This window comes from Prevotella sp. LCP21S3_D2 (assembly GCF_052118345.1).
In the GTDB taxonomy this organism is placed as follows: Bacteria; Bacteroidota; Bacteroidia; order Bacteroidales; family Bacteroidaceae; genus Prevotella.
In genome coordinates, this window is record NZ_JBQKHJ010000017.1 from 1 (window position 1) to 57,671 (window position 57,671).

Annotated in this window: 39 protein-coding genes, 2 pseudogenes and 1 riboswitch (1 of these 42 running past the window's edge); of the genes and pseudogenes, 18 read left to right on the forward strand and 23 right to left on the reverse strand. The window is 43.5% G+C overall.

What is annotated here, in order from left to right:
• The first annotated feature begins 132 nt into the window (after positions 1 to 132).
• The 4 genes and pseudogenes from ACTQ16_RS11065 to ACTQ16_RS11080 all read left to right on the forward strand — a co-directional run bounded on the left by ACTQ16_RS11065 (position 133) and on the right by ACTQ16_RS11080 (position 1,846).
• Positions 133 to 513, forward strand: a pseudogene (locus ACTQ16_RS11065) (putative toxin-antitoxin system toxin component, PIN family).
• Between the two features lie 10 nt (positions 514 to 523).
• A pseudogene (locus tag ACTQ16_RS11070) lies at positions 524 to 697 on the forward strand (dTDP-glucose 4,6-dehydratase); the annotation flags it as partial.
• A 478-nt stretch (positions 698 to 1,175) separates the two neighbouring features.
• Entirely contained in the window at positions 1,176 to 1,331 is a 156-nt protein-coding gene (locus tag ACTQ16_RS11075; RefSeq protein ID WP_117661216.1) for a protein tyrosine phosphatase, read from the forward strand.
• The gene (locus ACTQ16_RS11080) at positions 1,325 to 1,846 is read left to right on the forward strand and encodes a DUF6169 family protein (RefSeq protein ID WP_441937432.1); all 522 of its coding nucleotides are present in this window, start codon (positions 1,325 to 1,327) and stop codon (positions 1,844 to 1,846) included. Before ACTQ16_RS11075 ends, ACTQ16_RS11080 begins: the two co-directional genes overlap by 7 nt.
• Positions 1,847 to 2,731: 885 nt before the next feature.
• Here ACTQ16_RS11080 and ACTQ16_RS11085 read toward each other — a convergent pair.
• On the reverse strand, positions 2,732 to 3,001 hold the full coding sequence (locus ACTQ16_RS11085; RefSeq protein ID WP_441937434.1) for a putative toxin-antitoxin system toxin component, PIN family: 270 nt from the start codon (positions 2,999 to 3,001) through the stop codon (positions 2,732 to 2,734).
• On the reverse strand, positions 2,982 to 3,308 hold the full coding sequence (locus ACTQ16_RS11090) for a type II toxin-antitoxin system RelB/DinJ family antitoxin (protein ID WP_118086191.1): 327 nt from the start codon (positions 3,306 to 3,308) through the stop codon (positions 2,982 to 2,984). The genes ACTQ16_RS11085 and ACTQ16_RS11090 overlap by 20 nt, the downstream gene beginning before the upstream one ends.
• A 617-nt stretch (positions 3,309 to 3,925) precedes the next feature.
• On the opposite strand from ACTQ16_RS11090, the gene ACTQ16_RS11095 reads away from it, so the two are divergent.
• From ACTQ16_RS11095 to guaA, 7 genes are all read left to right on the forward strand, one after another.
• Entirely contained in the window at positions 3,926 to 6,844 is a 2,919-nt protein-coding gene (locus ACTQ16_RS11095; protein ID WP_441937436.1) for a DEAD/DEAH box helicase family protein, read from the forward strand.
• A 217-nt stretch (positions 6,845 to 7,061) separates the two neighbouring features.
• Positions 7,062 to 7,334, forward strand: coding sequence for a co-chaperone GroES (locus ACTQ16_RS11100; RefSeq protein ID WP_117662833.1), 273 nt, complete (start codon positions 7,062 to 7,064; stop codon positions 7,332 to 7,334).
• 163 nt (positions 7,335 to 7,497) lie between these two features.
• Positions 7,498 to 9,126 (forward strand): chaperonin GroEL, encoded by a 1,629-nt coding sequence (gene groL, locus ACTQ16_RS11105; protein WP_441937438.1) that lies wholly within the window; start codon positions 7,498 to 7,500, stop codon positions 9,124 to 9,126.
• Positions 9,127 to 9,526: 400 nt separating this feature from the next.
• The gene (locus tag ACTQ16_RS11110; RefSeq protein WP_153124990.1) at positions 9,527 to 9,742 is read left to right on the forward strand and encodes a transporter; all 216 of its coding nucleotides are present in this window, start codon (positions 9,527 to 9,529) and stop codon (positions 9,740 to 9,742) included.
• On the forward strand, positions 9,726 to 11,267 hold the full coding sequence (locus tag ACTQ16_RS11115; protein ID WP_295347368.1) for a RapZ C-terminal domain-containing protein: 1,542 nt from the start codon (positions 9,726 to 9,728) through the stop codon (positions 11,265 to 11,267). Before ACTQ16_RS11110 ends, ACTQ16_RS11115 begins: the two co-directional genes overlap by 17 nt.
• A gap of 79 nt (positions 11,268 to 11,346) precedes the next feature.
• On the forward strand, positions 11,347 to 12,123 hold the full coding sequence (locus ACTQ16_RS11120) for a nucleotidyltransferase family protein (RefSeq protein ID WP_294972283.1): 777 nt from the start codon (positions 11,347 to 11,349) through the stop codon (positions 12,121 to 12,123).
• A gap of 17 nt (positions 12,124 to 12,140) precedes the next feature.
• Positions 12,141 to 13,751, forward strand: a complete 1,611-nt coding sequence (guaA, locus tag ACTQ16_RS11125) for a glutamine-hydrolyzing GMP synthase (RefSeq protein WP_118310983.1) — start codon at positions 12,141 to 12,143, stop codon at positions 13,749 to 13,751.
• Positions 13,752 to 15,152: 1,401 nt separating this feature from the next.
• Here the strand turns inward: guaA and ACTQ16_RS11130 are convergent.
• The 13 genes from ACTQ16_RS11130 to mscL form a co-directional block, all read right to left on the reverse strand.
• Entirely contained in the window at positions 15,153 to 15,398 is a 246-nt protein-coding gene (locus ACTQ16_RS11130) for a hypothetical protein (RefSeq protein WP_427877207.1), read from the reverse strand.
• Between the two features lie 12 nt (positions 15,399 to 15,410).
• Positions 15,411 to 16,199, reverse strand: coding sequence for an S-adenosylmethionine synthetase N-terminal domain-containing protein (locus ACTQ16_RS11135; protein WP_441202857.1), 789 nt, complete (start codon positions 16,197 to 16,199; stop codon positions 15,411 to 15,413).
• A gap of 11 nt (positions 16,200 to 16,210) precedes the next feature.
• Positions 16,211 to 17,155 (reverse strand): hypothetical protein, encoded by a 945-nt coding sequence (locus tag ACTQ16_RS11140; RefSeq protein ID WP_441937440.1) that lies wholly within the window; start codon positions 17,153 to 17,155, stop codon positions 16,211 to 16,213.
• A gap of 124 nt (positions 17,156 to 17,279) precedes the next feature.
• Positions 17,280 to 18,083 carry an NADAR family protein gene (locus tag ACTQ16_RS11145; protein WP_441937442.1) on the reverse strand — a complete coding sequence of 268 codons (804 nt, stop codon included), beginning with the start codon at positions 18,081 to 18,083 and terminating at the stop codon, positions 17,280 to 17,282.
• 8 nt (positions 18,084 to 18,091) lie between these two features.
• Positions 18,092 to 18,182: riboswitch (SAM-I-IV-variant riboswitch) on the reverse strand.
• 405 nt (positions 18,183 to 18,587) lie between these two features.
• Positions 18,588 to 20,774 carry a WG repeat-containing protein gene (locus ACTQ16_RS11150; RefSeq protein ID WP_441937444.1) on the reverse strand — a complete coding sequence of 729 codons (2,187 nt, stop codon included), beginning with the start codon at positions 20,772 to 20,774 and terminating at the stop codon, positions 18,588 to 18,590.
• Between the two features lie 14 nt (positions 20,775 to 20,788).
• Positions 20,789 to 21,472 carry a zinc ribbon domain-containing protein gene (locus tag ACTQ16_RS11155; RefSeq protein ID WP_441937446.1) on the reverse strand — a complete coding sequence of 228 codons (684 nt, stop codon included), beginning with the start codon at positions 21,470 to 21,472 and terminating at the stop codon, positions 20,789 to 20,791.
• A gap of 14 nt (positions 21,473 to 21,486) precedes the next feature.
• Positions 21,487 to 22,068 carry a hypothetical protein gene (locus tag ACTQ16_RS11160; protein WP_441937448.1) on the reverse strand — a complete coding sequence of 194 codons (582 nt, stop codon included), beginning with the start codon at positions 22,066 to 22,068 and terminating at the stop codon, positions 21,487 to 21,489.
• A gap of 14 nt (positions 22,069 to 22,082) precedes the next feature.
• Positions 22,083 to 22,739 carry a hypothetical protein gene (locus ACTQ16_RS11165; protein ID WP_441937450.1) on the reverse strand — a complete coding sequence of 219 codons (657 nt, stop codon included), beginning with the start codon at positions 22,737 to 22,739 and terminating at the stop codon, positions 22,083 to 22,085.
• A gap of 271 nt (positions 22,740 to 23,010) precedes the next feature.
• Positions 23,011 to 23,520, reverse strand: coding sequence for a hypothetical protein (locus ACTQ16_RS11170; protein WP_441937452.1), 510 nt, complete (start codon positions 23,518 to 23,520; stop codon positions 23,011 to 23,013).
• Between the two features lie 622 nt (positions 23,521 to 24,142).
• Complete coding sequence (locus ACTQ16_RS11175; RefSeq protein WP_441937453.1) at positions 24,143 to 25,477, reverse strand: hypothetical protein; 1,335 nt, start codon at positions 25,475 to 25,477, stop codon at positions 24,143 to 24,145.
• A gap of 1,307 nt (positions 25,478 to 26,784) precedes the next feature.
• A complete protein-coding gene (locus ACTQ16_RS11180) occupies positions 26,785 to 28,446 on the reverse strand; it encodes a RagB/SusD family nutrient uptake outer membrane protein (protein WP_294970011.1) in 1,662 nt (553 codons plus the stop codon).
• Positions 28,447 to 28,467: 21 nt separating this feature from the next.
• Positions 28,468 to 31,572 carry a SusC/RagA family TonB-linked outer membrane protein gene (locus ACTQ16_RS11185; protein WP_441937454.1) on the reverse strand — a complete coding sequence of 1,035 codons (3,105 nt, stop codon included), beginning with the start codon at positions 31,570 to 31,572 and terminating at the stop codon, positions 28,468 to 28,470.
• 323 nt (positions 31,573 to 31,895) lie between these two features.
• Positions 31,896 to 32,330 carry a large-conductance mechanosensitive channel protein MscL gene (mscL, locus tag ACTQ16_RS11190; RefSeq protein WP_295345801.1) on the reverse strand — a complete coding sequence of 145 codons (435 nt, stop codon included), beginning with the start codon at positions 32,328 to 32,330 and terminating at the stop codon, positions 31,896 to 31,898.
• 416 nt (positions 32,331 to 32,746) lie between these two features.
• Here mscL and gap point away from each other — a divergent pair, with 416 nt between their 5' ends.
• From gap to ACTQ16_RS11205, 3 genes are all read left to right on the forward strand, one after another.
• Positions 32,747 to 33,778, forward strand: coding sequence for a type I glyceraldehyde-3-phosphate dehydrogenase (gene gap / locus ACTQ16_RS11195; RefSeq protein ID WP_118152030.1), 1,032 nt, complete (start codon positions 32,747 to 32,749; stop codon positions 33,776 to 33,778).
• Between the two features lie 204 nt (positions 33,779 to 33,982).
• Positions 33,983 to 34,951, forward strand: coding sequence for a tRNA (adenosine(37)-N6)-dimethylallyltransferase MiaA (gene miaA, locus ACTQ16_RS11200; protein ID WP_441937456.1), 969 nt, complete (start codon positions 33,983 to 33,985; stop codon positions 34,949 to 34,951).
• A 126-nt stretch (positions 34,952 to 35,077) separates the two neighbouring features.
• Positions 35,078 to 36,001 carry a diacylglycerol kinase family protein gene (locus tag ACTQ16_RS11205; RefSeq protein WP_295345803.1) on the forward strand — a complete coding sequence of 308 codons (924 nt, stop codon included), beginning with the start codon at positions 35,078 to 35,080 and terminating at the stop codon, positions 35,999 to 36,001.
• Between the two features lie 92 nt (positions 36,002 to 36,093).
• Here the strand turns inward: ACTQ16_RS11205 and ACTQ16_RS11210 are convergent, their stop codons facing one another.
• Positions 36,094 to 36,798 carry a Crp/Fnr family transcriptional regulator gene (locus tag ACTQ16_RS11210; protein WP_441937457.1) on the reverse strand — a complete coding sequence of 235 codons (705 nt, stop codon included), beginning with the start codon at positions 36,796 to 36,798 and terminating at the stop codon, positions 36,094 to 36,096.
• A gap of 225 nt (positions 36,799 to 37,023) precedes the next feature.
• On the opposite strand from ACTQ16_RS11210, the gene ACTQ16_RS11215 reads away from it, so the two are divergent.
• Genes ACTQ16_RS11215 through ACTQ16_RS11225 form a run of 3 tightly spaced genes read left to right on the forward strand, consistent with a single transcriptional unit; the run spans position 37,024 to position 41,727 of the window.
• A complete protein-coding gene (locus tag ACTQ16_RS11215) occupies positions 37,024 to 38,967 on the forward strand; it encodes a glycogen debranching enzyme N-terminal domain-containing protein (RefSeq protein WP_294969993.1) in 1,944 nt (647 codons plus the stop codon).
• 17 nt (positions 38,968 to 38,984) lie between these two features.
• The gene (locus tag ACTQ16_RS11220) at positions 38,985 to 40,253 is read left to right on the forward strand and encodes a glycosyltransferase family 4 protein (RefSeq protein ID WP_294969990.1); all 1,269 of its coding nucleotides are present in this window, start codon (positions 38,985 to 38,987) and stop codon (positions 40,251 to 40,253) included.
• A 58-nt stretch (positions 40,254 to 40,311) separates the two neighbouring features.
• Positions 40,312 to 41,727, forward strand: a complete 1,416-nt coding sequence (locus tag ACTQ16_RS11225; protein ID WP_441937458.1) for a glycoside hydrolase family 57 protein — start codon at positions 40,312 to 40,314, stop codon at positions 41,725 to 41,727.
• A 61-nt stretch (positions 41,728 to 41,788) separates the two neighbouring features.
• Here ACTQ16_RS11225 and ACTQ16_RS11230 read toward each other — a convergent pair whose 3' ends face one another.
• From ACTQ16_RS11230 to ACTQ16_RS11255, 6 genes are all read right to left on the reverse strand, one after another.
• Positions 41,789 to 43,579, reverse strand: coding sequence for a glycoside hydrolase family 43 protein (locus ACTQ16_RS11230; RefSeq protein ID WP_441937460.1), 1,791 nt, complete (start codon positions 43,577 to 43,579; stop codon positions 41,789 to 41,791).
• Positions 43,580 to 43,600: 21 nt separating this feature from the next.
• Complete coding sequence (locus tag ACTQ16_RS11235; RefSeq protein WP_441937462.1) at positions 43,601 to 45,631, reverse strand: glycoside hydrolase family 28 protein; 2,031 nt, start codon at positions 45,629 to 45,631, stop codon at positions 43,601 to 43,603.
• A gap of 187 nt (positions 45,632 to 45,818) precedes the next feature.
• Complete coding sequence (locus tag ACTQ16_RS11240) at positions 45,819 to 47,543, reverse strand: hypothetical protein (RefSeq protein WP_441937464.1); 1,725 nt, start codon at positions 47,541 to 47,543, stop codon at positions 45,819 to 45,821.
• Between the two features lie 40 nt (positions 47,544 to 47,583).
• Entirely contained in the window at positions 47,584 to 49,557 is a 1,974-nt protein-coding gene (locus tag ACTQ16_RS11245; protein WP_294969968.1) for a RagB/SusD family nutrient uptake outer membrane protein, read from the reverse strand.
• Positions 49,558 to 49,661: 104 nt separating this feature from the next.
• Positions 49,662 to 52,970 carry a SusC/RagA family TonB-linked outer membrane protein gene (locus ACTQ16_RS11250; RefSeq protein ID WP_294969965.1) on the reverse strand — a complete coding sequence of 1,103 codons (3,309 nt, stop codon included), beginning with the start codon at positions 52,968 to 52,970 and terminating at the stop codon, positions 49,662 to 49,664.
• Between the two features lie 972 nt (positions 52,971 to 53,942).
• On the reverse strand, positions 53,943 to 56,516 hold the full coding sequence (locus ACTQ16_RS11255) for a glycoside hydrolase family 88 protein (protein WP_441937466.1): 2,574 nt from the start codon (positions 56,514 to 56,516) through the stop codon (positions 53,943 to 53,945).
• 247 nt (positions 56,517 to 56,763) lie between these two features.
• Here ACTQ16_RS11255 and ACTQ16_RS11260 point away from each other — a divergent pair, with 247 nt between their 5' ends.
• Positions 56,764 to 57,360, forward strand: coding sequence for a sigma-70 family RNA polymerase sigma factor (locus ACTQ16_RS11260; RefSeq protein ID WP_294969958.1), 597 nt, complete (start codon positions 56,764 to 56,766; stop codon positions 57,358 to 57,360).
• Here the strand turns inward: ACTQ16_RS11260 and rpe are convergent.
• Positions 57,357 to 57,671: the 3' portion of a ribulose-phosphate 3-epimerase gene (gene rpe / locus ACTQ16_RS11265; RefSeq protein ID WP_441937468.1), read on the reverse strand. The gene runs 351 nt beyond the window's last position; 315 of the gene's 666 nt are visible here — the last part of the coding sequence; its start codon lies beyond the right edge, outside the window; it ends in the stop codon at positions 57,357 to 57,359. The two genes, ACTQ16_RS11260 and rpe, sit on opposite strands and share 4 nt — an antisense overlap.

Here is a 57,671-nt window from a genome sequence, read left to right on the forward strand (position 1 = left end):
GATTTGCAACACTAAGATAAGTGAAAAATCTGACATGGCAAAATCCTGAGCAACTTTTTGTTGCTCAGGAACTTATAAATAAAGTTAAATCAAAGTGTTGCGGAATTAAGGTTGGATACAAATAGTTTGATTATGTCTATCGCCCCTAGAAGTCCGTATCGTAAGGTGTGGAATGCTTTTCTTTGAGGCGATTATAACCTTTGTGTGTCCAATGAAATAATAGAGGAGTATTCAGAGGTTTTATCTCGTAATATATCCCCTCAAGTTTCTGAGGCCATAGTTTATGCTATATTGACTAGACCCAATATAATTCGCAAAGATCCTCATTATACTTTTGCTTTAATTGAGGCAGATAAAGATGACAATAAGTTTGTAGATTGTGCCATTGCTGCAAATGCAAAGTGTATTGTTACAGAAGACAAGCACTTTAAGGTCCTGGAAAATATTCCTTTTCCTAAAGTGGAGGTTATAGGTATAGAGGATTTTAAATGTTATTTGGATAAGTGGATATAGGTTTATGTACAAGTATGCCTTCTACTCTAGAAAGTTGCAGAAGGAACTCGGCTGGAAGCCATCTCTCCAGTTTGAGGAGGGTATCGAAGAAACTGTGAAGTGGTATCTCGAGAACCAGGAATGGATGGATCATGTTACTTCTGGGGAGTATCAGAAGTATTATGAGGGGATGTATTGCAAATAGCATTTTTCGAAAACCTACCCGTCCTTCCTTACCCTTAAGGAAGGCTCCACATCTCTCACCAAGCCTCTCTCTTGCCCGAAGAGAGAGGATGTAACCGCCCTCCGGTGCTCGGAACCGCTACGCTCTAAGGTTGGCGGGGCATCAAAGCCCTTCGCCATCTTGTGCAGGATGGGACCGCCTTATTACAACTTGCTTCTGGTCTTCGCCATCTTGTGCGGGATGGGACCGCCTTATTACAACTTGCTTCTGGTCTTCGCCATATTTTGCGGGATGGGACCGCGTGGGGTGGGAAGTTTATAATTTACAATTTATAATTAATAGTTTACTGTTTAGAGCTAATAGTTTATAGTTTACAGCTTATATCTAGAGAATTTGATGATAAGTTGCAGATTTCTTTTGATTTTCTTGGTGGTTTCGGGAAAAAAGCGTAATTTTGGCGGCTGAATGTTGAACTAGAATACATTAGGAGGAAGAATATATGGATACAACAAAGTTAACAAGGGAAGAGGCTCTACGCCGTTGGAATGCTTCTAAGGAAAACAAACGTAAAATGGTGGAGAAACTGGAGAACTTGGTTCGCAAAAGCTGTCTGGAACGTACTGGTAAAGAACCTATAGGGGTAGAAGTATGGTAGTAGAAAAAATGTCTCTGGCTGTGATTAATGCCAATTCGCCCTATGAGGTAAAAGTGGCTCTAGCTGATGATACATTGTGTTTCATCACAGATTATGATGCTGAAATTTTCGTAACTTTTGAAAGGGATGATATACTTCATAATGGGCTAGTTTATCAATTTGGTATCTCTAATCCGAAGGGAGTGAAGTCTCCTCGTGATCCTAAGGTGCGAGAGACTATTCTTGCCATAGTGGAGGAATTCTTTGCAAAGAACAATGCGGCATTTCTTTATATCTGTGATACAAGTGGTGGCATGCAGAAGATGCGTAATCGCTTATTCAAATACTGGTTTGGCATCTACGGGGAAAGAAAGGAGTATGTTTTCCTGCCGCAAACGATTACAGACGAGGAGGGTAATGATAACTATGCAGCACTAATCATTCGTAAGGATAATCCTCAATTCGCTGATTTGGTAAGCGAGTTCATGGCTACCGTGAATTTACTAAATACTAAGCCGGAAGATTTTGAAGAATAGATTTATATAATAGTGCCGTAAGTATTCTTCTTTGTTGATAAAGCGAGCTGCACTCGGCAATTTGAAAACGAGTTTTCATTGCACTCATTGGCATCGCTTTTTCCCATTAAAGAAGGCTCCACCTCTCATCTCGGTCTTCTTCAATGGTCTTTACACCCCCTTCGGTTCCCCTTTTAGGGGACAGAAACCTTCCTTACCTTTTTTCGAAAACCTACCCGTCCTTCCTTACCATTAAAGAAGGTTTTTTCGAATCCCTCCGTCTCCCTTTAGCCAAAAGGAGGTTTTTCTAAAACTTTACCATTAAAGAAGGCTCCACCTTTCTCACCAAGCCTCTCTTCAATAGTCTTTACGCCCCCTTCGGTTCCCCCAGTTCTGGGGGACAGAAACCCTCAGGAAGCGGGGATGTAACCGCCCTACAGTGCTGAATTTTCTACCTCTCCGTCTCTCCTGCAAGGAGAGCTCCACTTTCTCCCCAAGCCCCTCTCAATGGTCTTTACACCCCCTTCGGTTCCCCCGTTCCCGGGGGACAGAAACCTCAGGAAGCGGGGATGTAACCGCCCTCCGGTGCTCGGAACCGCTACGCTCTAAGGTTGGCGGGGCATCAAAGCCCTTCGCCATCTTGTGCGGGATGGGACCGCATGGGGGGACTTTAAAAGGTAAAAGAAATCTGCGTCATCTGCGAAATCTGCTGAACGATCATGTCAGAGCAAAATGAGAATAGGAGCGACTATTTTTGTGTAATTTGCTGATAACTTGAAGATTTCTTGTGATTTTCTTGGTGGTTTCGAGAAAAAAGCGTATTTTTGCGACTGTAAGTTGAATATTTAATAATTGGAGGATTGGTTATGGTTGTATATGTAGCAAACTCACTTTATGATGCTGTGTTCAAATACTTGATGGAGGATGACCGCATAGCGAAGACCATTCAATTCCGTTTTGCTTTACAAGTTCTATAACTGTGCAGATTTGGTCGTTTGACAACTTGAATTTTGCGCGATGAAGCACTTCATCGTATTCTTTTATAATGTCATCATTATATAAAGGTATAATACGATGAAGGAACAAACTTTCAAGAACTCTTGCTGTTGAAGCATTTGAGTTGTGAGTGATAAGGGCTGATACAAATATGTTCGTATCAATGACTGCATATACCATTGCGTTCTTTTCTTAATCGTCTGACTTCTCTGATTTCTTCATTGATTTCATCAAGCGTGAGCTCTGGGGTTTCACCTCTTTCTGCTTTAGCTCTAAGTTGTTTGAACGCAGCCTTTGCTTTTGCAGTCACTTCATCTTCTTCTTCATTCTTTGCCTGAATGGAGAATGGAATGCTCTTACTGCGAATTACTGCCTTTACAAAGATGTTGATGGCGGTATTCGCACTCATACCGAACTGCTCGCAGAGTTTATCAAACTGTGCTTTCTGCTGGTTGTCCATACGGACTGTCATTGCTGTCTGTGCCATAAGTCCAAAATGTTTAATTAATAATCATTCTGACTGCAAATATACATCATTATGGCGTAAAATGGTGCGGCAGTATTAATAATTTAATAAAGATTAATAGTTGAATGAATGATATAACTGCTTGTTTCGCTTTCCTGAAATATTGCCTTGGAAATAAGGAGAAATATGCATTTCTTCTGGAGACTTAAACACAGGAGATAATCTTTCGGAATCTTCTTTTCTTGAAGCCCTATTTGGACTGGAGTTTGGTCACGCAAATTTCGCAGATGACGCAGATTTTCTTCTTTGCTGTTTATTAGTCTCACAGATTACACGGATTTACACAGATTCCTTTTGATTTTCTTGGTGGTTTCGAAGAAAAAGCGTAATTGTTGCGCTAACAAAACGGATTGGATGCGGATATACACTTTAATTGCCTAATATCTGGAAAACACAAAAGGATTAGATTTTAAATTTTAATTATATACTTTAAGATAGGCAGGGCTTTTGATGAAGCTCTGCCTATCTTTTTGACTTTTCTTTTTTTTAAAAAAAGATACCATATTACTTTTTAACATACTGATAGGTGTCACTGCTTGGAATATAGCAGGGACGCTATATTTATTATATGCTTTTATATGAAGAATATCAAACTCTTTGATTACCAAGAGGATATGAGGGTACGGATTGAGAAGGCGTTGCGCCTTCATCGGTCCGTTATGGCACAAATGCCAACGGGTACGGGTAAAACGGTTCTACTCGCTTCGGTCGTAGAATCGTTTTTGAGGGAACATTCCGATTGTAATGTTTGGATTGTTGCCCATAGAAGGGAGTTGGTGTCGCAGATAAAAGACACTTTGAATAAGTTTCTTTTGAATTTCAGTTTTTCGAATCACCCCGTCCCTCTTTCCAAAGAGGGCTCCACCTCCACCCCAAGCCCCTCCTCCTCAGAAGGAGGGGATGTAACCGCCCTCCGGTGCTCAGAACCGCTTCGCTCTAAGGTTGGCGGACCATCAAAGGTCTCGCCAGATTGTGCGGGATGGGACCGCCTGGGGATGAGTGGAGCATCAAAGATCTCGCCAGATTGTTTGTCGGCAAGCGCATTAAAGGAGGTATCAGGTTATTCGCCAGATTGTTTGTCGGCTGGCGCATTCAATGTTCCTATCAAGGCGGTGTCGATACAATGGTTGGCTAAACACTATGACGAGATAGAGGAAGAACCGGGGATGATTGTGATTGACGAGGCGCACCATGCGCTCGCCAAGACCTATAAGGAAATGTGGGAGAGATTCCCGAAGGCTAAGTTCCTGGGACTGACGGCTACTCCTTGCCGATTGAACGGTAAGGGTTTTACTGATCTGTTTGATGTGTTGGTGCAGTCGTGGAGTGTTCCTGAATTTATCAGCAAGGGAAGATTGGCAACATACGATTTCGTGAGTATCAAATCGGATGGTGTAACGCAACGGCTCATCGACTCCTTGCAGAAGCGAGGGGCAGATGGTGACTACCAGAACAAGGAAATGGATATGCTGCTGAATAAGAAGCCGAGTATCGAAAGGCTCTATCGGAGCTTGGAAGAATTTGGTAAAGACAGAAAGGGCATCGTCTATGCTATCAATATCAGTCATGCTAATGCTATTGCCGAGTTCTACAGAGAACACGGCATAGCGGCTGTTGCCATTGATAGTAAAACGCCAAGTTCTTTACGAAAAGAACTTATTGAAAGATTTAAATCTTCTTCCTTATCTTTTTCGAAAACCCACCCTCAATGGTCTTTACACTCCCTTCGGTTCCCCCGTTCGGGGACAGAAACCCTCTTTACCCTTAAAAAAGGAGATTTTTCGAATCACCCCGTCCCTCTTTCCAAAGAGGGCTCCACTTTCTCCCCAAGCCCCTCTTCCTCAGGAAGCGGGGATGTAACCGCTCCTCCTCGTCGCTCGGAACCGCTACGCTCTAAGGATGGCAGACCATCAAAGGTCTCGCCAGATTTTTTGTCGACTGGCGCATCAAAGGAGGTGTCAAAGGTCTCGCCAGATTTTTTGTCGGCTGGCGCATCAAATGAGGTGTCAATGGTCTCGCCAGATTTTTTGTCGGCTAGCGCATCAAAGGAGGTATCAGGTTATTCGCCTGATTGTTTGTGCGGTGTAAACCGCCTTGCTGATGAACTTGCTCCTATACAAGTATTGGTGAATGTGGATATATTCTCGGAGGGATTTGACTGCCCGGATGTGGAGTTTGTACAGTTGGCTCGACCTACCTTGTCGCTTGCCAAGTATCTGCAGATGGTGGGACGTGGACTGCGAGTGGCTAAGGGGAAGAAGAACTGCGTAATTATTGATAACGTGGGACTGTATCGGGTGTTCGGGTTGCCTTCGCAAGTATGGAACTGGAATGCTATGTTCGAGGGAAAACTGAAAGTTGGCAAGAAAAAGGAGACTTCGAAGGAAAGAGATTTCTTCTTGATGTACGGAAAGCAAGAAACTATGCCTATTGGTCAAGACTCGGAAATGATGATGGTGATGAGCCATGAGGAACTGATGCAGTCATTGCTGTATCGGGAGTTTGTGGATTGCAATGATGATTTTGCCATCGTCAAGTTGAATGATGGAAAGATGACGGTGGTAAACCGACAAGGCGAACAGGTGATAGAACCAGGCAACTATTATGAAATGAAGTTCTTACGAGGTAATATCTTATCCTATCGACCTCGCAGAAAGACTGTATGTTACTACGACCTCTTGGCGAGAGTTGTCATTGACGAGGACATTCATGAGAAAGATGCTCCCGAGGTAATCACCATCAATAAATGGGAGTTCGTCGAATATAATGGTCTCTTCAGGTCTCGTACCTACGAGCACTTTGCTTTACCTTTTCGCCCTTCCCAATATGACCTTTGGAATTATGGATATTATATGATCTACAACTTTCAATGCTCTACAGACAGTGGTTGTCAGGAATGGATATATAAAGAGGAGGATGGCGGCTCTATGCGCATGTATAAAGAAAACAGTGAAAAGGTTTGTTTTTTACGTGGCGACCATACTCATGTATATTGGCTGTGCGCCGACCTGTACGACAGTGGCATAGTGGTCATGGACAGTCATGAGGATTACTACTTCGTTGACTCCAGCTTGAAAAAGACCTATATAGGTTGCAATCAACCCAAAACAGAAAGCGAGAATTTGATGGTTGCGATGCCACGGCTTGGCAAACTGGTCTATGAGCGAGAAATGAAGCGCAGGAAAAAGCAAGAGGAACAGGAACTGTTACTGTTGCACGAGAAGTCGGAGGCAGGCAGCGTGGAATTGTATCAAGCTGGAAAGAAGTGGGGATTGAAGATGGATGGTAAGGTTGTAGTACCTCCTCTCTACCACAGCATTTCTCAACCTGTTGGTGCCTATTGTGCCTTTGAGCAGATGCCAAGGCACTGGGGTATCATGAACTTGAAAGGCAAGGTGATTGTTGATGCTAAATATGAAAAGGTGGAGGTTCTTGCCAATGGTAAAGCTGTTGTTACTACTATTACGGGGAAAACACAGACTGTCAATCTTAGATAAAGGTAGGTGTTTCCCTTGACGTCACATGCCGGTTGTTGCAACCTATCTGACCGTTTTTTCTGTAATTCTGTCAGTCTGTGGGCGTGCCAAAGTGTCAGTATTGATACTTTGGCACGTTTTTCGTATGGCCATGTGTCGATTGGTGGTGAGCCCCAATAGGCTTGCTGAAGATCTGAAATATAAACAAGAAGTAATAACAATTTAAAAATATAGAATCATGAACATTAAACCATTAGCAGACAGAGTGCTGGTACTTCCTGCACCAGCTGAAGAAAAAGTAGGTGGAATCATTATCCCTGATACAGCAAAGGAAAAGCCACAGCGTGGTAAGGTCGTTGCTACAGGTAAGGGTACTAAGGATGAAGAAATGATTCTCAAGGAAGGTGATACCGTTCTCTACGGTAAGTATGCTGGTACTGAATTGGAATTTGATGGTACCAAGTATATGATGATGCGTCAGAGCGACGTACTCGCAGTAGTAGAGGAGTAGTTTTAAAGGTAAAAAGGTAAAAAAGTAAAAAGGTAAAAAGCTTTTTTGCTGATAAAGGTAAAAAAGTAAAAAGGTAAAGAGCTTTTTTGCTGATAAAGGTAAAAAAGTAAAAAGGTAAAAAATACTTTTTGCGATATTTAAACATTATTAGAAAGAATATATTATGGCTAAGGATATTAAATATAATATGGATGCCCGCGACCTCTTGAAGAAGGGCGTCGATCAGTTGGCAAATGCAGTAAAGGTAACTCTCGGTCCTAAGGGACGCAACGTGGTAATCGAAAAGAAGTTTGGTGCTCCTCAGATTACTAAGGATGGTGTTACCGTGGCTAAGGAAGTAGAGTTGGAGAATAAGTTCGAGAATACTGGTGCTCAGCTCGTAAAGAGCGTTGCCAGCAAGACTGGTGATGATGCCGGTGACGGTACAACAACTGCTACTATCCTGACTCAGGCTATCGTAAATGAGGGCTTGAAGAACGTTACTGCCGGTGCTAACCCTATGGACTTGAAGCGTGGTATCGACAAGGCTGTAGCTGCTGTCGTTGCCTTCATCAAGGATCATGCTGAGCAGGTTGATGACAACTACGACAAGATTGAGCAGGTGGCTACTGTTTCTGCCAACAACGATGCTGAGATTGGTAAGCTCCTGGCTGACGCTATGCGCAAGGTTTCCAAGGATGGTGTCATCACTATCGAGGAGAGCAAGAGCCGTGATACCAACATCGGTGTAGTTGAGGGTATGCAGTTCGACCGTGGTTACTTGAGCGGTTATTTCATGACAGACGCTGACAAGATGGAGTGTGTAATGGATAACCCATACATCCTTCTTTACGATAAGAAGATTTCTAACCTGAAGGAGTTCTTGCCAATCCTCCAGCCTGCTGCTGAGAGCGGTCGTCCTTTGTTGGTTATCGCTGAGGATGTTGATTCTGAGGCTTTGACTACATTGGTAGTTAACCGTTTGCGTGGCGGTTTGAAGATTTGTGCTGTAAAGGCTCCTGGCTTCGGTGACCGTCGCAAGGCTATGTTGGAGGATATCGCTGTATTGACTGGCGGTGTTGTTATCTCTGAGGAGAAGGGCTTGAAGTTGGAGCAGGCTACTTTGGATATGCTGGGTTCTGCTGACAAGGTTACTGTCAACAAGGACAATACAACTATCGTCAACGGTCATGGCGAGAAGGCTAACATCCAGGATCGTGTAGCTCAGATCAAGAACGAGATTGAGAACACCAAGTCTTCATACGACAAGGAGAAACTTCAGGAGCGTTTGGCTAAGCTCGCCGGTGGTGTAGCTGTTCTCTACGTTGGTGCTAACTCTGAGGTAGAGATGAAGGAGAAGAAGGATCGTGTTGACGATGCTCTCTGCGCTACCCGTGCTGCTATCGAGGAAGGTATCGTAGCTGGTGGTGGTACTACTTATATCCGTGCTCTCGAGGCATTGAAGGATATGAAGGGTGACAACGCTGACGAGACAACTGGTATCCGCATCGTAGAGCGTGCTATCGAAGAGCCTTTGCGCCAGATTGTAGCCAATGCAGGTGGCGAGGGTTCTGTAGTAGTAAATAAGGTTCGCGAGGGCGAGGGTGACTTCGGTTACAATGCCCGCAATGACGTTTACGAGGATATGCGCAAGGCTGGTATCGTAGATCCTGCCAAGGTTGAGCGTGTAGCTTTGGAGAATGCTGCTTCCATTGCTGGTCTGTTCCTGACTACAGAGTGCGTATTGGTAGACAAACCAGAACCAGCTCCAGCAGCTCCGGCAGCAGCTCCAGGTATGGGCGGCATGATGTAAAAACCGAATAGTTCGCGCAAAGAACGCATACTGTAAGGGTGCGGTTTTGCAAAGTAAAAATAACAAATAGGGGTGATTCTCAATGAATTACCCCTGTTTTTGTATTTATTAAGTTTTAAAGATGCAAAAAATCGCAAAATTATTTGGAGTGAATTGACTTTTTTTGTAATTTTGCAAGCGAATAAAGATAGTTCTTCTCACTGCGAGGAGATTATCTTTCAAAGTTTGATTGTAATTGTATGAGGACCGTGAGGTCTGTGTACAATGAAAATATTTTTTTGATTTGTTTTAGTAGATTAGTTTTTAAGTAGTTTGTTTTTGAAAATCGGTTGTCGTGAGACATCCGATTTTTTTTTGTTATTTATTTTGTGTTCTCGAATTTATTGTGTAATTTTGCAGCATGAAGAATATTGATTGGAAAAAAGCATTGGTCTTCCTGATTGTTATCGGTGGACTGATTTATATAACAAAGGCTGAGTTGGGAATGACAACTACTAATTCATTCCTTACTACGCTTGGTATTTTATTGCTTCTCTTTATCGGTGATAACTTCGCTCAGAAGATAGACGATAATAGAAAGCGTCGTAAACTGAATGATGATGGAAAAGCTAATTAATCTTTATAGGCAATGGGCTGGCGAAGAACCTGCGGAGGTCATCAAGTTGGCAGGGCAGGGAAGTAACCGTCAGTATTTCCGTATCATCAAGCAAGATGGAGATACGGTGATTGGTGTCGTGGGCACCAGTCGTGATGAAGATCATGCCTTCATTTATCTTGCCAATCATTTCAACCTCCGACAGTTGCCTGTACCAAAAATCTTGGCAGTGAGCGAGGATCAGCTTTGCTATATACAGACTGACCTGGGGGGAACTTCGCTTTTCGATGCTATCAAGGGTGGTCGTGAGGCTGGAGGAAGATATAATCAGAAGGAGAAGGAACTTCTGAAGAAGACTATCCGTGAGTTGCCTAACATTCAGTTGCGTGGTGCTCGCGGGCTGGACTGGTCCAATTGCTATCCTCAGCCGGAATTTGATGTGGATAGCGTTCTTTTTGACCTCAACTATTTCAAGTATTGTTTCCTGAAACCTACCGATCTGGATTTTCATGAGCTGAAACTTGAAGCCAATTTCCGGTTGTTTGCAAAGGATCTTACTTCCGAAAAGATGGATTGTTTCCTCTATCGTGATTTCCAGGCACGCAACATTATGCTGGACGAAAATGGCAATCCGTATTTTATCGATTTCCAAGGTGGCAGAAAGGGACCGTTCTATTATGATCTGGCTTCCTTCCTCTGGCAGGCTTCTGCCAAATATTCCTTCAAGCTCCGCCGGGAGTTGGTTTGGGAGTATTATCAGTCGCTCAAGAATTATACGGAGGTTCCTTCGGTCCGCCATTTCGTGAATCGTCTGAGTCTCTTTGTGCTCTTCCGCACCTTACAGGTGTTGGGAGCTTACGGTTTCCGTGGCTATTTCGAGCGCAAGAAGCATTTTCTTGAGAGTATTCCACCTGCCATCCAGAATCTTCGTGATCTCCTTAAGATGGGCGAGAAGGTGTTCCCTTATCCCTATATGATGGATATGCTTCGCAGACTTACCGAACTGCCGCAGTTCAAGCGCATCGAGAGTGCTGCCGTAACACGTGCAGATGGATATAAGACTACAGATAATAATATTTATCGGGCTCATCCACAGGATGGACCGGCAACATTCTCCAAGTATGACGGAAAGGGACCTTTGGTTGTGAGAGTCTACAGTTTCTCCTTTAAAAAGGGTATTCCTGAAGATCCGTCTGGCAATGGTGGCGGTTATGTCTTTGACTGTAGAAGCTCTCATAACCCAGGCCGTTATGAACCTTACAAGAAGTTGACGGGTCTGGACGAACCGGTCATCCGATTCCTGGAGGATGATGGTGAGATTCTCCAGTTCCTGGAGCATGTCTATGCACTTGCCGATCATCACGTGAACCGTTATATCCAGCGTGGTTTCACCTCTCTGATGTTCTGTTTCGGTTGTACGGGCGGTCAGCATCGCAGTGTGTATTCCGCTCAGCATCTGGCAGAGCATATCCACGAAAAGTTTGGCGTGGAAGTGCAAATCTGCCATCGTGAGCAACAGATAGAGCAGGTTTTGCCTGCAAAATAAGAATAAGTGGCGTGCAAATTTGGCTATCTCGCAAAAAGTTAGTAAATTTGCACGCACATTAAGATATAGCTATACAGCAATGATGCAAGCAATGATATTCGCAGCAGGTTTGGGCACTCGCCTTAAGCCACTTACCGACCGTATTCCGAAGGCATTGGTAAGTGTCGGTGGAGAACCTTTGCTCAAACGTGTCATCTTTCAGTTGAAGGATGCCGGTTTCACTCGCATTGTAGTGAACGTGCATCATTTCTCCAATCAAATCATCGATTATCTCAGAGAGAATGATAACTTCGGTATGGACATCCGTATCAGTGACGAGAGCGAAAAGCTGCTCGAAACGGGTGGAGGTATCCGGAAGGCATGGCCATTCTTCGATCAGACTGAGCCTATCCTGATTCATAATGTGGACATCCTGAGCAATGTGGATTTGAAGAAATTCTATCAGATGGAGTCGAAGGAACTTTCAGATGATTCTTCGGATTTTATGAAGGAGAAGGCTCCCTTGGCAGCCCGCCTTCTGGTGAGCGAACGCAAGACCAAGCGCTATCTTCTCTTCGATGACAGCATGCGATTGGTTGGCTGGACGAATATAGAGACGGGCGAGGTAAAGAGTCCTTATCCTGATCTCAATCCTAAAGATTATAAGATGTATGCTTTCTCGGGCATCCACATGGTAGCCCCATCACTCTTCCCATTGATGGAGGAGGAACCGGATAAGTTCCCAATCATGGATTTCTATCTGAAGCATTGCGACAAGGTTCGCATTGAGGGATACGTGAAGAACGACCTCAAGCTGATGGATGTGGGAAAGCAGGAGACGCTGAAAGAAGCGGAGGCGTTCCTGAAAGAATTATAAATTATAAATTAGACAATATGCAACAGAAGATTATTATTTTGGATTTCGGTTCACAGACCACACAGCTGATTGGCCGTCGTGTCCGTGAGCTTGATACCTTCTGCGAGATTATGCCTTACAACAAGTTTCCAAAGGATGACCCATCTGTGATTGGTGTCATCTTGAGCGGTAGCCCTTATTCCGTTCATGATCCGGAAGCTTTCAAGGTAGATCTGAGCCAGTTTATTGGCCGCATTCCTGTGCTCGGCATCTGCTACGGTGCTCAGTTCCTCTCTTACGCCCAGGGCGGTAAGGTGGAGGCTGCAGACAGCCGTGAGTATGGTCGTGCCAACTTGGAGCAGTTCGACAAGGAGAATCCTTTGTTCAAGGGATTCATCGAGAACTCTCAGGTTTGGATGAGTCATGGTGATACCATCACTGCGATTCCTGAGGACTATAAGTGCATCGCTTCTACTGCCAATGTGAAGTATGCTGCTTATGCTTCTACCAAGCAGCCTGTTTGGGCTGTACAGTTCCACCCAGAGGTGTTCCACTCTTTGCAGGGTACACAGCTCTTGAAGAACTTCGTGGTAGATATCTGTGGCAGCAAGCAGGACTGGAGTGCTGACTCTTTCGTTGAGACAACAGTTGCTGAGTTGAAGGAACAGTTGGGTGACGACAAGGTTATCCTCGGTCTTTCTGGTGGTGTTGACTCAAGTGTTGCTGCCGTTCTCCTGAACAAGGCTATCGGTAAGAACCTTACCTGTATCTTCGTTGATCACGGTATGCTCAGAAAGAACGAGTTCCGTGATGTAATGGAGGATTACAAGTGCTTGGGTCTGAATGTAATCGGCGTTGATGCATCAGAGAAGTTCTTTGCTGACTTGGCTGGTGTTACAGATCCAGAGGAGAAGCGTAAGATTATCGGCCGTGACTTCGTGGAGGTTTTCAATGCTGAGGCTAAGAAGCAGACTGGTGCCAAGTGGTTGGCTCAGGGTACTATCTATCCTGACCGTATCGAGAGCTTGAACATCACCGGTAAGGTAATCAAGAGCCATCACAACGTAGGTGGTCTTCCTAAGGAGATGAACCTTCAGTTGTGCGAGCCATTGAAGTGGCTGTTTAAGGATGAGGTTCGTCGAGTAGGTCGCTCTATGGGTATGCCTGAGCACCTGATTACCCGTCACCCATTCCCAGGTCCAGGTTTGGCTGTCCGTATCTTGGGTGATATCACCCCAGAGAAGGTACGTATCCTTCAGGATGCTGACGATATCTATATCCGTGGCTTGCGTGAGTATAAGGTGAAGTTGAGTGGTGAGGAAGCTCGCCGCGTCCTGGCTGCCGGTGTTCCTGCTGACATGCAGAATGGCGAGATTGAGGTTTCTCTCTACGATCAGATCTGGCAGGCTGGTACCGTATTGCTTTCTACTGTCCGTTCAGTAGGTGTGATGGGTGATGAGCGTACATACGAGCATCCTGTTGCCTTGCGTGCCGTAACCAGTACTGATGCGATGACTGCTGACTGGGCACATCTTCCTTATGATTTCATGGCTAAGGTAAGTAATGAGATTATTAATAAGGTGAAGGGTGTAAACCGTGTATGTTATGACATCTCTTCAAAACCACCTTCGACAATCGAGTGGGAATAGTCGGAATACCGATAAACAGCCACTCAAATAAAGATGAATTAATTTAAACTCAATAAGTTAGGGGATTCGTTGACGTAACAGCTTGATTGTCAACAAATCCCCTTTCTTGTATAAAATCAACAGGCTATAGCATAAACTTTGTTCGCATCAACACCTTCGATGTTCACCCATGCCCCCCACCAGGCGTTCTGGCTGATTTGCAATCCGCCGGAATAGTAAGCCACTTTCAAAAACACTCTTCACTCTTCACCGGAAGGACATAAATATCTGTAACTTAGAAACTTGCACGGGTGAAGAGCTTGCGCCACTCTTCACCCACTCTTCACCCGGAGCCGATTTCGGAAAATCTGTAAAAATCTGTGGGACGTAAAAAAAGTGGTTTCAGCCCCCGGCCGAACAGGGCGAGCTTCCGATTCAATTCCGTGCGCAATCCGAAGGTGAACAGTGGTGAAGAGTGGTGAAGAGTGGAGCGTCACTCTTCACCTCTCGCAACCCCAGTGTTTATCGGGGTTTCAGCCGATTTGGTGAAGAGTGAAGAGTAAAAAGAAGAGTGGTGCTTTTATAAAAAAAACTCCCGACGTATCGTTTGGTGCCTGGCAATGGCAGATTATTGCCCTGGTAAGGGGCAATGTTGTGCCATAGTGAGGCAATAAACGCTACAAGCCGCTTTACGCATCGGCAGTACTATCATGGCGATCTCTCAGTAACGTCTTTGCGCCTTGTAAGTACTATCGCTGTTGCTTGTAAGTACTATCGTTGTTGCATCGTTTTTACGTAAATAGTCTTCGGAGTAACCTTTACTTGTTGCCGGAAGAATTAATGTTATAAGCCGGAGAAGCCTATATCTTCAGCCGCACAACAGCTGTTGTGCGCTTGCATAACAGCTGATATGCGCTCGCCCAACAGCTGTTGTGCAAGTGGAAATCAGCTGGTGGGCGATGAGTTGTTGGATATAAGTTCTGTGTATGTATATGAACGAGCCGTAACGAGCTTCAAGCTGTTAAACCAGTCGAAATTTGCGACCAGATCAATCATCTTACTATAACCTCATTATCTTGTAACCGGTCACAATTTGTGACCGGTTCGCCCTTACCGTTAGTCGTTCCGACGGATTATGGTGCAAAGGTATGAACAAATGAGAAGACTACAATTGTATAAATGCAGAGCCGCTTACTATTCTAGAGAAGGTACGTATTCTCTAGGATGCAGATGATATCTCCCGTGGCTTGCGTGGGAGTATTCGGAATGCCGATAAACTGCCACTCAAATAAAGATGAATTAATTTAAATTCAATAAGTTAGGGGATTCGTTGACGTAAATTACTGATTGTCAACAAATCCCCTTTCTTGTACATTTTTACACTCAACACTTGGCAGTTTCCAATGCGTATGAATCTATTTATTACTTTGATTCTATGCGCTTCGTTTCTTGTTCAAACAGCGTGATCAAGTCCTTTTCAACCTTTGAAAAGGTTGCATCCATATCCATTTCTTCTGCATCATCAAAGTGTTTGGTAACAGACAATCCTTTATAAGGTTCTGTCATTGTAACTTTGAAAGTATCAGAAGAAAGCATTTCACAAATGCCTTCCAAATGAATCTCTTTGCCTGCGATTACAGGATTAATATCGATATCAAAACGGTACATATTGCTTGCTTTTTAGAACAATCCCCACTCGGCAAAACGCTCAAATCCACCAATTTGTTTGATGTATTGGCGAGCAATTTCTACAATCTCAGAATATGGCTTCCCATCAATCTCTGTATCACCAATGGCACAGAATAACTCCACAGGTTTACCTGTTTCTTGTGCTTTAAGGAACGCATAGATATTGACTGAAACGTCTGCTTTGCTTAGGTCCTTGCCCTGCACTCCTCCGCCCGAAACAGACTGAGCCATGTCAGAGCCAAGTTTGCGGTTTGTAGCACCTGCGTCAACGTCTGTTCCACCTGTCCAATCTCCAAGTGGATTAACCACGGCAGTAGGGTAGAGGCTCTTCAATTCCTTTGTCTTAGCATTGCTCTGACATATTATCAGCTTACCATTGCCTAATACATACTTGCCATCGGAAGGATATGCCTTGTATATGTCGTGGGCAATCTTACTAAGTTCTTTTTCCTCATCAGTTAGCGGAACACCCTTAAAGATACCATTATCGCCACAGCGAACTTCGCCGTCTTGGTTGCTTGCAAGTATAGGGTCTTGCTGCACCATTACGAGCTGCACTTTGAGGTTCTTTTGTCCTGTGATACGAAAAACAACAGCCTCAACCTCAGTTTGCGTGAATGCCACACTACTTTCGATGATGAGGTTTGCCACACCATGCCCCAATAATACCTCTACAGCAATTCTTGGGTTTTCTTCTCGCTTGTACGCAAGGTCAACTAATGCACCTGCGATTCTGTCTGCCACCTTATCCGGATGGCTTGGATTTACTTTTTCAATCATTGTTCTTACTTTTAAATGTTATTCTTTTTGTTCATGTAACTTTCTATCGTATCGTAACTAATACCTTCTGAAAGGTATTTGTTGATTAACTCATACTTTTTAGTACTTACCCTAAACTCCAACTCTCTTATTTGCTTGTTCAGTGGCGTCAACGTGCGCTGATAAGAGATGTTATCCATGCGATTGCTTTTCAAATCAGCCTTCAATGCTCGCTTACGCATCTTGAAAGAGTTGATTTGAGCCTCACACTCCTCTCTGAAGGATTGAAAAGTTGAAAAAGCCTCACTAATCTCAGCATCCTTGTACTTCATATAGGTATCTGCATACATAGAGTACCATTTATCGGATTCTTTGGTTAGTCGCTCTACTTTCTTTTTCAATTCATTTATCTCAGACTGCATAAAGCGTTCCTTTATTTCAGATGAATAGTTCCAACCGTCACCATCCTCAGCATGTAAGATTTCAAGCACTTGTTCAAGTGTGTAGGCTTGATAGATATGCTTTGCCTCGTCATATTGAGTATTGATGTTGACGAATGGTTGCCAATGACTTATGAATGAAGACACCTGTATAGGCTCAATCCTGCCGTCTTCAAAAACCTCTGCACAGTGGTTCGTTCCGCTCAATGGACTGCCTGCTAAGTGAAAAACGAGACTGAGATTGCCATCTTTGTCTGTTCGCAAAGCTTTAGGACATTCATTCCACCACTCCAAGTATATGCCCAAGGTTGGTGTATGAAAACCTGATGTTCCTGTATAAGCGAGTACATTTTGAACGGCAACAGGAGCAAGAAACATTCGGCTGTCACGCATGATGCGCTCACTATGTGCCAATAGGTAGAAAGCGTTATCCGTGAAGAGTTTCTTCTGTTGCTCCACGTCTTCTGTTGTTCTTGGTAGAGGCTTACATGGCTTATTGCCAATACTCAGATACGTACCTGTTGCATCCAATTTCATCTTATCGGGTACAAAGTCGTCTTGATGTGATTCTTTTGGAAAGCACTCAAGTACTGCACCATTCATTAGGGTGATGCTGTTTTGTGGCTGTTCTGTGTTATTATGTATCATGTTCCAATATTATTTAATGTATGAATGAAATTCGTTTGCCTAAAATGTGAATATCCTTCGTCTCCAAGAAGTTGTAGTCTATTGGTGGCTCTAAGCCTTGTATAAGACAATCACGGCAAATCATGAGAATCTTTCCTAAGTTATTCTGACCGACAAACGTTCCAATGCCATTGACTTTGCAAGTCTCACTGTTTACCAAACGCTTCAATGCAGTCTTGCTAATCTTTGGATTGCTCGCTTTAGCCTGTCGGACGGTTTCCTTTTTTACCTCAGCTCTTTTTGCTGATAACGCTTGGTTGGTGCATCCCCAAACTTCTTTGGTGTCACCATGTTGTTTGGTCGTGTCCTCTATGATGATAGCGTCATGTGGCAGCTTTAAGAGTAAATTTGCAAAGTCGGCATTACCCATACACTTCTGCCATACAACATAGAGCATCCATTGTATGCGGAAGTCTGCAAAATCTTGACGGATATTAGCTTTGTTTCTCTTTTTGACAAAGCGTTTTGCAGCAAAGCCACTTGTCTGACGCTGCATTTCCTTTTGTACAGACAGATGCTTGTCAGAAGCATCTGAAAACTCGCCACACAAATAAAGCGTCTCTGAGTCTTTCCATGTGATACCTAAAAAAGAGAAAGGATAACCACCTGCCATATTTGAAAAACGGACTTTTATACCGTCTGCTATGTCACTTGCTTTGGCAAATGAGCAACAATGAACCTGTGTAGCATCATACTTCTCTACACGTCCGAGTGAATTTATAAGAGTGTTAAGTTTTGAGCGGTTTGAACCGTATGAATTTGATGATAATTTATTCATAATCAGAATTTTATTAGCGTTTTTTTTGACTAATCGCATGTTTGCCACCGTTATTCTGAACCGGTTGGCACTGAATTAAATCAGTTCGTAATGCTTAAATGGATTACAATGTCATGTATAGACACGACAAAAGAAGCATATAGGCAAAAATGCCGATACACCAATAAGGTTCACCATTAATATGATGAACAGTGCAAATGTTTCTAAACTTGATTTGATTTCTTTCCATAAAGATTTTATTTAAAAGTTTATACTTTTCATGTCGATGCTCCACCGTGGCTGTTCTGCTCGGTTGGCTTCACCTTGTACACAAGGCTACTCTTGACATTTTCGGTTGCAAAGTTAATGTATTTGTAGAAGAAAGACGAAAAAACTGTGCTAAGAATGGTTAATGCGGGACAATTTAGAAAAACATTAAATAGCGTTTTGTGGGTATTGTAAAAAATGAAAAGAGGCTGCCAGAAGCAGCCTCCATTATATATATATTCCTTTTGATGGCTTTTATCAGTAATATTCAATGGCTCTTATAACTTCTCGTCCATCTTTGAATATCCTTTTTGTCCAATTGTTATGAAAATCTCTTTTCTCACTAATGACATCACCGTATGATGGCATGTCATCAATCTCTATACCATTTGTATCGTATTTTATGATAGCCGTTTTGTTGTATGGGTCAACAAGAGAGGATAAAATTCGTTTTTCCTTAATGATACCATTGGGGTAAAAATACAAGGTCATTACAATTTCTTCCCTTCCATATTTGTTTTTTTCAATTAAGTCAACAGTTGTCTTGTCTGCCTTTCTATATTGAAAAGAACTGCCTCCGAGATAGCCACTTGAAGAGATTAGTTTCCCATTATCATAGTGGAAAGTTATATCGCCTACATAAGGGGCTTCATACGAATATTTGGTGAGCATCCCATTCTCGTCATATTCAAACTCGTAGGATTCGTCTCCATGTCCCATACCGTTAGGGTCATCATTCTTATTGTAGCTACTACAACCTATTTTCTTTATTCTCCCATTTAGTCTTTGTCTTTTTAAGTCTGATATTTCATTGTATTTCATTTCAGAATCTGCTTCGCCTTTATCTTGTTGTATGACATTATCCACTCTTATATGTTGATGTTGAAAGAATTTGTCGTTGAAATTGAGTGAAGGTGTGGTATTTGGGGTTAAAGTATTGTTTGCTTCAATGTCATTGGTATAGTTGTTGTTTTCAACATACATATCATCATTACTTTTGTCTTGACTCACATTTTTCACCCCTATTTTTTTTGTACTATCTTTCACCTTTTTGCCTTCTCGGTCAATCTCCCAAACTTTGTCTTTACGATATACTTTGCAAGTGCCATTTTGGAAATTGCCCACTCTATCATATTCCTTTGGCTTTATAATAATGCTACCCAATTTGTCAATGAAGAGATATTTGCCATTCTCGTTGACAACTGCTGCCAATCCCTCTGAATAGTCATGTGCTTGTGGGTAAATGAAAGGCACTGTTTCTTTTCCATCTTCATTGAGAAAACCATACTTATCACCAACTTTTGCCACTAACATATCGTCAGAGTACACACCCAAAGAGTCATATTTTACAGGTATGAAATCTTCGCCATTTGCTTTCAACATACCCACCTTGCCGTTATTGCGTACATACATATTCGATTGGAATGCCATGCTTGGCATCTTCTGCTCTGACAAAGTGCTACCAGCTATTTCTACATTATCATATATGGCTAATTGGATGGTTTTATTGTTTGTGTCAATTATTCCCCATTTTCCATTTGCTTTATAGAAAGCTTTATTTGTTTTGATAGGCGAGAGGTATTCATACATACAAGGGATGATAGTCTCGAATGTAGACCCGCTTATAAGTCCTGTCAATCCGTTACGGACAATGTATATGTAATCTGTAGATGGACAGTCTGTGTATGATAGCTCTATTGAATTGTTTTCAGTCAAGATATATGCTTTATCTATGTCACATGGTTGCAATTCTTTGCCATCATCGTTGTAAATACCAAGCATGCCGTCCTTTTCTACCCATATGATACTGTTGCCGTTACTTGTGTGGCAAGGGTTGCCAACTTTGGAATATTCAAAAGGGATAATGATTTTGTTTTGGCTATTAATCATTCCTTTCTTTCCTTTTAACGTGGCACGGATATAAGAGTCTGAGGAATAGTCTCCCAGACTCTCGTATATGCAAGGTATCAAAGTTGTTACGTTACTTGTCGTATTTAGTCGCACATAACCATATTTTCCACTCTTGCTTGTTCGCCAAATGTTGTTCCCGATATTGGTGAGGTTGTTATATTCACACGACAAAAGTGTGCTATTGGTAGAGTTGACAAGTCCCCATTTTCCCTTCTTCTTGCATTTATACACATTGTCTTCGTATGTGCTACCTTCTTTGATGAGTTCTAATTGCTCATATTCCTTAGGTATGTATACGATACCTCCGTCATTTACTACGCCATACACATGCAACAATACGGGATCTCCATTATATGATAATACAATTTCTTCTTCACTAACTATATATAAGCCATTATGACAGCTTCCTGTGATAGAATATTTCGATAACGGATTCTTTTCGGTCTCCGCCTTTCTTGCGAGGTCGGCAATGGATTGGGCATGGCTGACTATTGGGAGCAATGCCAATATTATGATGTAGAATACTCTTGTCATAGCGAAAAATTTATTTAATAATATGTATCTCCGTTGTTATTGTCAACGAGTCTGTTGTCGTCTCTAATCACAGTTATGGATATGGATGGACGTGCCGTAATCATTCCTTTGTTTGGCGATACTTTGCGGAACACAGGCTTAGATGTCGAAATTTTGTTGTCGTTTGCATACACAGCTTCATCTGTAATTCTGAGGGTAATGCCATTGTGAGAATAGCTGTTGCCGACAACGAAATCCATAACATCCATGTTTGACTTAAAGCCGATTTCTTCCTCTTCTATCTGCTCATTACTATTGTAGTCATTGCTTGATGTAGCTGAGTCTGTTGTACAGATGGTCTCGGTGGTCGAAACTGTAGCAGCGGTATCAGACTTCACAGTGTCAACAGGAATGGAGTCTATTGCTGTACTATCTGAGGGAACTAAATTTGCACTTAGAGATTTTCCTGCTCCAATTAAATAACTACCAAGGGCTATTGCGATTATGCTGAGAATGATAACAACTATAACAAGAACTCGGTTAACTTGTTGCTCGTTATCTTCTGAGATTTCAAATTGTTCTTCTTTATCCTCAACGGTAGAAATATCAATTTCTTTTTCTGAATTTGGAGTATCTTCTTGTTTGTATCCGCAATTTGGACAACATAATGCTTTGTCGCTAATCACATGTCCACAGTTTTTACATTTTATTAAAGCCATATTTCACTATTCTTTTACACGAGTTTTAACAATACCGTACTAGCACCTTCTTCTCCCCAACCAAAACCTACGGTCTTTCCTCTGAAAAACAAAAATGTATATGAGAAATTCCCTTCTTTTTCTTTTAATGCAATGCTGTAAAACCCTTTTTCAGTTTCTAAAACTTTATAAATGTCCCAAGTAAAAAGTTTTTTCCAATTTTTCGGATCGTCATAATTATAAGTCCTTTCTGCATAATATTGAGTCACAGTATTGCCGTTAATAGAAAATTTAAGCCATCTGTCTGTAAATGGATCAACCTCTATGGATTCCCATATTGTTCCATCAAGTTGAGTTTTAATCTCATAACGAGATTTAACTCCATTCCAAATTTTTGTTCGGTTCGTAGGCTTCTTTTCGTTTTTGCTAATAATTGTATGTTTGGGCATTGAATTGTCTTCAACTTTAACAACTTTAGAATCAAGCGATTTGTTCTTATCGTTATTTTTAGTAACGACTATTGTTTCTTTGTCATTAAAGAGTATACGGCATTCTGCACATATAATAATAGTCAGAATGACAGCAGCTAATATGAGAATCTTATTCTTATTGTTCATAGCTTCAGTATTTGTTATTTCTTCATTGCATTCCAATATCTCTTGTTAATTCTTCGCCAAGTTCTATGTATGCTTGGCCAATAGCGGTGGAGTGCTTTGCCCATTCCGCAACAATCAAGAACAATAAAGTAAATGAGTATGCCATAGGTCATTATTGCTACAAAAAAGCCAAACAAGATTATTTCGGCTGTACTAATATTATCATTATTTGCAATTCCCTTAGCGAATATCATATAAAATATTAAATACGCAATAAATACGACAATACCCTTGAAGAATGCCCATAAAGTAGCATATAGAAATGTTTTGAATATCAAGTTAAAGAAATAGAATATGTTGTTGATTACAGCATACTCTTCCTTCTCGCTTTCATTCTTACAAGTGAGATACCATGGACCAAACAGCCATCCCAAGAATGGATGTTCTTTCTCAAAAGCCTTGCGAGGATAGTTTCTCAAAGGCCAAGGGTCTTTGAATAACCATGCAGATGGTGAGATTGGAGAATATTGACCATTCTCGTTGAAATCTTCATCATCGTCTGTTGGTGTAGCCTCATGTACTTGCTCCTCTTGCTTTGGCTTCCAATTATCATTTGGACAACCACAGTTAGGGCATGATTGTAAATCTTCCGAATACATTTCTCCACAATCGGGACATTTTACTTGGTTCATAGTTTGTATTGTTTAATTGTACTGCTAATTTTTTCTTATTGACAAGATAACAACATCTTTGTCTCGTCCTATTGTGCCACGAGATTTAAGAGCTGCTATTGCTTCACTCTCATTGTCTGAATAGAGCATGATAGTTGCACTTCCATTTGTGCAGCTTCCGATACCTTCAACTCGATATTTTACAGTATAACTTTCTTTAATCATATAGATAATATACGTTGAAGTTTAGCAGTCCTTGTATTCAAAGACCGCTGAACTATTGTTTGATAATTTATCTTGCAAAATTGAAATCAACGGTTGCTGTTCCGTTGAAAGTATAGGAATACTCGCCACCTACCATTTTGAGGTTGTCGAATTTGATAGTCATATCATCTTTGCTCTTGTCGATAGATACAACTTTGGCAGAACCACTCTTGTAAGTAAGGGTAGTGTAGCAAGCATCTGATTCGTCCTGGGCCATCAGCTCCAATGATTTCTTGGAGAAATCATCGCCAACTTTTGGCTCTGATGAGTCTGTATAAGAGAATTGGTAAAACCAACAATCTTTAGTGTTGCCTACTTGATTGAATACAGATACTGTAAACTCGCCCTTGCCGTCTTCTGCGTCATAACTGCCCTCTTGAACAACATTTGCGTCAATCTCAAAACTCTTACCATTGATTTGAATGGTATTTGATGATGGAGGATTATTGTCGCTATCATCATTACCGCCACAACTGCTTAAGGCGAAAGGCATCAAAGTTAATAATGCCAACATCAGAAACTTAAAATGCTTTTTCATTGTTATGTTTCAAATATCGCACCTTCAGCCCAAACAGTGCCGTTAGTAATTTGATATGTTAGGGAGCATAAAAAGAAAAGTGGAGCTTTATCTCTCCTGATCCCTACGAGTGACGGCTTGGACTCCGTGTAATGAAGGAATAGGAGAATAAGCCCCACTTGGTCGTATTTCGTTTATATGTACGAATACACACCAAGGGAAGCATTATTCTCACAATACCCCTAAACATTACTTTGTGTGAAAGTGTCCAAGTTTCACTCGTATAGGAATATAGCGAAATACGCTTCTCTAAATATGTCCGTCATAAAGCCTATTTTGGCAATATGACACTGCAAAGATAACTAAAAATATTGAGACTAAAGAATTTCTCTTGATGAATTTGCTGTTTTGCGTTTATTTTTAGAATTATTTCACTTTATCCGTAAAATCAGTACTGCATCTGTGTCACAATAACCTTTTAGATTTGATTTATACATTTTGAATAGCATATCAATACCTGTTAGAAAGATTAAATTGATACACTTGATTGTTTAATACAGTTGGATGGTTTTTCCATTTTCAACAATAACATAAAAGTAGAAGAACATAGACGTTATCATTTGAAAATGGAAAATCAGATTAGTTATTCTATTGGCTTTTTGTAAGGCCTTCTCGGAATGTTATTCCTGTCATAAAACTCATATAATCTACTCAAGCCTATCTTTATTCCATTTGCTTTGAGCATAGCAAAATTATCTTTCACAGACAGACTGCAATCATAGAGGTTGCCAATCTCTTCGTCCTTCAACTTGCGCCTGACGATTCCAACCATCGACTTGGGCTTGATGCCTCTTTCAGAACAATACAGTTTATCTACTTTGAACTTACTCGGCTTACGCTTCGTCTTTATGTTTATCTTTTCGTATTCCATATTTAGGGCATTGTTGGCAATCCTCATTAGCTCTTGATTATTCAGAGTGTTGTCTGAGTTATCATAATACCATTGTCGTTCAGCAACCAAATTATATAATAGGTGTTCAAATGTGATGGTTGGGAAAATCTTTCTGCGTATGAGTGCAGACACAAACAAGCATTTCCTCCTATTGTCGCCATCCCTCTTTATCTTTACAACCGATACTTTGCGAATATCGCCACTATTGCTTGTTACGACATCTTGATACCAACTTCGATATATCTCTTGATAGTTTTCGGGTATCAACGCATAACCGTTATTATATGTTAGCTCGGTATGGTCAAAATAGCAGTATCGCTCTCGGTACTTGATAATCAATTCAGAAGGTGGAATTTCAAAGAGGTCGTTAATGAAATCCTTATCCTTTATAGGATAGACACATTCATTACTATTTGCAGATTCCTTTACTGACCTGTTTTCATGGTGGGCTGATTCAACAAGTGCAGCTCCAAAATCTGATAAAGTATAAACTTTGTCTGTAGAATACACTTCACACCTTGGCGTTCCGTTGCCATTCATATATTGTGCAGGTCTTGCTCCACACGAATCTTGGTCGGGATAAGTTGGGTAATCTTTGCGAATCTCCTTTATGATGCCTCTATACGCTGAGGCTAACGTTTTGCCATTTAAAATGTCCTCACGGAATACATAGCAAAGGCGAAAACGATACTTGTTACCCTTACTTGGACAAAGATTGCTCGGTGTTGTATAGTATATAGTAGGCTTCTTCGATAATCCACAAACAAATTGCTTCATTTCCATATTGGAATCATCAACATCAACGAATACAACATTAGCTCGGTCAAAATTATCATTCTTCTTCTCGTATATTTTAAAGGTGTCGGCTTTTGTTGTAAACCAATGGCAAAAACAAAATCCTTCTTTGATGTGTTTTACAAAGTCCTCAATACTTATTGAAGAACGTTTAAAACACAGTTTCTTAATGTCTATACTCTCTTTAGTTGCGTAATGTTCGAGAGATAGACTTAGTTTTAATGCTATCACGTTTCATAATCGTAATATCATTATTTTGTTGGACAGGGTTTCGCCTGTCCCTTTTAGTTTTATCTTGGCTCTACATAGCCTATTCTGTTTACAGTCTAAGACAGTTCCTATCTGTTCGGTTTGGAATCTTTGGATGGTGGTGGTCTCTTTCTGTTTCTCTTCATATTTAATATGGTTTTATTTCTATCATTTATTCTCACGTTGCAAACATACTACTTGGGAGACTACTATTGCAAAATTGAATATTAAAAAATCTGAAGACTTGAAAGCAAAGGCATTTTGTATACCGGAAAATTTTCTAAAAGATGCACGGCAACCCCTTGTAGTCGATGCCTCGCTCCCTCTATAGGGGTAGGCAAAGAGAGGATACGGTGGAAGCCCTCCCTATAACTCATATATATACAGTACTTTAGAGTAGCTTGAACAGCTTTTGCTGCTACTGAATGCTACACCTTATTAATATGATGGGCAACTATGTTTGCCTTATTAACACCTTATTATATATATAGGGGCTGCTCTTGATTGTCTTTTTGAGGCTTGAAATCAATTGATTTTAAGTAGGATAAATCGTGTAAGTGACTGATAGCCATGGTTGTGTATGAAGTTCGTGCTGTCCCTGATAAATATCCCCGACAATAGCTAACTCTCTGAATATCAGATATAGAGTATAATTGAGTGGGAATAGTCGGAATACCGATAAACAGCCACTCAAATAAAGATGAATTAATTTAAACTCAATAAGTTAGGGGATTCGTTGACGTAATAGCTTGATTGTCAACAAATCCCCTTTCTTGTATAAAATGCTCAAAACCATTATCAACTTTGGAGCCTATAGCAAAAAAAGTGTGAAGCTAAAGGGTGTATAGTCGTACAACTAAAGGGTGTATAGTCGTACAACTGAAAGGTATATAGTCGTACAACTAAAAGGTATATAGTCGTACAACTAAAAGGTGTATAGTCGTACAACTAAAAGGTATATAGTCGTACAACTAAAAGGTGTATAGTTGTACAACTGAAGGGTGTTGCCACTAGGCTCGTAAGGTCTGCTGACTGCAGTGAACAGACTTGCTGACTAGGCTCAGCAGAGATGCTGAGCCTAGAGGGAACCTTGCAGAAATGGTCTCCGATAAATAACCTAGATAATAGCTAACCTCTAAATATCAGCTATAGAGTATAATTGAGTGGGAGTAAAGATATCAATAAAAAAAGACCACCATTTGAGTTTGATATTCAACTCAGATGGTGGTCTTTTTTTTGATGAAGAGTACTGAGTACTTTCTGAATGATGTACTCAGTACTTTTTGTTTTTAATAACCGTCGTTCTGCTTCAACTGCAAGTTAGCATCAAGTGCACCCTGTGGGATAGGGAGATAACGGTTGGTGGTCTTGAATACACGATCCTCAATCTTCTTGTCAGCTGCAGAAGCATTTACATTGATAGTGGCACGCATACCAGGAGCTACAGACTTATCCATGCTCACAGTACCAACCCGACGCTCCAATGTGCAGTTCAGCAAAGTCTCAGCCAACATCTTGCCACTGGCATCCTTCCAGCGTAAGATATCAGCACGGCGGATACCCTCACCTGCGAACTCAACACCACGTTCGCGACGAATCAACTCGCGAAGCTTCTCCTTGGTATTGTACTTAGCTTCATCTACATCAGGCATACCAACACGGTTACGAACCATATTCAGGTAGGTGTAAACCTGAGCAGAAGGACCGTTCAATTCATTCTCTGCCTCGCAGTAAGTAAGCAATACTTCTGCATAGCGGAAGACGATAGGCTGGCAAGTGGTGTTCCAGATGTCAGGATACTGGTTCATAGGTGCCAAGTACTTACCCCATGTCAAACCAGTCTTTGAACTGTTGTCGGCTGCGGTGTAAAAGTTGGCATTAGAAGCTCCATTTATAGTCTTGTCAAGCGAATTGTAGATAGCCTCTTTACCATTACCATTGATGTAGTCACAACCTGGATAGATGACAGTCATTGCCATACGTGGGTCACGGTTGTTGAATGGATGAGTAGGATCATAGCCAGAACCCGGTTCGTCCTTGGTCAAGCCGTTTGCCATTTCATAGGTGTCGATCAAGCCGTAGCTAGGAACGATAGAAGACCAACCGCCATCGGCGTTGTTGTACATACGGCCAATCACATCGTTATAGTAGTCGTTTTCTACAGCCTGTACGGCAAGGATGATTTCCTTGGAATCCTGACCTGCTACATTGAACAGGTTAGCATAGTTGTTGTCCAACTCATACTGATTCAGTGCAATGATCTTCTCAGCACGATCCTTAGCAGTAGCATAGTCTCCATAATAGAGAGCCTCGCGCATGCGGAGAGCCAGAGCTGCACCCTTGGCGATGCGACCACGGGCTGCAGGAGTTACATTGATATCGTTTACCAACTCGTCGAGTTCCTTCTCGATATACTCCTTCACCTCCTGCTCGCTTTTACGTGGAACCATAGCTTCCTCTGCAGTAGCATAGCTTTCGATGATAGGTACACCACCATAGTTCCAATTCATCAGGAAATAGCGGTAAGCGCGAATCCAACGAGCCTGAGCCATAATGTCTTTCTTGGCTGTTTCTGGCATAGTACACTTGTCTATGTTAGCCAACAGCTCGTTGACGCGACGGATGCGTGAGAAGTCGTACCAGTCTCTACCGCTTGATGCGGTCACAGTTCCATTGCCGATAGGTGTATAACCCTCCCAGGAGAACTGGTCGTAACCAAAGTCACTTGTACCATCCCAATACAGGAGGAAACCATCCCAGCCCCAACCGGAATTGTATTGGTCTTGCCAATTGTTGTAACAGCCAACGAGGAACTTGTCTGCATCGTCCTGGGTTTGCCAGGTGCTGACAGGTGAAAGGGCATCCTTTGGGGCTGTATCGAGGAAATCGGAGCATGAGGTTGCCAAGAGGGCGGTCATGCCGATAAATATATATTTCTTAAGATTTCTCATGATAATATCCTTTTTAAGTTATTAGAATGTTACGCTCAAACCGAATGAGTGAGTGCGGAGCAATGGATAAGAGCTGAGTCGCTGGCTCGTAGCCTCTGGATCCACGTTGATGTCGAGGTCGTCGATTGTGAACAAATTCTCGCAAGAGTAGTAAACACGTAGCTTGTTGACATGCAGGAATTCGAGTGCCGACTTAGGAAGTGAGTAACCCAGCTGCAAGTTCTTCAAACGGCAATAAGATACATTCTTGAGCCAGAATGTAGAAATCACCTGACGAGAAGAGCTAGGAGAGTTTGTATTGGTGAACAATCTTGGCATCTTAGGATTTGACTTGTTGTAAGTCCAGGAGTCTCTCCAGATGGTTGCTGGGTGAGAGCTGTCGCCCACAAAAGCACCTTCTACCTCGTATGCATCGAAGTAGCGGTAAGCCTTAAACTGTCCATTGAAGAACAGAGAGAGGTCGAAACCCTTCCAAGCTGCGTTCAGGTTCAAACCGAAGGTCCAGCGAGGAACAGAACTGCCTGCATAGAAGCGGTCGTTCTCGGCATCAATCTTGCCATCACCGTTGATATCCGCATATTTCAAGTCACCTGCCTTGAAGCTGCCACCGCCGAAAGGACAAGAACCCTTTGAACCGTCTGCTGGCCAGTATTTGTTCATATACTCCTGTGCCTCAGCATCAGTCTGGAAGAATCCATCAGCCTTATATACATAGTAGCTGTTGAACTCCTGACCCGTAGCGTTGCGCTGGTTGTAGCCAGTACCTACGTATCCCTTACCAGGCATGCTCTCAATCTTGTTCTTGTTGTATGCAACATTCAAGCCTGCGCCTACTGTCACCTCACCAATCTTATCGTTGTAGTTGAGGCTCATCTCGACACCCTGGTTGCGCATCTGACCCACATTGTCAAGATAGCTACCCAAAGCAAACTCGTAAGGAGCATCTACAGAGATCAGGATACCATCTGTAAGGCGGTTGTAGTAATCAACAGATGCAGTAATCTTGTTATCGAGGAATCCCAGGTCAACACCTACGCCCCATGTGGTCGCCTTTTCCCAAGTGATGGTGTTGATCTTGTATGAACTCTGGTAGTATCCAGATGTTACCTTGCCATCGAATGCATACTTGGCATTGATATTGTATGTATTGATAGCTGGATAGTAATCGCTCAAAGCCTCCTGGTTACCCAACTGACCCCATGATCCGCGAATCTTCAGGTTAGAGAGCCAAGACTTGGTTCCCTCCATGAAAGCTTCCTCGCTCACACGCCAACCTGCAGAGAATGATGGGAAGTAACCCCAACGATGACCATCTGCGAAACGGCTGGATGCATCAGCACGGAGGTTAGCCTCGAAGAGGTAACGGCCTGCAAAGTCGTAGTTAACACGCCCAAACCATGAAAGCATATTCAACTCACGGGTATTTCCCTGTGCCTGCTGCGTAGATACATCACCGGCATTGATATCGGTAACACTATTATTAGGGAAGTTCTTGCGGTAAGTGTACCAATACTTATAGTCGTAAGCCTCTGCATGCCATCCTGCCAAAGCCCCAACGGTATGCTGTCCGAAGGTCTTGTTGTAGTTCAGCAATGCCTCGAAGGTCTTGCGCTCCCACTTATATACTCGTTCATCGTGGAAATTTGGATCGGTCTTCTTGTTCGCATTGTAAACGAAGAACTTCTGGAAGTAGTCGTAGTTCTGGTTGTTATTAACATAAGATGCACTCAACTTAGCTGTCAAGCCGTCAAGAATCTTGTAATCAACACCGAAGAGACCTGTGAAGTTGGTATTGCGGCGATATACCTTCAGATCGTTGTCGAGCCATGCAATAGGGCTACCGTCAGAAATGGTTCCCCATGTACCATCGTCATAACGAGCGGTAATCCATGGTGCAATCAAGTTGAGCTGACGGATAATCTGGTCAGAACCACCACCTGCGTATGCAGAAGAAGGGTCGGTATAATCGTTCTTGATGTAAGCGAGATTCAAGCGGGCAGTGAGGCGGCTGTTGATCTTCATCTCCAGGTTGGTACGGCCGTTAACCTGCTCACGTCCAGCGTGAGGCAAGATACCCGACTGCTTCAGATAACCTACAGATGCGAGATAGTTTACACTCTCTGTTGCACCGTTCACACTTACGTTGTGGTGCTGCAGAGAACCAGTCTTGTAAGCCAGGTCGTACCAGTCGGTATTAGGAAGTGCATTGATTTCCTCTTCAGAGGTGAATTTCTTAGCCTTGCCCTCGCTTTCGAGCGCATCGTTCAGCATGTGGGCATACTCGTATGAATCCAGACGGTCAACCAGGCTGGTTGGATTCTGCACACTCACATAACCATTATAAGAAACTTGAGGCTTGCCGCTCTTACCACGCTTGGTGGTGATGAGGATAACGCCGTTGGCAGCCTTGGAACCATAGATGGCAGCAGAAGCAGCATCCTTCAATACTGAGATGCTCTCGATATCGTTAGGGTCGAGGCTACTCATGGTACCAGACTCTACGCCATCAATCAAAATATAAGGAGAGGAAGAGTTGAGGGTTCCCACACCACGAACGTTGATGCTACCTGAGTCCATACCCGGAGCACCATTGGTACCGCTGATGGTAACACCAGGCATCATACCCTGGAGTCCACTCTGCAAGTTCTGGATAGGACGGCTTTCCAAAGCCTTGCTATCCACTGATGATACAGAACCGGTGAGGTTCACCTTCTTCTGTGTACCGTAACCTACAACTACAACTTCATTGAGCTCCTTGTCTTCAGACTTCATGGTAATCTGCATGTTGCTTGCAGCTGTAAGAGTCTGTGGATTGAAGCCGATGTAGGAAATTGTAATCTTGCCATTAGGATTTTTCAGACTGAGGGAGAAATTTCCGTCTAGGTCGGTTACTGTTCCATTGGACGTGCCAACTTCCATCACGGTAACACCGATAAGAGGTTCGCCTTGATTGTCTACAACACGTCCTGTTGCTACTTTCTTCTGCTGTTGGATGCTGGTGGTAGGGTGGTTCAAGTTGTCAGCTTTTGCCATAGTACCATTTGCAAATGCAGGAGACATGGAAGTCAGCGCACAAATCAGCAACGCTGTCTTCATTTGGTCTTTAGGTTTCATGTTCTTACTCATATTGTTTATGTTAAGAGTTGATGTTTAATTAAGATTTAGTGTACCTACTTAGATCTTATTTCGGGGCAAAGCTACAAAAAAAATATGTAATCAGCAAGGAAAAATGAAAGAATTTTTTAATAAACGTGAAAAATGTGTGTTTTTTTCAAAAGTAGGGGAGTTATTGTGGCTCTTTTTCTTTTATACCTTATTTATATATAGTATTTTTCTTTAAGGAGGGGCAGGAATGGTTGGGATGGAATACTTCTCAAGCCTTGATAGTGGTATTCATATCCTCTCATTCCTGTCTTCTTTTTTTTATTCTGCCATGAAAAAAACAGTGGTTATCCCTTCTGCTCTTTCAGCAAATCACGGATCTCTGCCAGGAGCTTCTCTTCCTGGGTAGGCTCTGGAGCCTTAGGAGCTTCAGCAGGCTTCTCTGCCTCCTTTTTGGCGGTAACCTTGTTCACTACCTTGATGAGCAGGAATACACAGAAGGCAACGATGAGAAAGTCGAGAGTGGTCTGGAGAAAATTGCCATAGTTGATGGTTGCAGCCTGAAGCTTCTCGCCACCGATCACCTCTACTGATGGAAGTGTGACTTTGAGGTCGGAGAAGTTGACGCCACCGATGAGCCATCCGATAGGAGGCATGATGATGTCATCTACTACAGAACTTACAATCTTGCCGAAAGCACCACCGATGATTACACCGACTGCCATGTCGAGCACATTTCCACGCATGGCGAATTGCTTGAATTCATTCAAAAATTTACCCATAGTCTTTAATGTTTATAATGATTAATACTTTCCTTGAAATGATCTATTTTTTGCTTTTCTGTGTACGATGAAGCTTTTCCCCCTTAATATAATAAGGTGTAAGTTTCAGACGCAACTTTCACTTTATCTTCTGGTGTCATATTCTACTTCCTTTTAATAATCGCATTTTGCTATATGGAGTTGTCAGTATGGCATCTTAAAGTGCTTAAAATAGGTAATATTCGAGTTCTATCGCCTTTTTTTAACTTATTTAATACTCTATTCGTGTGCAAAGTTAGAATTTTTTTTGTAACTTTGCGCACGAAAAGAAGAAAAAATGCTTGATAGGGATGAAAAAAGGTGTTATCAGCTCCTTCGGATTCGCTTGATAGCTTAAAAGATATAATTTTTAAACTTTTAATTTAAATATTAGAACAATGATTAAGATTGGTATTAACGGATTTGGCCGTATCGGTCGTTTCGTATTCCGTTCTACAGTTGAGGCTGAGAACGCAAAGGAAGTACAGGTAGTAGCTATCAATGACTTGTGCCCTGTTGATTACATGGCTTACATGTTGAAGTATGATACAATGCACGGTCAGTTCGACGGTACTATCGAGGCTGACGTTGAGAAGAGCGAGTTGATCGTAAACGGTAACCACATCCGTGTTACTGCTGAGCGTGATCCTGAGAACTTGAAGTGGGATGAGGTTGGTGCAGAGTACGTAGTTGAGTCTACAGGTCTCTTCCTCGCTTACGACAAGGCTGAGAAGCACTTGAAGGCTGGTGCTAAGTATGTAGTACTTTCTGCTCCTTCTAAGGCTGACGCTAACGGTAATCAGGCTGATATGTTCGTTTGCGGTGTTAACACTGACAAGTACAATGGTCAGAAGATCGTTTCTAACGCTTCTTGTACAACAAACTGCTTGGCTCCTATCGCTAAGGTATTGAACGATAACTTCGGTATCGAGACAGGTTTGATGACAACAGTTCACTCTACAACTGCTACACAGAAGACTGTTGACGGTCCATCTATGAAGGACTGGCGTGGTGGCCGTGCAGCTGCTGGCAACATCATCCCTTCTTCTACAGGTGCTGCTAAGGCTGTAGGTAAGGTTATCCCTGAGTTGAACGGTAAGTTGACAGGTATCTCTATGCGTGTTCCTACTTTGGACGTATCTGTTGTTGACTTGACAGTTAACTTGAAGAAGGCTGCTTCTAAGGAGGCTATCTGCGCTGCAATGAAGGCTGCTTCTGAGGGTGAGTTGAAGGGTGTACTCGGTTACACAGAGGATGCTGTTGTTTCTTCTGACTTCTTGGGTTGCGCTTTGACATCTATCTTCGACGCTAACGCAGGTGTTTACTTGACAGACAACTTCGTTAAGGTTGTTTCTTGGTATGACAACGAGATTGGTTACTCACACAAGGTTGTTGAGTTGATCAAGATCATGAAGAAGCACAACGGTTAATTCGTTGCCTCTTAACGATTAAGAAATATAGCCGCCCAGCATTTCTGATGCTGGGCGGCTTTTTCTATATACATACTTCTCTTTTCTGTCTATATACTTCCTTTTTTGTTCAAAAACTCACAAATGATTGCTCAGATTGTCTTGATGTGAGAATTTCTTTTCGTTTTATTTTGTATTATCAATTATTTCCTTTATCTTTGCGGCATGAAACAGACGATGATTACCATATTAGGTCCTACTGCGAGCGGAAAGACGAGCCTTGCCGCAGCGCTTGCTTCCAAGATCAACAGCTTGGATGCTGCGTCGTGGGGGGGAACTACCCAGGGGGCGGAGATTATCAGCGCCGATAGTCGCCAGGTGTATCGTGGCATGGACATCGGTACGGGAAAAGACCTGGAAGATTATACCGTGGACGGCAAGTTGATACCTTATCACTTGATAGATATCTGCGAACCGGGAACCAAGTATAACCTCTTTGAATATCAGCAAGATTTCTATGATGCCTATCTCGATATCCGGAAACGGGACGTACTGCCTATCTTGTGCGGCGGAACAGGACTGTATATTGAGTCTGTGCTCAAGGGATATCATCTTTCGCCTGTACCACAGAATCAGGAGTTGAGAGACCGGCTGGCTGATAAGAGCCTGGATGAGCTAACGGTGATGCTGAAAGAGTTGAAGGCTAAAACGGGTTCCAATATGCACAATCGCACAGATGTGGATACTGCACAGAGGGCTATCCGAGCTATCGAAATAGAAACCTATAATCTGGAGCATCCTATGCCGGAACGGGAATTGCCTTCGGTAGATTCGCTTATTATAGGTGTCAGTATCAATCGTGATGCCCGTAGAGAAAAGATTACCCGAAGGCTGAAGCAGAGACTCCAGGAAGGAATGGTAGATGAAATCAAAGGTTTGCTTGACAGGGGAATTCCAGCAGAAAACCTCATCTATTATGGTTTGGAATATAAGTTTATCACCGAATATGTGATTGGTAAAACCACCTATGATGAAATGTTCAGAAGTTTGGAGATAGCCATCCATCAGTTTGCCAAGCGCCAGATGACCTGGTTCCGCGGTATGGAGCGAAGAGGGTTTACCATCAATTGGATTGATGCCCTGCAGCCGATGGAGAAAAAGGTGGAGGCTGTTTTGGAGCTGATGAGGAGCTAAGGTGTAGCCTGAAAGCTGGCTCGGGCTGGTATCCGATGGAATCGGATGCAACGGTGTCTAGGCTTTTGAGGACGGTGTCTAGGTGGAGGTAATATTATTCAACTTTCAAATTACAAAGAAGAGACAATGATAAACGAGAATAAATGGGGATTGCTTTACTGCCCTCGAGGCGGCTGGAGAAGCAATAAGCGCTGGGAAAAAATAGAAAAGGTACTCAAGGCACAAAATGTAGATTATGACTTTGTGCAGAGTGAAAATCAGAAAAGCGTAGAGCGACTGATTAAGATGTTTGTCAACAATGGCTATAAGACAATAGTTGTTGTGGGCGGAGATTCTGCGCTCAATGATGCCGTCAATTGCTTGATGCAGATGAATACTGAGGAGCGTGAACAGGTGGCGCTGGGTGTGATTCCTAATGGATTGATGAATGATTTCGCCCATTTCTGGGGATTCAGCGACAGCGATATTGAAAAAACGGTGGCATCTCTTAAAGCAAGAAGAATCAGAAAGATAGACCTTGGATGTATCCGTTATACGAATAAGAAAGGGGAGAAATGCAGACGTTATTTCCTCAACTGCATCAATATAGGATTGATTGCTGCCATCATGAACCTGAGAAGGAAAACTCATCACATGTTTGGCTCCCGTACGCTGTCGTTCCTGTGTTCTTTCATCCTGATGATCTTCCAGCGTCTGGATTATAAGATGCATATTAAAATCAATTCAGATGTCATCAAGCGCAGGGTAATGACCATGTGCGTCGGTAATGCAACGGGTTACGGACAAACTCCTAATGCTGTGCCATACAATGGTTTGCTGGATGTTTCTGTGGTTTATCATCCGCAGATGACCCAACTCTTTGAGGGTATTTACCTCTTTGTGAAAGGTAAGTTCCTGAATCATAAGAGTGTGCATCCTTACCGTACCAGAGAAGTGGAGGTTTCATCCAATGCCCTGGTTGGTATTGATGGCAGATTGATGAATACGCCGGTAGGACCTTACCAGATTACCGTTATTCAGGAAGTTGTCAATTTCCTGATTCCTGCGTAGTAGGAGGTCGTGAATAAAATTTAACTGTATACGCTTTGAAAGTACAAAGGCTTTCATTGATGCTTTTGCCCTTTCAAGGCGTATTGTGTTTTTTATCCCCTTTCTGCAATATTCTTCAGTTCTTCCTCATTCAGGATCTTTATTTTTCTTACGTTCGTACTGATAAGGCCTTCCGTCACGAAGGAGGATAGGGTGCGAATACAGTTACTTGTCGTCATATTGGCAATGTTGGCTAAATCTTCACGGCTCAGACTACAATCCAGGGTGCAACCGTCTTTAGCCAGTCCATAAGAATCCAATAGGAAAAGAAGAGCGTCGGCAAGGCGGGCACGGATGTGCTTTTGGGTGAGATTGACAGTGCGGTCGTCTGATTTACCGATTTCAATACTCAGGTATTTGATAAAATAAAAGCCGATGTTGTAACTGCTCTGCAGCATCTTCATGAGAACCTTCATAGGAAAATGAGCCACTACGCAGTTGTCTAAAGCCATTGCTGCAGTTCTGTAGGCTTCATTGGCAAAATAGGCACGGAATCCCAGAAATTCACTAGGTTTGATAACGCGGATTATCTGGCTTTTTCCGTTGATTCCATCCTTGTAAATCTTCACCTTTCCTGCAAGCAGATACATGGCTTCTTTGGGAATAGTACCATTTTCATATATGATTTCACCCTTCTTGTATTTGGTGACTTGTATATACGTTTTCATCATCGCGAGCTGTTCACCCTTGATGCCGCCCCACAAGTTTGCCACTTCCTTGGCTGCACTATCTATATTCCAAATCTTATGTTTTGCCATTATCCTTCTTGTTCGTTTTGTTTATATTGGTTTAAAACCGTGTGCAAAAGTACATAAAAAAATCCACATAAATGAAAAAAATAAGCAAAAAATATGTTCTATAACATATAAAATGAAGATTTTAAGAAAAAGTCGCGCTTTTTCCTTTGCTATACCATTATTTTTTCTTACCTTTGAATGCAAAATAGATTAAAGTCAATAATTTATAAACCTTAATATAGATCTATGAGTTATCTAAAATTCGAAAAGGCCCTAATGACTAACTTACAAGAGTCATTGCCAAAGGAGTTGTTAAGAACAAACCGCTCGGGTGCTTATTCGTGCTCAACGATTGTAGACTGTAATACGCGAAAGTATCACGGATTGCTTGTCGTTCCGGTTCCAGAACTGGACGATGAGAATCATGTGCTCTTAAGTTCGCTCGATGTTACGGTGATTCAGCATGGCGCTGAATTCAATCTCGGCTTGCACAAGTACCAAGGCAATAATTTTAGTCCGCTCGGCCATAAGTACATTCGTGAATTTGATTGCGATAAGGTGCCTACTACACTTTATCGCGTAGGTGGTGTTATCCTCAAGAAAGAGGTCGTTTTCCAGCATTATGAGAATCGTATTCTGATTCGTTATACTTTGGTAGACGGACATTCTGCCACCACACTTCGTTTCCGTCCATTCTTGGCTTTCCGTAGCGTTCGCCAGTTTACTCATGAGAATTCAACAGCTTCTCGTGACTATTCTGCTATAGACAACGGAATCAAGACTTGCATGTATGCTGGTTATCCTGACCTTTATATGCAGTTCTCTAAGAAGAACGAGTTTAAATTCTGCCCAGACTGGTATCGTGGAGTAGAATATCCAAAGGAGCAGGAGAGAGGTTATGCTTCTAATGAAGACCTCTATGTTCCAGGATATTTCGAAATGGGTATCAAGAAGGGCGAGACTATCGTCTTTTCTGCAGCTACTTCTGAAATCAAGACCAGTAGCTTGAAGAAACTTTTTGACACAGAGGTTGACGAGCGTTCGCCTCGCGACAACTTCTTCCATTGTCTGGTCAATGCTGCTCATCAGTTCCATCGTCGTGAGAAGAATGATGACCGCTATATCCTTGCCGGTTATCCATGGTTCAAGTGCCGTGCCCGTGATACGTTCATTTCTCTTCCTGGTCTTACGCTCTCTATTGAGGAGAACGATTACTTTGAATTGGTCATGAAGACTGCCATGCGCGGATACTATGAGTTTATGGAGGGCAAGCCTCTTACAGCTCATATTACTGAGATAGAGCAGCCTGACGTGCCACTTTGGGCAGTCTGGGCTTTGCAGCAGTATGCCAAGGAAACCTCTAAGGAAGAGTGCCATAAGAAGTATGGCCAGTTTATCAAGGACGTGATTCGTTTCATCCAGGACAACAAGCATCCTAACCTGGAATTGAAGGAGAACGGCTTGCTCTATACCAATGGAAGAGACAAGGCTGTTACCTGGATGAATTCTACCGCCAATGGACGTCCTGTGGTTCCTCGTACCGGATATATTGTTGAGTTTAATGCTCTGTGGTACAATGCATTGTGCTTCTGTGCTTCTTTGGCAGGGGCAGTAGGTGAGGAGGCTGACCAGCAGGAATTGCTGGCTCAGGCAGAGATTACCAAGAAGTCGTTTGTAGATACATTCCTCAATGAATATGGCTATCTTTACGATTATGTAGATGGTAACATGATGGATTGGAGTGTTCGTCCAAACATGATATTCCCAGTAGCCTTCGACTATTCACCATTGTCTCAGGACCAGAAGAAGAAGGTACTTGATATCTGTACCCGTGAACTCCTGACTCCTAAGGGATTGCGTTCTCTTTCTCCAAAGAGCGGTGGCTATAATCCTATCTATGTAGGACCTCAGACCCAGCGCGACCATGCTTACCATCAGGGTACAGCATGGCCATGGCTTTGCGGCTTCTATATGGAGGCGAGTCTGAAACTCTATAAGCGTACACGCTTGAGTTTCGTTGAGCGTCAGATGGTAGGTTTCGAAGACGAGATGTCTTATCATTGTCTCGGTACTATCAGTGAGCTCTTCGATGGCAACCCACCATTTGCAGGTCGAGGCGCCACATCTTTCGCCATGAATGTGGCAGAGATTCTCCGTGCGCTCGAATTACTAGAAAAGTATCAATATTAATATAAGGAGGACGCTATATGAAAGTATTAATGTTTGGATGGGAGTATCCTCCTCACGTATTTGGTGGCTTGGCTACTGCCAACTTTGGTATCTCTCAGGGCTTGCATGCCCAGGGTGATGTCGATATTACATTGTGTCTGCCTCATCCTTTCGGTGATGAGGACCGCAGTGCATGTAAATTTGTGGCTATGAACAGTGTGCCTATTGCTTGGCGTGATGTAAATCACGACTATGTACAGCAGCGCGTAGGCAACATTATGGATCCTGATGACTATTTCCGCTACCGTGACCACATCTATGCTGACTTTAATTATATGAACGTGAATGACCTCGGCTGTATGGACTTTGCCGGTGGTTATCCATCTAATCTCCACGACGAGATCAACAACTACAGTATCATTGCCGGAGTTGTTGCCCGTAGCGAAGAATTTGATATTATCCACGCCCACGACTGGTTGACATTCCCTGCTGGTATTCATGCCAAGCGAGTGAGTGGAAAGCCATTGTGCATTCACGTACATGCTACCGATTTCGACCGCAGCCGTGGTAAGGTGAACCCTACCGTATATTCTATCGAGAAAGACGGTATGGACAATGCCGACTGTATCATGTGTGTATCTGAGTTGACTCGTCAGACAGTTATTCATCAGTATCACCAGGATCCACGCAAGTGCTTCGCCATGCACAATGCCGTTTATCCATTGAAGCAGGAGTGGCAAGACATTCCACGTCCTAACCATAAGGGTAAGGAGAAGGTGGTAACCTTCCTGGGCCGTCTCACCATGCAGAAGGGTCCTGAGTATTTCGTAGAGGCAGCCAATATGGTATTGCACCGTACCCGCAACGTGCGTTTCTGCATGGCAGGTTCGGGTGATATGATGGACCAGATGATTTATCTGGCAGCAGAACGCGGCATTGCCGACCGTTTCCACTTCCCAGGCTTTATGCGTGGCAAGCAGGTATACGAATGTCTCAAGGATAGTGATGTCTATGTCATGCCATCAGTGAGTGAGCCTTTCGGTATCTCTCCTCTGGAGGCGATGCAGTGTGGCACACCTACTATCATCTCTAAGCAGAGTGGTTGTGGAGAAATCCTTACCAACTGTATCAAGGTTGACTACTGGGATATTCATGCCCTTGCCGATGCCATCTACAGCATCTGCCACAACGAGAGTCTGTTCGACTATCTCTCTGAGGAAGGCAAGAAGGAAGTTGACCAGATTACCTGGGAGAAAGTGGGAGCCCGCATCAAAGACCTCTATCTCAAGACTTTGGGGTGGAAGTAATTTTTAATGTTAAAGGGCTAATCATAAAGTTCAAAGTTCAAAATTTAAAGTTCAAAGTATGAAAACAATTTGTTTATATTTCGAGATACATCAGATTACCCATCTGAAACGCTACCGCTTCTTCGATATCGGTACCGATCATTACTACTATGATGATTATGAGAATGATCGTAGCATCAACGATATCGCTGAGCGTTCATATATGCCAGCCTTGAATGCCATTCAGGAGATGATTGAGAAGAATGGTAAATCTTTCAAGGTGGCTTTCTCACTCTCTGGTGTGGGTATGGAGCAGTTGGAACTCCACGCTCCTCAGGTGATGGAGAAACTGCAGGAGTTGAACAGCACTGGCTGCGTGGAATTCCTCGCAGAGCCTTATTCTCACGGTCTTGCTTCATTGGTTAATGAGGCTAGCTTCAAGGATGAGGTGAAGCGCCAGTGCACTAAGATCAAGGAATGTTTCGGCAAGGAGCCTACCGTACTCCGCAACTCTTCTCTCATCTATAGTGACGAGATTGGTGCTCAGGTAGCTGATATGGGCTTCATGGGTATGTTGACCGAGGGTGCTAAGCACGTATTGGGTTGGAAGTCTCCACACTATGTTTATCATTGTGCCATGAACCCAAAGTTGAAGCTTTTGCTTCGCGATGTTCGTCTGAGCGATGACATTTCTCTGCGTTTCAGTAACAGTGATTGGGAAGGTTATCCTCTCTTTGCAGACAACTACATGAATCAGATTGCTGCTTTCCCGGAAGAGGAGCAGGTTATCAATATCTTCATGGAGCTTTCTGCTTTGGGTATTGCCCAGCCTTTGTCTAGCAATATTCTCGAGTTCCTGAAGGCGCTTCCACAGTGTGCTAAGGACCGTGGTATTACCTTCTCTACTCCTACCGAGATTTTCCAGAAGATGAAGTCTGTAGGCGAAATCAACGTTCCTGATACATTGAGTTGGGTAGACGAGGAACGTGATGTCAGCTCATGGCTCGGTAACCCAATGCAGCGTGAGGCTTTCAACAAGCTCTATAGCGTAGCCGACCGTGTTCGCATAGCCAACGATCCTCGTATCAATCAGGACTGGGATTATCTCCAGGCTAGCAACAACTTCCGTTTCATGACTACCAAGCCAAGTAACGTAGGTCTGGACCGCGGTTTTTACTCTAGTCCTTTTGATGCTTTCACCAACTATATGAACATTCTTGGTGACTTCATCACTCGCGTCAACAACCTTTATCCTGCTGAGGTGGATAATGAGCAGCTCGAGAGTCTTCTCACTACCATCACCAACCAGGACGAGGAGATTGAGATGAGAGACAAGGAAATTACACGTCTTCAGGCTAAGATTGAGAAGATTGAGAAGGAAGTGGTAAAACTTCGTGGCGACAAGCCTGCTGCAGCCAAGAAGGCTCCTGCTGCCAAAAAGCCAGCTGCTGCTAAGAAAACAGCTGCCAAGAAGGACGAAGCTAAGCCAGAATAAAAACATTATTCTATTTAAAATAAGAAAAGCCCAGGGGATTATCCTCTGGGCTTTATTGTGGCTATTTTTCGAAATGTATCCAGTCGATGTCTAAGAAGGCGGCATCGTTCTTCTTGGCTGTGCGGGTATTGAAGAAACCTAGCTTGGCTCCAATCCATTTGCCTTCGCGCATAGTGAATGGATTGCCAATCTTGGTAAACTTCTTACCATCCAGACTGTAGCTCCATTCGGCAATGCCTTGAATCTGGTTAGCGATTCCCTCGCTGTGAACCTTTACACGGAGCCATACATCCAGAGTAGCGATGCGGGATGAAGGTATATCATCTATCGCATACTTCACGGTGTAAGGTTTAGGCAGCTTGCTGGTCTTGATGGCTACCTGCTTTACCACCTTCTCTTCCTTTCCTTTGTCAGCTTTTTCACAAGACACATATTGCAATACAACACCTTCTTCCTTGGTGTCTACAAACTTGAGGGCTGCATAATCCATTCCCTGCATAATCATACCTGCGCTTTCGCCCAACACCTTATCTTTCTCCTTGTAAGCCTCGGTGCGGTTAGGAATGAACTTTACCTTGGCTGTGGCTGTAAAGTTCTCGGTAGGAACCTTCTGGAGCAGGAGATTAGGAAGGTCGTAAAGATTTTTGGCGTCTTCAATCTGCTCAACACCATATAGACGCAACTTTGATTTCTTGGCATCGCAGAAATACCAGTAGTGGCTGTAAGGACCGTTCCACTGCCATTGCAGACCGAGGTCTATGCTGTTGAAATCATCCGATTCCTTAGGCTGGAAGTTTCCGCTTGATGGCAAGTTGGGCTTCTTCCATTGCTGAACTGGATCTCCGCATCCGTCACCGTCCTTGTCGTCTCCGATAACCAGCCAGTCGTTTACCCATTTGGCAGGCTGCAGATGAACCACACGACCATAGGCATGCTTATCCTGGAAGTGGAGGAACCAGTCTTCACCGTTCTGTGTATCTACCCAAGCACCTTGGTGAGGGCCGTTCACCTTCTTGTTCTTTCCCTGAGCCATACCAACATACTCCTCGTAAGGACCGTATGGATTCTTGGAACGCAGTTCTACCTGCCAGCCATACTTCACTCCGCCCGCAGGGCTCATGATGTAATAATAGCCGTTGCGCTTGTAGAATTTGGTGCCCTCAATGGTAGGTTGGTCTTCATGGCCGTCATATACGATGCGTGAAGGACCGATAACCTTGGTGCCGTCTGGTGACATTGGAGCTACGAATAACACCGACTTGATACCGGCTCTGGAACCGGCGCATCCATGTGAAAGATAAGCCTTGCCGTCTTCATCCCAGAGAGGGCAGCAGTCGATAAGACCTTTTCCCTTCATCACCCAGGTGATAGGCTCCCAAGGACCGCGTGGATCTTGTGTCTTGGTCATGAAGAGTCCCTGGTCTGGATCACCGCAGTAGATATAGAACCATCCGTCATGGTAGCGGATGGATGGTGCCCATACGTAGTTACCATGCTGAACCTTCTTGCGCCAATCCAAGTCTGTGCCCTGATACTCTGGCAATACAGGATAGTCGTCGAGCAGTGCCGCACCGATAATCTCCCAGTTTACCAGGTCGGTGCTGTGCAGAATCTGCAAGCCAGGGAAACACTGGAAAGAAGAGGAAGTCATATAGTAGTCATTGCCCACACGGCATACGTCAGGGTCTGAGTAGTCGGCGTCAATTACCGGGTTGCGATACATTCCGTTCTTCAGGTTCGGATTCCATGTCTTGGATACTGCTTTCTGGGCATTCACGCTCAGTGCAGAGAGCGGAGAACTCAATGCGATGGTGGCGAGAATGCACAGGAGTGAATGATATTTTATTTTCATTGTTACCGATGTTTAAATGAATTATTTAGCTACGTATTTCTTGTTGTTGTAGATATAGATACCTTTTTTGAGACCTTGCAGGTCTTCTGTCTTGGCATTGAGCTTTACCATGCGACCGCTGAGGTCGTAAATGTTGTTATTGTTTACCTTGGCGGTTAAAACAACATTGTTGATACCGGAACTAGTTACCTTTACACCTTTCAGAGTGATAACCCAAGCGGCTTGTGCATCTTGTGGTGTGAAGGTAAGAGCGCCTGTAGCTGGAGTGTCTAGAGTAATATCAAACATTGTGCTCGTATCCGTTTGGGTTGTACGGCTAGGGAACACATATTTATCGCTGGCAAAGGTTGTTCCGTTCAGTTCGCCGAGATAGCAGGTCTTGTTGTTTTCATTGGCATATCCTGCAAATGTAGCCGATGTAATGGTAATATTCTCGGGCAGGTTGATGGTAAACTGTACGCCCTTGCTGTACTTGATGGTATTGTTTTTAGCTGTAGCGTAACCTTTGCTGCTCTCTATGCTGCAACCGTTATTGAACGTCCATGGTGATGGATCTGCGGTTGAAGAAGTGCTGGTTGATGCATCCAGAATATAGCTTATTTCTGTTGTCTCACCTGGGTTTGGAGTGGGATTTGGATTTGTACCTGTCCCTGTAGCATCACACTGGTCGTCTACTGTAGAATCGAACTGGCGAATCCAGAGTTTGCCAGACTGGCATGTAATTTTAGAGTTGTTCTTGAATACGAGATTATCTACGAAACGGATATCGATACCTGTCTTTGCCGAAATCTGCACATTGTCGAGTGTTACATTCTTGATATGACTCTCAGGACGGCCAATCAGGAAGATGGCTTTGCCATCGCAAACATCTGTTGTCTTCACGTTCTGAAGCAGGATACCATTGTATGTTGGGGATGTGCTATCCAAAACTCTTGCATTTGCCTTATCTACGGCAGGATCGCTGTTGTAGTTCTTGTCGTAGTAGCAGTCGATTGAGAATGGGTTCTTCACCTTGGTCATGGTGAAGTTGGTGAACTTCCAGTCCTCCTCGCCACCGCCACGAAGCGTACCGTCACTGTTGATACCCGTTTTCATGCGGATACCGGCAGTTGTACCATTCATGGTGATGTTGTCGAACCATACATGCTTGATGTTCTTGGTGTAGCTACCGATAGAAGCACCATGTCCTGTACCGAACTTGCAGTTCCAGACATGGATGTACTGTGCATCATTGTCGCAAACCACGTTATCATCACCTGTACTGATGTTGCAGTTATAGATGTTCATGTGATGACCCCAGATGGAGATACCGTCTGTGTTATGAGAAGGCTGCTCTGTCTTGGTTTCAGAAGAAGGGTTATAGATGGTTACATCATGTATGGTGCCATTGTTTGCACCATTGCTGTTACTCAAGGTGATGTTGACACCCGGAGTATTCTGAACCTTGAGATTGCGAATCAGGAATCGGCTGCCTTTCTCGAAGCGGATCATGGCTCCGGGATTGAATGTCTCCTTATTGTCGCGAGCCTTCCACCAGCGGGTTCCCTGTCCATCAATGATGGAAGTCTCATTTTCACCCTCTATGACAATGTCGCTTTGGTTTCTGTTCTTGCAACCGATAAAGATCGTTTTGTTGTTAGGCGCCTTGCCATATTCCACGAGCTTCAAGGTGGCTCCAGCGCAAAGGTGGAGTACAGTCTTTGACTTGATGCTGAGCACCTCAGTAGTGCTTGTCATCTGGTCTTTACTTCCAAACATCCAGGTACCCGCAGGTATTACGACCATACCGCCAGTTGAAGGAACTGCATCAAGAGCTTTCTGGATAGCCTTGGTATTATCTGCAGCAGATGTAGAGGCGCCATAATCCTTGATGTTAAACGTATTTGCCGAAGTGATAGCAGGCAACTGAGGCAAGTTGACTGCAGTCCAACCCACAGGGGTGTTCTGTGCGTTCTGCTCAGCAGTGATGCCGGCAAAAGTTTGTGCCTTAGCAAAGAAAGGCACAGCCATGAGTGCTGCGAGCACGATGGTTTTGATCATTTTTCTATTCATATTTTTTAGGCTTAATTTCTTTTTGGCAAAGTTACTACTTTTCTTTCAATAACTTATACTATCTGTGTATAAAAAACACGAAAACGATTACGCAATTCATCAGCCTTATCTTTATGAATCATGATTGGAAACAAAAAAGTGCAATACCCGCACCGGGCATTGCACTTTAATATAATTGATAGTAGGATTACTTCCACTTAGAAGCACCTGCTTCACTGTCAAGACTTGCGTTGAACTTGAATTCACCATTTGCTGGAGCAGTCCAAAGTTCAGTCTCAGACCCCTTGAAGTCGATAAGACCTTCAATACCATATGTAACAGCGTCTGCACCTATTGGTGTGTAAGCAAAGTTAGTCTTGTATGAACCTGCAACAGAAAGCACTGTGCTTGCACCATTCAGAAGAACACTTCCCTTAGCGCCTGGTGTGTAAAGCTGAAGTTTTGCTCCTGCACTTCCGTCTGTAGCCATAGAAGGACCAAAGATGCTGTTGGTGATGTTCAAGTTTGCTGCATTTGTAGCAAAACGGAACAATGGTGTGTTAGCATTTGCTGTAGTCTCCATTGGAGCATAGCAGAATGTACAGTTGTTTACATTTACAGTAGGAGCCTGGGCAGTCTTACGTAAGTCGCAAAGCATAATAATGTTTGTAATAGTACAATCATCGAATGTTACGTTGCGGAAATCTCCACCCTTATCTGCGATAGTTACAACACCCTGATCACCGACACCATCAATTGTACAACCCTTGAAGGTAACGTTCAGGAAGTTGTCGTTGTTCTTCTGACCTCTTACTACACCACGGAAACCGCGGATGTAGCAATCGTTGAAGATGAGTTCACTGATGGTAGAACCAGTACCGCTGACATTGATAACCTGACGGCCACCGAAGCCCTTATCTTTACCAGCGAGGAATGCATCCTTATCAGCTTGCTTATCGCTAATCATATCGATGCTTTCGAACTTCACCTTATCGATATTAACACCCTTCTTGACGTTCATACCACCAGAGAAGGTGAACTGAGCGTTGCCACCCAATGTCATACCGGTAATGAAGGTGATATTGCGGTCGAGACTGATAGAGTTGTTGATCTTGTATTCCTGTTCACCACGGAGGATGATAGTCATACCGTCCTTAACCATATTCCAGAATTCTGCAGTCTTCAATGTATCCTTAGCTTCCTTAGCATCCCAGTTGCGGGTATCCAACCACATGCCTTCTCCATACTTCTCGTCGAAGTTGACGCTAGCCTTGGTTGTAGCTGTTGTTTTACCTGCATAGGTAGTATTATTGAAGTCAGAAGAACTGTCGTATGTCTTGAATGTGTATGATGTTTCTGGCTGCAAGCCATAAACATCTACATATCCCTGAGCATATTCGGCATCGCTAACTTTAACAGAGATTGTATCATGGTTTTCTGCTTCTTCAGCAGGGCAAGCCATTACATACTTGATTTTCTGGCCACCTTCAGCCCAGGATACACGAGCAGCGTTATCAATAGCCTTGGCACCAGAAACCTTTGTTGGGTAGTTGATGCTCTGAGCCTTTACCTCATAATACTCAGATTCCTTGTTGTTGCCAATACACTTGATTCTTACACCATACTTCTCGTCCCATCCTAAGTCATCGAAAGTATAGGTATCATCCTCTGTTGTGGCTTTCTTGATTACTTTCAGGTGATTTGTGCCATCCTCATCTGTAGATGTCACAAGACCCAATTCCAACTCATAACTGGTGGCACCTTGAATCTTATCCCATTCTACCTTCAAGGTATTTGAGTTGACAGTTGCGCTTGCAATTGGACGGAACAAACGAGGTGCATCGCCCAAGTTGTCATCGTCGCTACAGCTTACCATTGTGGTACTAACTGTAGCAGCGAAAAGCATAGACAATATATATTTATTGTATTTCATAATTACTTACTTTTATTTGTTATGGACTACATAACCCGATTTACTTGTTGCGAATAGCATAACCTTCGTTAGACAATACACCGTTTGAAGAAGCAATGTTGTCCTTAGGGATAGGCAAGATATATGGAGTTACCTTTTTGCGGAGAGGCTCCATGTCTTCTGCACCTGTTGTCACAACTCCGTCTGTCAAACCAAACCATGAGTATAAGAAAGCCTCATTCATGACACCCTTCTTGATTGTGTTGCCATCTGCGTCGGTTCCATACTTTGTGTTTGTTGTTGGATCAGTATCACTGACAGACATGTATGTATCCAAGAACTTGATATATTTCAAACCATCGAAAGAAGCTCCCGCGGTCTTGATGTCATCATCTGCAAGTGTTGTTGCCTCTTTGTATGGGCTTGCACTATTATCACGATAAGTGAAATAGTTGTTCTCGAACTGAATCTCGCCATTTACATAGTTGTAGTAGAGGCGTGGTGCGATGCCCATATCAACAATTTCTTTAGTCTTGTCGTAGACGAATTCACCACCCTCCAGACGGAGCTGGTTATAGTTCATAGTTACGTCACGAACCCACTCCAGAGTATTAACGATGGCATCTGAGTAGTAGTTCCAACGAACGAGGTCGAACTTGCGGATGCACTCGCCACCAAACTCCCAAGCACGTTCGTTGATGATAGCTTTCTTGAAAGAGTCGTGATCGTTGAGATTATCAACATATTCATTCACCATCTCGTTCTTGTTGGTTGCATTTGCAAAGGCACGGTTACGAACTCGCTTCAACATCTCCTTTGCTTCAGCAGTAGGACCATTGTTGATTTCGTTATCAGCTTCAGCGAGGAGTAACAATACGTCAGCATATCGCAGGATAGGGAAGTTGATACCAGTACCCTTAGATTCAACGTTGTTGACACTCAAATCCATGCGGCACCATTTAGCTGGCTGGATGTTGACGCCATCCACTGCTGCCTGCTTGTTGTCGTACAACCAACGGTAGTTAGCACATGTAGCCTTCAGACGCTGGTCTTGTGCATTGAATGAGCATGCATAGCTTGGAGTCAGGTTGGTATAAGTAGTACCAGCACCCTTAGAACTTGAAACTACGCTCAAGCCAAGACACCAACCGATGTCACCACCTGAGTTTGGAACATAACCCATCTCGAACAATACATCACCATTAGCTGGGTTGCAGCCGTTGATTTCATTATCAAAAATCTGCTTGAAGTTGTTGTTGAGCTGACGGTCCTTCAAGGAAATCAACTTCTTGGCATAAGCCTTAGCAACCTTGTAGTAATCGTCTGCAGAAGTAGCTGTAGCCTCGTTACCATTCTCATCTACATAATGTACAGTATATTCATCGCCTGTACCTGTGCTGCGGGCCATTGTACCATTAGCCTGCATAGAGTAACCTGCACGGAACATAGCCAACTTGGTAATGAAACCGAGAGCGAACTCACGGTTCATACGCTCTACTGTAGCTTTGCTGCTCCACTGCATCTCACCCTCATTGTTGATGAGGTCCTGAATCAAGTGAGTATAGATGATGTTCTTGTCTGTACGTGGATCATTATGCATATCGTCCTTAGATGTAGGAGTTGTAGCAAATGGCACGTCACCCCAGAAGTTACACATCAGGAAATACCAGTATGCACGAAGACAGATAGCCTCACCATGAAGCTGCTTCATGTCAGCATCTCCGTTCTTGTAAGCATCGCTTGCCTCAATACCTTCGATACACTGGTTGGCGAAATCAATGGCTTTCTGGGTGTTGTTCCAGCAGTTCTTGATATCACCGAAGTATGATGGGTTCAGTGCCCAGATACCACGACGGGTAGTCTCAGAAGCTTGAGCCTTCTTGACGAAACCGATCTCTACGTCGGTATTCTGCATCCAGTTGGTGCTCATACGTGATGTATAAGTATCCTCGCAGAAGTAGGCATATACATGGTCTACCATCTTGCGGGCATCAGTTGCGTTTGAACACAGGTAGTTCAAATTGTCTGTAGACAAAGTCTCTGTGTCCAATAAGTCACTACAAGAGTTAAAACTTGCTCCTGCAATGAACATTGATATATATAGAAATATACGTTTCATAATTTGTATCTTGTTTTCTATTAGAATGAAATGTTTACACCTGCTGTCCAAGAGAATGACTTAGGATATGATGAGAAGTCGGCACCTGGAGTCAAACCGCTGGTCTTGCTGCCACGGATTGATGAGTTAACCTCTGGGTCATAACCTGAGTAGTTGGTCAAGCAGAACAAGTTTGTCAATGTGCAGTACATGCGCAGTGAGTTGCAAGCGAACTTCTTGGTCCACTCCTTAGGGAATGTGAAACCTACTGTCAAGTTCTGCAAACGAAGAAATGAACCATCCTCAACAGCCCATGATGAAGGTACAGGGTTGTTATCTGACAAAGTTGCTGCGCTCCAAATAGAAGCATTTGCATTCATATTCTTCAATGTCTCGTAATCTGTTACGATTTCACCTGTAGCCTGATCCATGTAAGTCCATGCCTTACCGCCCAAAGTTACAGGAGTCATTTCCTGACGGAGACTTGCGTATGTATTACGGTATGACTGTGATGTAACCATCTTGTCGAGGTTGTAAACGTCATTACCTACTACGAAGTTGAAGTTGGCAGTCAGGTCAAACCACTTGTATGTGGCGTTGAGGCCGAAACCACCCTGGAACTTAGGCTGGGTTTTACCGATGATGGTGCGGTCTGACTCTGAAATCTTCTTGTCACCATCAAGGTCTCTTACCTTCATTGCACCTGGACGGAGACCTGCCTTAGAACCTGCAGTAATGAATGAACCATCTACTACATCTTCCTTCAGGATATAGTTACCGCTCTTGTCAAATACGAACTGAGTCTTGCCGTTCTCATCGGTTGTGGTCTGGAAGTCATCAACAGTGTAGAAACCGTCGCAAACGAAACCATATACCAATCCGAGAGGCTGACCTACAACAACTCGGTAGTCGTCGTAACCGCGCATGTCGGTAGAGAAGGCACCAGAGTTGTAAGACTGGTAAGTCTGACCACCAGCCAACTTGTCAACCTTGTTCTTATTGAAACCAACGTTGAAGTTGAAGTTCAAAGAGTAATCCTTCTTGCGGAGGATAGCTGCATTCAAGTTCAACTCAACACCACGGTTAGATGTCTGACCGATGTTCTGCTGCATAGAAGTATAGCCGATTGCTGTTACAGGAGCATCGAGGAGCAGGTCCTTTGTGGTGTTCCAGTAGTAATCCAAGCTACCTGAGATACGCTCATCGAAGAAACCAAAGTCCAAACCAACGTTACGTGTAATGGTGGTTTCCCACTTCAATTCTGGGTTAGCCAACTGAGAATTGTTCAATGTATAGTGAGGGTTCTGCTGGTTACCTGCACCATAATATTTTCCACTACCATAAGCCTTGTAAGTTGTCTCATACATGGAAGAGCTGATACGGTTGTTACCTGCTGTACCGTAAGAGAAACGGAGTTTCAGGTTAGACAACCAGTCCTTTGTATTTATCATCCAAGGCTCCTCTGCGATACGCCAACCCAATGCGGCAGCAGGGAAGTAGCCCCAACGGTTGTCCTTCACGAACTTAGAAGAACCATCGGCACGCATAGTGAATGTCAGCAAATAGCGGTCTGCATAAGAGTAGTTCAAACGACCGAAGAAAGAAAGAGTACGATCTTCCTGACCCAATGAAGAGTTGATGGTACGGGAACCTGTTGCACCTGAGTTTGATGCAAGACTTGCAAACATCTTCTCTGGAGCAATATCCTTCTGGAAGTATTTAGCGATAACGCTGAGGCTCTCATTGTTTGTTGCTACATACTCCTGGCCAATCATGGCGTTCAGATTGTGTACCTTGTTAAATGTCTTGTTGTAAGTCAAGGTATGGGTCAGACGGAGCTTCCAGGTATCTTTCTTGGTCCATTCACCCATAGGAAGGCTACCGCCATCCTTTACAGCCTTGTCACTCAAAGCAGCATAATAATCTTTCTGCTGGAAGAAGGTGTAGTCGTAACCAGCCTCTGCACGATATGTAAAGTTCTTGAGGAACTTCCATGTAATGGCACCATTATAGTTGTAACGGCGTTCATTCTTTCTTCTCCAGTAGTCATTTACCTTATCCTGCAAACTGCGGGTAATAGAGATGTACTCATCATACTCATCGTCTGGAAGAGTTGAAGGATCGATGTCAAGCTGATCGTAGAGACCATTAACAGGACCCTTGGTAATAGCCTCATAAGAACGGATCTTATAAGTACCACCACCTGTACCAACACCCTTGGTTGTAACATCAGCCAGACGCATACCGAAGTCGAGCTTCAAGTTCTTGCAAATCTCATGATTCAACTTGAAGTTTACATTGAAACGGTCGTAACCGTTGGTCTTCATCAAACTGTTGTCGTTGGTGTAAGTACCGCTGAGGTTGAACTTAGTCTTTTCAGAACCACCGCTAACACTTACGTTGTGAGACTGTGAGAGATCGTGATTGCCGAACATCTCGTTCTGCCAGTCATGCCCCTGCTGATACTGATACAAGTCGAGGTCTCCGAAAGAACCGAAACGCTTTTCGAAGCTACTGATATCAGATGTACCGCGGAGAGCAGCACGTTCATAGTTGTACATAACGTACTGATAAGGAGTCATGGTGTCAAGAGTCTTGGCGATGCTCTTGCCCTGAACGTAGCCATTGTAAGAAACAACTGTCTTACCAGACTTAGCGCCCTTGGTAGTAACTAGGATTACACCATTTGCACCCTGAGAACCATAGATAGCTGTTGAAGCAGCATCCTTCAATACGGTAATGTCCTCAATGTCAGAAGGAGCAATGTCACCGATGCTGGATACTGGGAATCCGTCTATGATGTAGAGAGGAGAGTTGTCGCCAGTGATAGAACCACCACCACGCACCTTGATGATCATTTCTGCATCAGGTGAACCGTCGGTAGTTGTAATCTGCACACCAGGCAACTTACCTGTCAAAGCTTCTGCTGCATTTGTAACAGGAACCTTGGTCAGGTCTTCACCCTTTACAGTAGCAACGGCACCTGTCAGATCCTTCTTTTTAACTGTACCGTAACCGATGACAACGACATCGTTGAGGGAGTTAGCTTCGTCCTCGAGCTTTACTGAAATGGTTGTTTTACCTGCAACATTAATTTCCTTTGCTTTCATACCGATGTATGAAATCTTCAGTTTCTTACTGCTGCCTTTCAAGTTTACTGTGAAGTTACCGTCAATGTCGGTCACGCCACCATTGCCAGCTACACCTACCTCCATGACAGATGCGCCTATGATTGGCTCGCCCGTATTGTCAGTAACAACTCCTTTTACCGTTTGCGCAGAGACGCTTGTTACCATGAACATGAGCGCACCTGCAAGCGCAATCTTCTTTCTGTTATAATTACCAGACATACACTTATAGGTTAGATTATACTATTATAAAAATTTGTTTTCTTACTCTCGATTTATACGTTTAAGTAGACAAAAAGCCCTGTGCAAAAATTACGCATTTATAGCGCTATTTTATGCACAGTCTGTTTTTCCGCCTGCAAATATAGGTAAAAAAAATGAATTACGTTCAAGATTCACGTGAAAATAATACGTAAACGTTTGCTTAAAGATTGTTTTTAACATACCTTCCCCTAAAGGTAACTGCTCAGAACCCCTATGTGCATAACTTCATTAACTTCTGAAAGAGGCTCTTTCCACTTATTGCCTAACTATGGCACAATATTGCCCTCTACTGGGGCAACTTTTTGCCATTGCCGGGCACAAAATAATGCGTCGGGAGAAAAATTTCGGTAGGCCTTCCATCGCCATTCGGAATATGCTTTTCGGCTGCTGGAAGCGTGGTTTTGCACGTGAAAAACCTTATTCTCAATTTTACCCTTCACCTTTCACCTTTTCGCCGGTAACCCCGATAAACACTGGGGGCATGAGAGGTGAAGGGTGTTTTTGAATGTAGCTTTCTATCCACCGCTCCCTGAATTATCTATCCAGTCTTCTCAACTCTGGATGCTAGAAAACTTTTATGTCTCACAATACGGGGTTAGCCGAAGGCTTACACTGAGTTGTTACGAAACGGAAAAGAGAGTGTGCCATAAATTCTTGACGCACTATCTTGTTGTTGATATATTACTGAAATATTATTGGAAAAGACAGTATAAGTTTTTGAGTTAATCAGCTTCTTCGGCCGCACAACAGCTGTTGTGCGCTTGCATATCAGCTGATATGCGCTTGCACAACAGGTGATGTGCATGTGGTAGTCAACTGTTGTGCGCTAACTGTTTTCTAGACTTATGAATCGCCCGTGTTCAGTATTCGTTTACTGTAACACGGGCGTTATTTTTTTTCGTTCTTCCTTTCGGACAATATACAAAGCTTTTATTTGTTCAATCCCTGCTGTTCCATTTCCAGGCTAGCCCAGATGAAAGGACCAACGCCCTTGGCATCGTTGTCGCGGATAGGCTCGCTCATGTAGTAGTTGAAGCTGCCATCGCGCTTGAAGTTTGGCTTCTTGACGTACGGACCAGGACCAGGGCCGAGACCACTTACTGAACAGCACTTGGTAAGACTGATGGTCTTGTCTGGGTTCACCTTGATGAACTGGTTCAGGATTCCGTTGTAAGCCTTTACACCGGCATCACGGTATTTCTCTGAGAGGTATCCCTTGCGGTAACCCTTGAGCAATACATAGGCAAACATGCTTGAAGCTGTACTCTCCAGATAGTTGCGAGGATCCTTGACGTCCATCACGTCATACCATACGCCTGTAGCCTTATCCTGGTATTTCACTACGCTAGCCATCGCCTTGTTCAAGAGCTTGATAACCTCATCGCGGCGAGCGTAATTCTCAGGCATTGCATCGAGACATTCGGTCATTGCCATAACATACCATCCCAAGGCTCTAGCCCAGGTATGCTGGCTCTTACCGTTCTCCTTGTCTGCCCAGAACTGCTCGTGAGTCTCATCCCAGGCATGCTTCCAGAGCTGGGTCTTCTCGTCGTAGGTGCGGAGGTCGGTCTTGATCATCTGGTCTACCGCATCGTTCAGATACTTCTCTGCCTTCTTGGGCTTCATGGTCTGTACGGCATAGTTGCAGTAGAAAGGCAAGCCCATGAAGATACCGTCGAGCCAAACCTGGTTGGCGTAGATAGCCTTGTGCCAGTAAACGCCTTCCTTGGTCCGAGGCTGGTTGACAAGCTGTTTGAAGAGAGTCTTCAAAGCTTTCTCAGTGCCCTTGGTAGGAGCAATGTTGTGCATACGGAGGATAAACTTGGCTGTTCGAACATTGTCGAGGTTGAAATCCTCATACTTGTAGCCGGTAATATTACCCTTTTCATCAATCATGGTCTTAGGATATTCCTTCAGATATTCGAGGATAGACTCATTGCCTTCCTTGTATGCTTCGTAAGTATCGAGCATACCTTCCATTTCGATGCCCATTACATAACTCCACTTTGGTTTCTTGCTGAAATCAAGGAGATAAGAATGAGGAACGCGCTTCATCTCGCTGTGGGTAAGCCACTCTGAATAGTTCTTGTATGGCTGCTCTCCTGCGTTGAGAACAAGAGAACCGTTGATGTAGAGGTTGTCGAACTTCACGTTGCGGGTCTTGCCTGTAATCTTGACTGGCTGCTTCTGTACACCGTCGAACTTACAGTTCTTGATGTTGATGTCGTAAACATTCTCTATAGCGTCACGGCCAATGATGAGAACACCATAGTTGCTCTTCTGGCAGGTAACGTCTTCTACATTCACATTGCGAACGGTTGGTTCGAAACCACGGTAGCAAACTTCCTTAGACTCGTAATCGAGGTTGATTTTTACTACAGCTTCGCCACACTGACCTACCTTGATACGGCGCATGTTGATGTTCTGAATCAGTCCGCCACGGCAATTATTGGTCTTGATGCGGAGGATACGGTCCAGATGCGGAGAGTCCATCTCGCAGTCTTCAGCGTAGACATTCTCGCATCCGCCGGAAATCTCAGAGCCGATAACCACACCTCCGTGACCATCTTCCATCTTGCAGTTGCGGATGATGATGTTCTTGGAAGGCTGGTTCCAGAGACGACCGTCATTGTTGCGACCGCTCTTGATGGCGATGCAGTCATCACCAGTATGGAAGATACAGTTCTGGATGAGAACATTCTCGCATGCCTCAGGGTCGCAGCCGTCACCGTTAGGACCTTCGTTCCAGATGTAAACCCCATCTACGGTAATGTTCTTGCAGAGGAGAGGGTGGATAACCCAGAAAGGAGAGTTGATCATCTTGACATCCTTGATGAGGATGCGCTCGCTTCGAACGAAGTTGATGAGCTGAGGACGGAGCCCCTGACCCATACCGAACTTTCTTTCATCAAAGGCCACGCCGTCTTCAGCCTGCTTCAGCAGTTTGGAGCGTGAACCCAACTTCTGGCTTTCGGTGGTTACTCCAGCCTTGAATCCGAAGCGTGGATTTCCGTTCCACTGCCACCATGTGTCGTTGTTGCCGCCACCATCGATGGTACCTTTACCTGTAATGGCGATGTCTTTAGCCTGGTAAGCATAGATGCATGGAGAGTAGTTCCAGCAAGCCAAGCCTTCCCAAGAAGTGCGAACCAATGGATAGAGCTTTGGCTCGAAGGCAAAGCGGAGTGTAGCACCCTCTTTGATAACGAGATTGACTCCCGATTTCAATTCGATGGCTCCAGTGTTCCATGTTCCAGCAGGAATCACCACCTTGCCGCCTTTCTTGGATGCAAGTGAGATGGCACGGTTGATTGCCTTCTGGTTCTGTGCAGCAGAAGCCGTTGTCTTAGCGCCATACGATGTAATGGCGTAAACTTTTTCACTCAATTTTGGCTGTTGGATGCTCTGCTCAATACGCTTGTATTCTTCATCGTCCCATCCAGCTGCATAGGAACAGACAGGAACGAGTAAAGCCACCAACAAAGATTTCAGTAATTTGATCATTGTTTGCTTTTAGATTAAATTAATACTGTGTAAAGTAGTTTATATCACCTTGCAAAGATACATAATTTATTTATATAAACGAGTGTTCTGTATGTTAAAAAAGTGTTTTTTATGAAAAATAACCGGTTTTTCTTTGTTAAATAAAAATTAATTGCTACCTTTGTAGCGATAATTAACATTTATAATACAATAAATAAGGAGATAGCCTATAGATTGGACATTTACTTAATACAAAATAATTAAGAAAATGAGAATACTCGAAGAAATGACAGATGAGGAGTTGGCTTTGGCTTATGTCGAAGGCAACAACAAGGCTTTTGACCTTTTGCTTTCACGCAATGAGGTGAAGCTTTTCTCATATATTATGTTTGTGGTACATGATGAGCAATTGGCAAACGATATCTTTCAGGAAACATTTGTCAAGGCCATCGTCAAGTTGCAGAACCGTTTGTATTCCACAAGCGGTAAGTTCAGCTCTTGGCTCATGCGTATCGCTCATAATGTAATCATTGACGGCTATCGTGAACAGGGTCATTTCCGTATGATAGATCAGGGTGAGAACAACGACTTGTCCAGCCTTCGCGGTGATTCTATCCTTGATAGTTTTGCTGAGCGCGAAATGATTAGAAACCAGGTGTTGGATGATGTTCAGAAACTCATGATGTATCTGCCTGCCAATCAGCGTGAAGTGGTCTATATGCGATATTATCAGCAAATGTCTTTCAAGGAAATTGCCGAAACAACCAATGTCAGTATCAATACCAGTCTGGGCAGAATGCGCTATGCGCTCCTTAACCTGCGTCGTATGGCTAAGGAGCACCATATCTGCTTGCAGCTGGATTAGTCGTCCAGCTGTTTCAGTTCTTTCATTTCATGGATGATGGAGCATGGGTCTGTACTCTTGAATACATAACTTCCGCTCACCAGAACGTTGACTCCGGCTTTTACGAGTCGTGGAGCCGTTTCTGCTTGTACGCCACCGTCTACCTCTATGAGGGCATGGCTTCCGCATTCCTTGATCAGCTTGCGGAGGCGCTGAACCTTCTTGATGGTGTTTTCGATAAACTTCTGTCCTCCGAAGCCCGGGTTCACACTCATCAGAAGTACCATGTCTACATCACAGATGATATCTTCCAATACGCTTACGGGTGTGGA

Bases quoted from the DNA above. Each gene is read 5' to 3' on its own strand.
- ACTQ16_RS11235 (WP_441937462.1), bottom strand. From the start codon at position 45,631: ATGAATAGAAAAATGATCAAAACCATCGTGCTCGCAGCACTCATGGCT.
- mscL (WP_295345801.1), bottom strand. From the start codon at position 32,330: ATGGGTAAATTTTTGAATGAATTCAAGCAATTCGCCATGCGTGGAAAT.
- ACTQ16_RS11145 (WP_441937442.1), bottom strand. From the start codon at position 18,083: ATGAATAAATTATCATCAAATTCATACGGTTCAAACCGCTCAAAACTT.
- ACTQ16_RS11255 (WP_441937466.1), bottom strand. From the start codon at position 56,516: ATGATCAAATTACTGAAATCTTTGTTGGTGGCTTTACTCGTTCCTGTC.
- ACTQ16_RS11165 (WP_441937450.1), bottom strand. From the start codon at position 22,739: ATGAACCAAGTAAAATGTCCCGATTGTGGAGAAATGTATTCGGAAGAT.
- ACTQ16_RS11150 (WP_441937444.1), bottom strand. From the start codon at position 20,774: ATGACAAGAGTATTCTACATCATAATATTGGCATTGCTCCCAATAGTC.
- ACTQ16_RS11100 (WP_117662833.1), top strand. From the start codon at position 7,062: ATGAACATTAAACCATTAGCAGACAGAGTGCTGGTACTTCCTGCACCA.
- ACTQ16_RS11210 (WP_441937457.1), bottom strand. From the start codon at position 36,798: ATGGCAAAACATAAGATTTGGAATATAGATAGTGCAGCCAAGGAAGTG.
- ACTQ16_RS11110 (WP_153124990.1), top strand. From the start codon at position 9,527: ATGAAGAATATTGATTGGAAAAAAGCATTGGTCTTCCTGATTGTTATC.
- gap (WP_118152030.1), top strand. From the start codon at position 32,747: ATGATTAAGATTGGTATTAACGGATTTGGCCGTATCGGTCGTTTCGTA.
- ACTQ16_RS11085 (WP_441937434.1), bottom strand. From the start codon at position 3,001: ATGGTATATGCAGTCATTGATACGAACATATTTGTATCAGCCCTTATC.
- ACTQ16_RS11095 (WP_441937436.1), top strand. From the start codon at position 3,926: ATGAAGAATATCAAACTCTTTGATTACCAAGAGGATATGAGGGTACGG.
- ACTQ16_RS11130 (WP_427877207.1), bottom strand. From the start codon at position 15,398: ATGTACCGTTTTGATATCGATATTAATCCTGTAATCGCAGGCAAAGAG.
- ACTQ16_RS11170 (WP_441937452.1), bottom strand. From the start codon at position 23,520: ATGAAAAAGCATTTTAAGTTTCTGATGTTGGCATTATTAACTTTGATG.
- ACTQ16_RS11135 (WP_441202857.1), bottom strand. From the start codon at position 16,199: ATGATTGAAAAAGTAAATCCAAGCCATCCGGATAAGGTGGCAGACAGA.
- ACTQ16_RS11260 (WP_294969958.1), top strand. From the start codon at position 56,764: ATGAGAATACTCGAAGAAATGACAGATGAGGAGTTGGCTTTGGCTTAT.
- ACTQ16_RS11240 (WP_441937464.1), bottom strand. From the start codon at position 47,543: ATGAAATACAATAAATATATATTGTCTATGCTTTTCGCTGCTACAGTT.
- ACTQ16_RS11230 (WP_441937460.1), bottom strand. From the start codon at position 43,579: ATGAAAATAAAATATCATTCACTCCTGTGCATTCTCGCCACCATCGCA.
- ACTQ16_RS11215 (WP_294969993.1), top strand. From the start codon at position 37,024: ATGAGTTATCTAAAATTCGAAAAGGCCCTAATGACTAACTTACAAGAG.
- ACTQ16_RS11090 (WP_118086191.1), bottom strand. From the start codon at position 3,308: ATGGCACAGACAGCAATGACAGTCCGTATGGACAACCAGCAGAAAGCA.
- ACTQ16_RS11080 (WP_441937432.1), top strand. From the start codon at position 1,325: ATGGTAGTAGAAAAAATGTCTCTGGCTGTGATTAATGCCAATTCGCCC.
- ACTQ16_RS11140 (WP_441937440.1), bottom strand. From the start codon at position 17,155: ATGAAATTGGATGCAACAGGTACGTATCTGAGTATTGGCAATAAGCCA.
- ACTQ16_RS11205 (WP_295345803.1), top strand. From the start codon at position 35,078: ATGATAAACGAGAATAAATGGGGATTGCTTTACTGCCCTCGAGGCGGC.
- ACTQ16_RS11155 (WP_441937446.1), bottom strand. From the start codon at position 21,472: ATGGCTTTAATAAAATGTAAAAACTGTGGACATGTGATTAGCGACAAA.
- ACTQ16_RS11250 (WP_294969965.1), bottom strand. From the start codon at position 52,970: ATGTCTGGTAATTATAACAGAAAGAAGATTGCGCTTGCAGGTGCGCTC.
- ACTQ16_RS11225 (WP_441937458.1), top strand. From the start codon at position 40,312: ATGAAAACAATTTGTTTATATTTCGAGATACATCAGATTACCCATCTG.
- miaA (WP_441937456.1), top strand. From the start codon at position 33,983: ATGAAACAGACGATGATTACCATATTAGGTCCTACTGCGAGCGGAAAG.
- ACTQ16_RS11220 (WP_294969990.1), top strand. From the start codon at position 38,985: ATGAAAGTATTAATGTTTGGATGGGAGTATCCTCCTCACGTATTTGGT.
- ACTQ16_RS11115 (WP_295347368.1), top strand. From the start codon at position 9,726: ATGGAAAAGCTAATTAATCTTTATAGGCAATGGGCTGGCGAAGAACCT.
- groL (WP_441937438.1), top strand. From the start codon at position 7,498: ATGGCTAAGGATATTAAATATAATATGGATGCCCGCGACCTCTTGAAG.
- ACTQ16_RS11180 (WP_294970011.1), bottom strand. From the start codon at position 28,446: ATGAGAAATCTTAAGAAATATATATTTATCGGCATGACCGCCCTCTTG.
- guaA (WP_118310983.1), top strand. From the start codon at position 12,141: ATGCAACAGAAGATTATTATTTTGGATTTCGGTTCACAGACCACACAG.
- ACTQ16_RS11120 (WP_294972283.1), top strand. From the start codon at position 11,347: ATGATGCAAGCAATGATATTCGCAGCAGGTTTGGGCACTCGCCTTAAG.
- ACTQ16_RS11185 (WP_441937454.1), bottom strand. From the start codon at position 31,572: ATGAGTAAGAACATGAAACCTAAAGACCAAATGAAGACAGCGTTGCTG.
- ACTQ16_RS11075 (WP_117661216.1), top strand. From the start codon at position 1,176: ATGGATACAACAAAGTTAACAAGGGAAGAGGCTCTACGCCGTTGGAAT.
- ACTQ16_RS11160 (WP_441937448.1), bottom strand. From the start codon at position 22,068: ATGAACAATAAGAATAAGATTCTCATATTAGCTGCTGTCATTCTGACT.